This is a genomic window from Collinsella sp. LCP19S3_F2, from assembly GCF_052121015.1.
In the GTDB taxonomy this organism is placed as follows: Bacteria; Actinomycetota; Coriobacteriia; order Coriobacteriales; family Coriobacteriaceae; genus Collinsella.
Genome location: NZ_JBQKFA010000002.1, coordinates 173,015 through 230,685 on the forward strand (window position 1 = coordinate 173,015; position 57,671 = coordinate 230,685).

Genomic DNA, 57,671 nt, shown 5'->3' on the forward strand with positions numbered 1-57,671 from the left:
TTGATGGGAATTGTTAACGGGAGCTCCGCAGTTTTCGCAATACGCAAGATTCTTAGTAAGTTATGGCCGCAGCTTGGACAAAACATGGCTTCTGCTACGCCTGCTTCTTGGCGAATAGGCGTTCGGCAGAGAGGACCGAGGTCAACACACCAAGGGAACAAATGATTGCTCCGCATGCGCGTATTATTAGGTTCAGACCTTGCTCTATGCCCAGCGCAATGCTATTGAGCTCTGAAAGAATATCTGCTGTTACACCGTACTGCTCAGTATAGAAATCTGCACCAAAAGTAATCGAACTGACGCTTTGGGCTGAAATGGAGACATGAGCCCCTCCGATTATGCTCATGCCGACAAAAAGGAAAACAATACCAAGAACGATTCCCGCACGACAGGCAATCTCATGCTTATTTATCTTTTGGGTAATATCGCTCAAAGCACTGCCTTCGACCTTGTCCATGAGTGTTTTAGGGGCAATCGGCTTTTGATTGTCTGAATTATTATTGGTCTGGCATGTCGCCGTATCATTGGTGTCGGTTGGTCTGGTTGATTGCTCGGTCTTCATGGCGCCTTCGGGAATCTTTTGAGCTTCCTCTTCGACAACCGCTTCAGTTTTAACGCTCGCGGCTGGATTATCAAGATGATTGGCCGTCTGTTCGCCAGGATTGTTCACTGCGCAACCGTTGACGTTTGGAGCTGGCGCTTCTTTTCCGCAGTCCAAGCAGAATCGCTGCGAATCCTTTAGTTCCGCACCACAATTGGGGCAAGTTTTAGTCATGCTGCTTCCTTTCATGGGCATGGTTGTTGTTCAATTTGGGCAGGTGGCCCTAGGCCGCTTTCGCTTAGTTTTTGCTGTCTTTAGCGAGTGCGGCGTCAAGCTCGCTCTCGGTGGTGGGGTCCCATAGAGTGACTTCGTCATCAGGAGAGGTGATTTCAAGGACATCGTCCTGGATCTTTACGGTGGACTCAGTTGAATTTGCGGTCAACTTCGCCTCGTCACGGCCGGTTGCCTCCCAAGAGAATTCAGCTTCTTGACTCGGTTCCCCCGATTGAAATACGTGCATGATGCCGGTGCCGTCTGATTTGAATTCAGAGACAATTCGCATTTTGAAGGCGTGCGCAACATCAGCAGAAATTCCGTCTGCTTCAGACAGTTCGTAATACCCGACAAGAACCTTTGCGGTTGCTGTCTTTTCGTCAAATAGGGCGCAACCTGAAGTGAAGACAGCGGATGCGGAAAGAGCGGTGCATGCGATCGCCTTAACGAACGGTCATCGTTCGATAAAGGGGCTCTCTGGGTTGGACATGATTGAATTCTCCTTTTATGAGGGTGTTGGGTTTTTTGACGCGATTTGCTATTGAGACTTTCCGTTGATGGACTCGTAGAGAACTGTGTCATTGGATTCGAGTAGGACGGTGCAGGTGATGCCGTCGAGGCCATGGTCTCGACCGATTGCCTGAAAATCACGGCTAAGTCCATCCATTCCGTCTGTGATCGAACGAATTGCTTCCTTAACGTTTTGATCATTGCTGTCCCACGCTTCGGACAGTTTTCCTGTTGGGTCTGAGACGGTGAATGTATATGAGAGATCATCTAAATTGTCATCGTAATAACCCTCAACGTCGGGGAGTTCTTCCCAGAGAGTTTCCATGACGCTGTATGCCGCATCGTAGGCGTCATCGACGAAGTTGCCCCATTCATCTTCAGTCTTCTGCTGGAGTGCTAGCCGCTCGGCTTCTGCTAGACGAGTTTTCGAATCTTTATAGGACTTGGCTTTCTGATAATAGCCGGTAGCTTCTTCATATTCCTTGTCTTCGAATAGCTCGTTGGCACGCAGATAGCAGGCCTTTTCGTAGCATGCTTTGCTTTCTTGAGTCTTATCGGTCATTTTTTCAATCGTGTCAATTGCGTCTTGGTAGTCGCCATTTTCCAAGAACGCCATTCCTCGACATAGTGTCGCCTGGCTTGGAGCGTCTTTGTAATGGGTTTCGCTAAACAATTGCTCTGCAAGTGCGTAATTGCCTTCATCGAAAGCAGCTTGAGCTTGAGAGTATTTGACTCGGGGGATAATGACAGCGAAAACGATTGCTAACACTGCAATGGCGCTGACCGCCGCGATGACGATGGCCTTAACGGGCGCTTTTTTATGCGAGTTCTCGGGCGTGATCTCTGGTTCCATCGTTTCGTCCTTTCGATTTGATAAAGGTTGGACGAAACCTAGGGTAGCAGCGAGGTCGTTCAATTTGTTGAGCAACAAATTGAACGGTTCTTTAGATGGTTTAAGCGGCTAAACCAAGCTAAGCGATGTGATTTGAGACGACATAGCAAGGTTGTCTAGCTAAGCATAATAAGATTTTAATTACCTAAGGGTGCTTTTCGTTCAAGTTGCCATTTCGTTAGAATCAAAGAAAAGTGGCTGCGAATCGGACGAGATAGACGACATTCCCGTTACCCGTCCAGGATCAGCACATGCGGGCCTAACCCTTCCTGCTCCAAAGAGGACCGAGTGACCAGAAGGTCTGCCCTTTCCTCTTTTACAGGCCAGTTCGACCTTTTACATCGAGTGCTTGGGAAAATGCGACCCGGTTTTTGGCCGAATAGTGGGTCGCGGTTTCCGGATTGGGTGGGTTGCGGAAAGTGCGACCCGGAATATTGCTCCAAAACGGGATGCCGTTTCCGCGTGGAAGAATTGTCGCAGCTACGTTAAGCGGCGGCTCCGCTACTCGCCCAGCACCAGCGCCGCGAGCTCTGCCTGGCTGTCCACCACGTAGTCGGCGCCGGCGGCTTCCAGCTCTGCGCGGCCGCGGAAGCCCCAGCTGACGCCTGCGCTCTTAAGACCGGCGTTGTGGCCGGTCAGGATATCGACATTGGAATCGCCTACGTAGAGCGTGGTCGCCGGGTCGGCGCCCAACTCTTCCATCACATGCAGCGTGACGGGTGCCTCGGGCTTAGGCGGAAACGCATCGACACGGCCCTGTACCAGCGCAAAGCGCTCGGAACCAAAATACTTCTCGATAAGCGGGGCCGCCGAGACGTGGTCCTTGTTAGTGAGCACGGCAAGCTGCACACCCGCGGCACGCAAGCGGTCGAGCATCTCGATCGTGCCGGTATAGGGGGCGGTGTGGTCCTCCTTGTGCTCGCCGTAATAAGCCCTAAACTCGGCAAGCGTCTGCTCAAACATACGGCCGTCGCCCGCGTACTCGGCGGGCATAAAGCGCTCAACCAGCTTGAGCATGCCGTTTCCCACCTTGTAGCGATACTCGTCAACGGCAAATGTGGGCCAGCCGTGCGCCTCGCAGGTATGGTTGCCGGCGGCTGCCAGGTCCTCGAGCGTGTTGAGGATGGTGCCGTCCAGATCGAAGATCACATGGGAAAAAGCTGCTGCCATGAAAGCTCCCGTCGTTGGGTTTCAAAACGCACCCCATAATACTGGGCTTACGCGTTGGGTGTGCTTGGAATCTGAACATCTCCAGGGATATCAGGTGACATAGCGCCGACCGTGCGATTCCGCCCTAGCAAATTCTCGGCAGCTGCTCTCCCACGAGCATGTCGAGGATGCGGGTCGAGCCCCAGCCGGTGCGCACGCGCACGGCGGGACGGGAGCCCTCGGCAAGTGGCAGCACGCGACCGATGATGGCGGCATTCTCGCCGTAGCGGGCGACGCGCATGGCGGCTAGAGCCGCATCGCCTTGCTCGGCCGGCACCACGGCGACCATCTTGCCCTCGTTTGCCACCTGCAGCACATCGTAGCCGAGCATCTCGCACGCCGCCTGCACGTCGGGACGCACGGGCACGGCATCCTCGTCGATCTCCATGGCAACACCGCTGGCCTGGGCAAACTCGTTGAGTGTGGACGCCAGGCCACCGCGCGTGGGGTCGCGGAAGCAGCGAGTGTCGGGGGCGGCGGCGAGCACGTCGGCAATCAGGTGGTTGAGCGGCGCGGCATCGCTTTCGATCGTGCTCGAAAACGCCAGGCCCTCGCGCTGGCTCATGATGGCGATGCCGTGGTCGCCGAGTGTGCCCGACACCAGGATGACATCGCCAGGCTGGCAGTTGGCGCCGCTGAGCGCCACACCCGCGGGCACTTCGCCCACGCCGGCGGTATTGATGTAGACGCCGTCGGCCCCGCCGCGCTCGACCACCTTGGTGTCGCCCGTGATTATGGACACGCCCGCCTCGCGCGCCGTCTCGGCCATCGTCTGCACAATCTGGCGGAGCTTATCCATGGGATAGCCCTCTTCGAGGATAAAGCCGCACGATAGGTAGCGCACGTTGGCGCCCGAGGTCGCGACATCGTTGACGGTTCCGCACACGGCGAGACGGCCGATGTTGCCACCGGGGAAAAACTGCGGCGAGACTACAAAGCTGTCGGTCGACATGGCGATGCGCCCGCTCGCGGGCAGCGCGGCGACGCCGGCGTCGTTGCCTTCGAGCAACTCGGGCGTCCCAAAGGCATCCAAAAAGACCTCATCGATGATGCGTTTCATCATCTGACCGCCGGAGCCATGGCCCAAAAGGACGGTGCTTTCGGTGATGCTATGGGACATATCCAAAACTCCAATCGTGGGTGGAATTATATGGGTGAGGCGCAGCGTCGACCAGTCCGCCGCTCGTTAGAACGGCGGAACCTAATAGTCGCGGTAGCGGTAGTACGCCGCGCAGCTGCCTTCGGAGCTCACCATGCACGGGCCGACGGGGTGCTCGGGCGTGCAGGTGCGGCCAAAGAGCGGGCAGCCGCTCGGCGTAATGGCCCCGCGCAGCACGTCGCCGCAGCGGCACCCACGCGGCTCGACCGTCGCCTCAACGGGCACGTCAAAGCGGGTACGGGCATCAAAGCGCGAGAACTCAGGGCGGATGGAAAGGCCCGAGTTGGCAATCGGCCCCAGCCCGCGCCATGTGGTGTCGCATGGCTCAAACACCTGCTCGACCAGCTGTCGCGCCACGGGGTTGCCGCCTGCGTTGACGCCGCGACGGTAGGCGTTGTCGATCGCGGGCCTGTCCTCGGCAACCATCTGGACCAGCATGCAGATGCCTTGCAGGATATCGACCGGTTCAAATCCCGTGACCACGCCCGGGGTATCGAACTCGTCGACCAAAAAGCTAAAGGGCGCCAAACCCGTGATGGTGGCGACGTGGCCCGGCAGGATAAAGCCGTCGATGGCGGTCTCGGGATCGTTGGCGATGGCGCGCAACGCCGGCGGCGTGGTCTTGTGGGCGCAATAGACCGAAAAGTTCAAAAGCCCGCGCGCCTCGGCCTCCAAGATGGCAGCGGCGATGGTGGGCGTCGTAGTCTCAAAGCCCACGCCCATAAAAATGACCGGACGACCGGGATTTTGCTCGGCAATGTCGAGTGCGTCGAGCGGAGAGTAGACGATGCGGATATCGCGCCCTGCCGCCTTTTGCGCTGCGAGCGAGGTGGACGATCCGGGCACGCGCATCATGTCGCCAAAGGTGGTGATGATGGCGCCGTCTATGTTGGCGAGCGCGATCGCGTGGTCGATGTCACGGTTGGCGGTAACGCAGACGGGGCAGCCCGGGCCGCTCAGTAGCTTGAGCCCGGCCGGCATAATGGAGCGAAAGCCATAGCGGCCGATGCTCACGGTGTGCGTGCCGCAGACTTCCATAAGGTTGATGGTACGGTCGCCGACAAGACCGCGAATGCGTTCGATGAGCTCGCGAGCCAGCTTGGGGTCGCGAAATGCCGAAAAGTCGATACCGGAGCGCACCGGCTGTCCGGCCGCCACTAGTATGCCTCGGCCGGGTTGCTGGCCAGTCGGCCTTCTTCGGCCAGTTCGGTCATGGCGTTAACGAGCTCGAGCGTTTCTTGCGCTTCCTGCTCGTCGACGATTTGGATGCCAAAGCCGGCGTGCACGAGAATATAGTCGCCAACCTGCGCCGTCGGCACGAGTCGCAGCGACACCGGACGCTCGACGCCCATCATATCGACGGTGGCCTTGAGGCCGTCGTCGCGTTTGACTACTTTACCGGGGACGGCAAGGCACATATTGTTCCCCTTTTATACGTTTTGCGCTGGATAGGCGCTCAATAATCCATCAGTTGATGGTAGCGCTCGCGGGGTTCGCGGGCAAACGCGTTACGCCTGTGAGACGGCTGGGCACAGCGGCGTGCGAGAGCGAGCTACTGCGATGCGATTTGCGCAAGACGAGCGCTTGCGACCGCCGCCTGACCGTAGGCGATGCAGCCGTCATTGACGGGCACGGTATGCGGGATAAGGACAGTAAGACCTGCGCTTTTGAGCTCGCGGGTGAGGAGCTGGAGCAGAAGTCGGTTCATGAACACACCGCCCGAGAGCGCAACGGTATCGAGGCCTTCACGGGTGCAGATCTCGCTGGCGATGCGTGCCGAAGAGCGCGCGACGGCGACATGGAAGTCGAGTGCGAGCCTGTCGGCGGGCACACTGGCTCTGGTTCCCTCCAAAAGCGCCGCAAAAAGTGAGCTGGGACTCAGGACGAGAGACCTGCTCGAGGTTGCTTGGACAGTTAGTTCAGATTTGTACTTTTTAGAGTGGTAATGGGTGGTATAGCTCGTCTGCGAGGGCCCCGAATGGGTTGATTTGGGGTATCCGGCGGGCGAATTAACCGCAAATGAGGTGCCTGGAGAGCCCTCTTCGGGGTAATCTGAGCCAAAACCGTTGGTTAGAGGGTCTGTTTTTAATACAAATCTGAACAAACTGTCCAGTCGCAATGGGTCAGATGCGGAACAGCCGTCTTTATCGCCGGGAACATGGGTAATTTTGCTGCCGAGCGCGCGCCAGGCGGCGGCTTCGAGTTCGATGGCGGGCTCGCCTTCGTAGGTTGCCTGCCCGCAAATGCCCAAAACTGCAGCGGCGGCGTCAAAGAGACGCCCCATACTGCTCGTGCGTGGGCTGTTGATGTTCCGCTCGATCATCGTTGCCGTCACGCTGCGTGTTTGCTCGTCTAGGCCGTCCAAGAGCCGCTCGGCCCCCGGATGTTCAAGCAGGCCGAGCTCACTGAGCAGGGCAAAGGCGTTGCGGCGGGCGTCGCGCACGGAGGCCGCCCCGCCGGGGAGCGTCCAGGTGCGCAAATGCGCGGCGCGCTCAAAGCCGCCAAGGCTGGCAACAAGAAACTCGCCGCCCCAAATGGTCCCATCGGTGCCGGCGCCGGTGCCGTCAAAGGCGATGCCAAGGACGCGCGCGTCGGTTGTAAGCTGGCCCGCGGCGATAGCCTCGGCCATTACGCTCGCGATGTGCGCATGATGGTGCTGCACCTCGACGAGCGGCAGATTGCATTTTCGCGCCTGCTCGCGCGCCCACTGGCTCGATAGATAGTTGGGGTGTAGATCGCAGGCCAAGGCGGCGGGCGCCAAGTCAAAGAGATCTTCCAAGCGTGCGCGCGCGGCGTTCCAGGCATCGAAGGTCCCGCCGTTTTCAACATCGCCGATATGCTGCGACACAAAACAGGTTGCCTCGCCGTTCGTCCCTTCACGCGTGAGCGCAATCGTGGCCTTTTGTTGTGGCCCGCAGGCGAGCACGCAGGACGGAGCGCCGTCGAGCGCCGGCAACGGCAGCGGCTGGGGTGCATATCCGCGAGCGCGGCGAACGGGCATGGCGACCCCACCGACCACGCGCACCACGGAATCATCGTAGCGCGAGAGAATCGCACGGTCGTTGCCAAGTAGCGCGTCAGCGATGCCGGCGGCAACAAGGTGCTCCCATGCAAGGGTATCATCGGTCTCGATAGGCTCCTCGCTCAGGTTTCCGCTGGTCATGACGAGTGCGTGCATACCGCGGGCTTCTGCCGCGGCAAGCAACAGATGCTGAAGCGGGGTGTAGGGGAGCATAACGCCGAGCTCGGGTAGATCGTGCGCGACGGATGGCGCGAGCGCGAGGGCGTTGGGGGAGCCGCCGCTCTCGCAAACGGCACGTCGGCGCAGCAGCACGATGGGGCGAATGCTGCCGGCCAGCAGGCCGCGCTCAACGTCGTTGACATGGCACAGGCGTTCAGTATCGGCAAGGCCGCGCACCATAACGGCAAGCGGCTTGTTGCTGCGGCGCTTGCGACGGCGCAGCTCGGCTACCGTCTTCTCGTTGGAGGCGTCGCATGCCAAGTGAAATCCGCCCAGACCCTTGATGGCGATGATACCGCCGTTGGCCAGCAGCTCAACACAGCGGTCGATAATGGCGTCGCTGGTCTTGCGCGTGGTGCCGACGGTCAGCGACACGGCGGCTTCGTCGGCCTCGCGCCACGTAATGTGCGGCCCGCAATCAAAGCAGGCATCGGGCTGCGCGTGAAAGCGCCGATCGAGCGGGTCGGCATACTCTGCGGCACAGGTGGGGCACATGGGAAAGCAATCCATCGAGGTGGCCGCTCGGTCATAGGGCAGCGACCGGATGATGGTAAAGCGCGGTCCGCAGTTGGTGCAGTTGATAAAGGGATAGTGAAAGCGTCGGTCGGCGGGGTCGAACAGCTCGTGCAGGCAGTCGTCGCACGTGGCGATGTCGGGCGAGACGAGCGTCGTGTGGGCGGTTTGATCCTGCGATGCCACAATGCGAAAGCCCCGCTCGTTGGCGGCGTCCCAGTCGCCGGGCGCTAGGTCCATAACCTCGACATGCTCCACACGAGCCGCCGCAGGCGTATGCTCGGAAAGCGCGGCGACAAATTCGTCGAGCGCCTCGCTTAGGGCGTGCGCCTCGATATGCACGCCATCGCCCGCGTTAAGCACCCAGCCGCAAATGCCGTGCGCTATGGCCTCGCGATACACAAACGGTCGCATGCCGACGCCCTGCACAATGCCCGTCACATGGATATGCGCATGTCGCATGCGACCCTCCTTCATCGAGACCTGCCAAAAAGGGACAGGTTTATTTTGGTAGGTAAAACGTTAAACCTGCCAAAACAAACCTGTCCCTTCTTGGCAGGTGCGCCGCGCAAAGACCCGCTACAGCCCCAGGCTCTGCTCGGTGGCGGCGCAGGTGAGCTCGCCGTGTTTAACGCCGCGCAGGCCCAGCAGACGGTCAGCCAGCTCGTAGACACGCTCGCCGCGACCCTTGAGCGCCAGAATCTCCAAGCAGTTGTGGTGGTCCAGATGCACGTGCATGGTCGAGACAATCTCGTCGGTGTAGTCGTGCTGCACCTCGTCCAGACGGCGCGTCAGATCGCCGGTATGGTGGTCATAGATCATGGTGAGCGACCCGATGACCTGCTCGTCGGGCGTTCGCATCTGCTCCTTGGCGATCGAGGCGCGAATCAGGTCGCGCACGGCCTCGGAGCGGTTAGCAACGTCGCCGCGGCGCGCGATCTGCTCGTCAAAGCAGCGTAGCAGGTCGTCGGGAGCGGTGACCGAAAAACGGACCAGCTCGGAGGCGGAGCCGCTGAGGCGGCAGCCCACGTCGCCGGTCGGCCCGTGCGGATGCTCGTGCTCGCAGGCGTGCTCGTGCTCGGCCACGCTACACCAGCTTTACGGAGCCGACGGAGTTATGGTCGGCCTCGATGGCCTCCTCGTAGCCCTCGAGCGCATCGTGCGCCTCGTGGAGCGCCGCCATGGCGGCCTCGAGCTTAGTGCCAATGCGCTCCATGTCAAAGTTCTCGGTCGCATGCAGCAGCTGATGGCTCCACTCGTGAGCGAGCTCAATGGTGTCGTCGACCTGCTTGACGCTCATGGCAAGCTGGCTCATGTTCATTCCGACGTCATGCATGGGAATCTCCTTTTGTACGGGTCTAATCAGTGGTTCAGATTCTACTACGCCCGCTTTGCGCATCGCCGCATAAGAAAACGGGTGCGAGTCCGTCTGACCCGCACCCGTTCACTGGGGGCTGTTTGTGATTACCATACTATCCGTGGTCGCGGGCGCAACACCCGGCTCTCCGGCGAGCGGCACAAAACCACTCATGGACGGCAGCGCGTGACCGGCGTATTACAGGTGCTTCTCCAGCAGCGCCTGCAGCCTGGCCTTGGGCAGCGCACCGACGGAGCGGTCGATTTCCTCGCCGTTCTTAAAGACAACCAGCGTGGGGATGCTCATGACGCCAAACTTCATGGCCAGGTCCTGATTGTCGTCGACGTTGCATTTGGCGACGGTAATCTTGCCGGCCAGCTCGTCGGCCACTTCGTCAACAATGGGCGAGAGCGAACGGCAGGGACCGCACCACGGTGCCCAAAAATCAACCAGCACGGGAAGGCTGCCGTCAACGATGGAATCGATATTCTCGGGGGTAATCTGCTTAATGTCAGCCATAGTGACCTCCATAGTGCGACGCGGCTCGGCCGCGTAAAACTCAGTACGACCGTGCTTATACCCAACGGCCCGCAATGCAACCACTCGCGGGCGGCTCTTTTATATAATGGTGGGCACGCAAACGATTGGAGAGCGCATGCCCACGTCACAAAGCCAGAAAAAAGAAGCCATCGCCCAGGCGGCCGAGCAGGAGCTCGCATCGCTCGCGGGCCGCGGCGTGCGTATCGCGGGCAACGCGTGCTCGCCGATTGTGCTGGTAAAAGGAGATTTAGACGATGCCGAGCGTGCGGGTGGCGAGCTGGCTGCCGGTCCAGACGGCGCCGCGTTGCGTAAGGCGCTCGGCGCCATCGGTTACGCGCCCGAGGATTTCTGCGTGCTGGCAAGTGTTGCCGGCGCGGGCGACGGAGCGGTTGCGATAGGCGAGGACCTGCCGTGCGAGCTGTTCCGCGAGGCGCTCGAGGCCTTGGACCCCGAGGCGGTCCTGCTGCTGGACGATCGCGCGGCCGATACCATGCGTGAGACCTACGCAGACATGCTCGTGGCGATTGACGACTTTGATACCGCCATGCTCAAGCCCGGCTTGGTCGCCCACGTGCAGGGTCGTCGCGTACTCGCGCTCGACGGCTTTGAGGCCGCGCTGACCGACAAGGCCGCCAAGCAGCGCATGTGGGCCTACATCAAGCAGCTGACCCCGGCCGCCGCACCGCTGTAGCGGACTGGCGCCGGCAAGGCGGTCCTGATGGGTCGAGCGCGGCGCCGACTTGTCGCGCCCTTACATCACTGCGCGAAGCTCAAACCGATTGCCGTGAATGCGAAACTGGCAGTTGCCGTTCATGCGCTCGACGGCGAACTTGATGCTCTTGGTGGCAAAGCCGTGGCCCGCATGCTGGGTCACGGGCATGCCGTCGACCATGCACGGCGGCCGTCCAAAGATGCCTCCTGCGTTATCGAGAGCTCGACTGTCCTCAGCTTGCCAGTTCGAAAATGGACCCGCCCCAAGATTGAATCCTTATTCCAACTTTACACCTGGCTTTACAGCTGTCTTGTCAGCTGTAAAGCCAGGTGTCATACTAAAGCCCCAAGATTCGCCAAAAGAGAGGGGCCTTGATGGCACAGAGCGCGAACATGGATGCATCGGAGCTTGCGCGCGATATCGCGGCCGGCCTGGCATCGGCAACGACGGCAACGGAGCGCGCGGCACTGGTGCCCGCAGAGCTCGTCGAGGCCATTCATCAGCTAAAAACCCAACGTGACGCAGTGATCCTGGCGCACTATTATGTGGCGCCCGAGGTTCAGGCTGTGGCCGATTTCGTCGGCGACAGCTTCTACCTGGCAAAGCTCGCCAAGAGCCTGCCGCAGCAGACTATCGTGCTGTGCGGCGTGGAGTTTATGGGCGAGAGCGCCAAGCTACTCAATCCCACCAAGACCGTGCTGCTGCCCGAGCCGGGCGCGGACTGTCCCATGGCGCACATGGTCAAGCACGAGACGGTCGACGCGGCGCGTGCCGAATATGGCGACGACCTGGCCGTGGTGTGTTACGTCAACTCGACGGTCGAGATCAAGAGCTGGAGTGACGTGTGCGTTACCAGCTCTAACGCCGTCAAGATCGTCTCCGAGCTGCCGCAGCAGCACATCTTGTTCATTCCCGACCAGAACCTGGGCCGCTTTGTGGCCGAGCAGGTGCCCCAAAAGCACGTCATCCTCAACAACGGCTACTGCCCGCGCCATCACATCATCACCGTCGAGCAGATCGTCGACGCACAGGAGGCGCACCCCGATGCGCTCGTGCTGGCGCACCCCGAGTGCAAGGCCGACGTCCTGGCCGAGGCCGACTACATCGGCTCCACTGCCGGCATTATCAAGTATGCCGAGGAGTCGGACGCGAGCGAGTTTATCATCGTGACGGTCCGCGGCGTGCTCTACGAGCTCGAGCGCCGCTGTCAGGGCACCGGCAAAAAGTTCTACTTCCCCGCGGTGCAGCCCACCTGCGTCAACATGGATCTCATCACGCTCGAAAAGCTCGTGCGCTGCCTGGAGACGGGCGAGGGCGAGGTGCAGATCGGCGTGTCGGATGAGGCCGCCGACCAGGCCAAGCTCACGCTCGACCGCATGCTCGAATACGCGGCGCGCTAAGCCAATGTGACATGAGGGACCATCCCTTATGTCACATTACAAGGGAGAGGATTCCTGTGGAAACCAAACAATGCCCCGACATGGAGTGCGACGTCGTCATTGCCGGTTGCGGCGTGGCGGGCCTATACGCGGCCCTCAATCTGCCGACGAGCACGCGCGTGATCATGCTCTCCAAGGGCGCTGTCGACGAGTGCGATTCGATGCTCGCGCAGGGCGGTATCTGCGTGCTTCCCGAAGGCTCTGACTACGACGCCTTCTTTGAGGACACTATGCACGCCGGCCACTACGATAACCGCCGCGAGAGCGTCGACATCATGATCCGCTCGAGCCGCTCGGTCATCAACGACCTGCTGGCCATGGGCGTGGACTTTGAGCGCAAGGCCGACGGCAGCCTCGACTTTACCCGCGAGGGTGCGCACAGTCGCCCGCGCATCGCCTTCCATGCCGACATTACGGGCAAGGAGATCACGACCAAGCTCCTCCAGGCCGTTCGCAAGCTGGATAACGTGCAGATTTTGGAGCACGTGGCCATGACCGACATCCTGACGGGCGAGCGTGATGGCGCCACGGCGTGCATCGGCGTCGTCGCCGTTCCCGTGGACGAGGACAACTCGGTTCGCCCCGCCGACGAGCTGGCAAATGCCGCCGGGGGCGTGCATGCCGGCGAGCCGTTTAAGATCCATGCCCGCCACACGCTGTGGGCGACAGGCGGTATCGGCGGCGTGTACGACCACTCGACCAACTACCCGCAGCTCACCGGCGATGCCTGCTACATTGCCCAGGAGCATGGCATTAAGATGGAGCACCTGGACTACGTGCAGATTCACCCCACGGGACTGTTCTCGCCGCAGCCGGGCCGCACCTTCCTGATCAGCGAGAGCTGCCGCGGCGAGGGCGCGATTTTGCTCAACGCCGCCGGCGAGCGTTTTACCGATGAGCTTCAGCCGCGCGATGTGGTCGCTGCCGCTATTCGCGAGCAGATGAAGCAGGATGGTACCGAGCACGAGTGGCTGAGCTTTGCCCCCGTTGAGCGCGACGTGGTGACCGGACACTTTGCCAACATTCGCGCACGCTGCCTGGAGGACGGCCGCGACATCTTGGACGAGCCCATCCCCGTCACACCCACGCAGCACTACTTTATGGGCGGCGTGTGGGTCGACAAGGATGGCCGCACCTCGATGCCCGAGCTCTACGCCGCCGGCGAGACGGCCTGCAACGGCGTTCACGGCAAGAACCGCCTTGCATCAAACAGCCTGCTCGAGGCGCTGGTCTGGGGTCGTCGCGCCGCGTGGCACATGCGTACCGGCCAGTCGCTCGCCGTGGAGCAGGCGGGCGAGCCCGCGCTCGACGGCCGTCATCGCGCCCTGAGCGCCGACACCCTGGCAATCGATGATTTGGCCCGTGCCGCCGGCACGCAGGCCGTGGAGGAGTAGACCATGAACCCCATTACCATGAAGCTCGTCGTCGATGATCTGATTCTGCAGGCTCTGCGCGAGGACATTACGTTTGAGGACGTGAGCACGGCAAGCGTGTGCCCCACGGCGCGTCCCGCCACGGTGGAGCTCATCGCCAAGGCCGATGGCATCATCGCAGGCCTGGATGTGTTCGCTCGTACCTTTGAGCTGCTGGATTCGCAGAGCTCGGTGCTGTTTGATGTTGCCGATGGCGACGAGGTGCACGCCGGCGACCACGTGGGCCAGGTACGCGGCGATGCGCGCGTGCTGCTTTCGGGCGAGCGCGTGGCGCTCAACTACCTGCAGCGCATGAGCGGTATCGCTACCTATACGCACCAGATGGCTGCGGCGCTCGAGGGCACCAAGACCGTGCTCGTCGACACGCGCAAGACCACGCCGGGTATGCGCGTCTTCGAGAAGGCCGCGGTCGAGATCGGCGGCGGCAGCAACCACCGCTACAACCTGTCGACGGCCGTCATGCTCAAGGACAACCACATCGATGCCGCCGGCGGCGTGACGCGTGCGATCGAGATGGCGCGCGCCCATGCATCGTTTACCGCGACGGTCGAGATCGAGTGCGAGAACCTGGACATGGTGCGCGAGGCCGTGGAGGCCGGCGCCGACATCATCATGCTCGACAACATGACCCACGATGACATGGCTGCCGCGATTGAGCTTATTGCCGGTCGCGCCAAGACCGAGTGTTCGGGCAACGTGGATGCCAGCAATATCCGTGCGCTTGCCGACCTGGGCGTTGACTTTATTAGCTCGGGGGCGTTGACGCACTCTGCGCCGATTCTCGACCTCTCGCTTAAGCACCTGCGTCTGCTGGACGGTAAATAATGGACGCCCGCGAGCGTCGCCGTGCCATCATGGGCGTGCTCGAACGAGCCAAAGACCCCGTCTCCGGCAGTACGCTTGCTCGCGAGGTGGGTGTTAGCCGCCAGGTTGTCGTGCAAGACATCGCCCTGCTGCGCGCCGATGGGCACGATATCGTGGCGACCAATCGCGGCTACGTGCTGCAGGAGGCCCCCAGCAGCCCCGCCGTGCCCACGCGCCTGGTCAAGGTTCGCCATAGCGTGGAGCAGGCAGGCGATGAGCTCACGAGTATCGTCGACGCCGGAGGCGCCGTGCTCAACGTAATCGTCAACCACCGCGTGTACGGTAAGATCACGGCCGACCTGGACATCCGCAATCGTCGCGATGTTGAGCGCTACCTGCACGATATCGAGAGCGGCAAGAGCTTTCCACTACTAACGGTGACGAGCGGCTATCACTTCCATCGCATCGCGGCAGAGGATGAGCAAACCCTCGACGAGATCGAGGCTATGCTCAAGGAGAGGGGCTATCTGGCAGACCTGATGCCCTACGAAGACGATCTATCGTAGCCGACGCTGCAAACGCCCCTAAGCGGCAATCTGACGTTCAATCGTCGGTCGCGTACAAAAGTACGCTTCCCTTCTCTTTCACGTCACCTTGCTCGCTTAGGGGCGTTTTCGCTGACTTATGCTCAACCTGCGACGGTGCCAAATTAGCTATCCGCACAAAAAAGAGGCCTCTGCGGCGATGCGGAGGCCTCCTTTTTTGTGCACGGTGTACTTGTGAGTGTGCAAGTGGGGGAGTTGTTACTCCTCGACGATCTCGGTGATCGCGCCGGCGGGGCAAGCGTCCTGGCAAGCGCCACAGGCGACGCAGGAGTCCTCGTCAGCAACGGTAGCGACGTCCTGGAGCTCCAGAACGCCAGCGGGGCAGGAGTCGACGCAAACGCCACAAGCGATGCACTCGTCGGCATCAATTACGGGATGAGCCATGGTAGTTTCCTCTCTGTTGACCGACGCTACAGGCGATGCGCGCCGGTTTGATTCGGGCAAAAACATACCACGTGAGCGACCGTTTGCAATACCCTCTGGCCGGCATCTTCATACCATTCGCCGAGTATGCCAAGGCTTACTAAGAAACGCACAGGTGAGGCTGGTGAGCTGTGCAAATGTTAGCTAAAGGTGACTCGAATTATTGAGCAATTGAGTGGGCTTTCGGAAAGCGCATCCCGTTATCTGGTCGAAAAACGGGTCGCAGTTTCCGGTTGGGCCCGCTAGCGGAAACTGCGACCCGGTATTAGCTCTCAAAACGGGATACGGTTTCCGGTCGAGCCTTCAGACGGAAACTACGACCCGGAATCCACGCTCAAACCGGGACGAGCTTTCCGTAAAGCAGCCCCAAGCACCCCCGGCCCAAACCTCAGCCATCTCTACATAGATCTCGATAGATTTGCCGAGAACTCAATCAGCGCATCTACCTGCGCATTCGAGAACCTAAACTCTAAGTGATAAGAAATCTTATATGAATTGACTTAGATTTTGTATATTCCGGTCCATAAGGGGATACACTACATCCTGAAAGACAAGCCGAAAGACCGCTTGGCAGACCGCCGAGTCGGTGCAAACGCACAAGAGAGAGGGAATTTCTAATGGGCAAGATTCTTGGTATCGACCTTGGTACTACTAACTCCGCAATGGCCGTTCTCGAGGGCGGTTCTCCGACCATCATCGTGAACGCCGAGGGCGACCGCACCACCCCGTCTGTCGTGGGCTTCCGTGCCGACGGCGACCGCGTCGTGGGCAAGGCCGCTAAGAACCAGGCGGTCACCAACCCCAAGAACACCGTGTTCTCCATCAAGCGCTTCATGGGCCGCAAGTACTCCGAGTGCACCTCCGAGCTCAAGACCGTGCCGTATGAGGTCAAGGAGGGCCAGGGTGGCCGTGCCGTCGTCGACATCGAGGGCAAGGAATACACCGCCGAGCAGGTGAGCGCCATGACGCTCGCAAAGATGAAGGCCGACGCCGAGAAGTATCTGGGCGAGACCGTCACCGACGCCGTCATCACCGTCCCGGCCTACTTCAACGACGCCCAGCGCCAGGCCACCAAGGACGCCGGTAAGATCGCCGGCCTCAACGTTAAGCGTATCGTCAACGAGCCGACCGCTGCCGCTTTGGCCTATGGCCTGGACAAGCAGGGCTCCGACCAGCGCATCCTGGTCTTCGACCTGGGCGGCGGTACCTTCGACGTCTCCATCCTCGACCTCGCCGACGGCGTGTTTGAGGTTCTGTCCACCTCGGGCGACAACCACCTGGGCGGCGACGACTGGGATCAGCGCGTCATCGACTGGATGGCCGATAAGTTCCAGCAGGAGAACGGTGTCGACTTGCGTCAGGACCCCATGGCCCTGCAGCGTCTGAAGGAGGCCGCCGAGAACGCCAAGAAGGAGCTCTCCGCCGCCCAGCAGTCCACTATCAACCTGCCGTTCATCACCATGAACCAGTCCGGCCCGCTGCACCTCAACTACACGCTGACCCGCGCCGAGTTCGAGAAGATCACCCGTGACCTGCTCGAGCGCTGCAAGCAGCCTGTCACCAACGCCCTGCGCGACGCTAACCTTAAGCTCTCCGATCTGACCGAGGTCATCCTCGTCGGCGGCTCCACCCGTATGCCCGCCGTCCAGGAGCTCGTCAAGACCATGACCGGCAAGCAGCCCAACATGTCCGTGAACCCCGACGAGGTCGTTGCCGACGGCGCTGCCGTCCAGGGCGGCGTGCTCACCGGCGACGTCGAGGGCATCCTGCTGCTCGACGTTACCCCGCTGTCGCTGGGCGTCGAGACCATGGGCGGCATCATGACCAAGATGATCGACCGCAACACCACGATTCCGACCTCCAAGACCGAGGTCTACTCCACCGCTGCCGACAACCAGACCAGCGTCGAGATCAACGTGCTCCAGGGCGAGCGCGAACTTGCCCGCGACAACAAGTCGCTCGGTAAGTTCCAGCTGACCGGTATCCCGGCTGCCCGCCGCGGCGTGCCGCAGATCGAGGTCACCTTCGACATCGACGCCAACGGCATCGTCAAGGTCTCCGCTAAGGACAAGGGCACCGGCAAGGAGCAGCAGATCACCATCTCCGGCTCCACCGCTCTGTCCGACGAAGAAGTCGATCGTATGGTCAAGGACGCCGAGGCTCATGCCGAGGAGGACAAGAAGCAGAAGGAAGAGGTCGAGGTCCGCAACCAGACCGACAGCCTGTGCTACTCCACCGAGCAGACCCTCAACGAGCTGGGCGACAAGGTTTCCGCCGACGTGAAGTCCAAGGCCGAGGCCGCTATCGCCGATGCCAAGAAGGCGCTCGAGGGCTCTGACGTCGAGGCCATCAAGGCCGCCGGCGAGTCCCTGCAGTCCGTGGCCTACGAGCTGGCTCAGGTTGTCTACGCCGACGCCCAGCAGCAGACCGACGGTGCCGCCGGCGCCCAGCCTGCCGACGATGACGTCGTCGACGCTGACTACGAGGTTGTGGACGACGAGGACAAGTAATCATGTCCGCCCGTAAAGCTCGCACGGAGGCGGCTGCCGTTGGAGCCGCCCCCGTTGACTCTGAGGAGAAGGACGTGAAGATTCCCGTAGAGGCCGTCGACGATACCGAGGCCAACGAGGCCGAGGCCGCCGAGGCTGTCGAGAACCAGGTAGAGGATTCCAACAAGGAGGCGACGATGACCGAGGACGAGATGGTGGAAGCCGCTATCCGCGCCGGTGAGGAAGCCGCCGACAACGACTTTAAGCTCAAGTTCGAGCAGGCCCAGAAGGAGCTTGCCGACGTGCGCAATGAGCTCGATGCTGCGACAGAGGCTCAGAAGGCTGCCGAGGACAAGGCGAAGGACGCCACCGAGCGCACCGCCCGTCTGCAGGCCGACTGGGAGAACTTCCGTCGCCGCACCGCCAGCGAGCGTATCGCCGAGCGTGAGCGCGCGACCGAGAAGCTTGTCACTGCGCTGCTGCCGGTGGTCGACGATATCGAGCGCGCGATCGACCATGCCCGCAGCCAAGAGCTTGCCGACGACTTTAAGCAGTTCGTCGACGGCGTCGACGCGGTGCATGCCAAGCTACTCGATGTGTTTGCGCACGAGGGCGTTGAGCCCATCGACCCCAAGGGCGAGGCGTTCGATCCGCTCGAGCACCAGGCTGTGGGTCGCGTCGAGGACTCGTCGCAGTACGACGAGACCGTCAACGACGTGTACCAGAAGGGCTACCGCATGGCGGACCGCATCCTGCGTTCCGCGATGGTGACGGTGACCTACGGTGGCGAAAAGCGCCCCGCACCGGAGCCCGAAGCGGCGCCCGAGGATGCTGCGGCCGATACGGCCGAGAGCGCCGAGGAGTAATTGAGAAGGGCCCCGGGGCAACACCCGGGGCCCTTTCTGGCCTAGTGCCATATGAAAGCATGAACCGCCGCCCGCTGGGCGACGGATAAAACAGGAGAGGAGCTACGATGGCTGCAGGCAAAACCTTCTATGACATCCTGGGCGTATCCAAGAGCGCCTCCGACAAAGAGATCAAGAGCGCGTTTCGCAAGCTCGCGCAAAAATATCACCCTGACGCCGGCGGCGACGAGGCCAAGTTCAAGGAGATCAGCGAGGCCTACGAGACGCTTTCGGACGAGAAGAAGCGCAAAGAGTACGACCAGATGCTCATGTTTGGCGGCATGCCGGGCGCAGGCGGCGCGTATGGCGGCGGCTACGGTGCCGGCGCGGGTGCCAGCGGCTGGGGCGACATCTTCGACAGCATCTTTAGCGGCAACGGCGCCTGGGGCAGCGATTGGGGCTCGGGCTTTGCCGGGGCTGCGGGCGCTGCCGGTGCCGGCGCGGGTCGCAGCCGCGCTCGCAAGGGCGGCGACCTGTCGCTGACCGTCGATGTGACGGCCGAGGACGCGTTTCGCGGCGTGACGCACAAGGTCACCTATCGCATTCCCTCGACAGGCGAGCAGCAGACCATTACGGTCTCGGTGCCCGCGGGCGCGGTCGACGGCGGCAAGCTACGCTACAAGCGTCGCGGCGAGTATGGCGTCGCCGGTGGCGAGCGCGGCGACCTGGTCGTGACCACGCATGTGGAGGAGCACCCGCTGTTTAAGCGCAAAGGCGCCGACGTGACCATGGAGGTACCGGTCTCGGTCTACGAGGCGGCGCTCGGCTGCACGGTGGACGTGCCCACGCCCGTCGGTGCGACGGTCCGTTTGAAAGTGCCTGCGGGTACCCAGACGGGCAAGAAGTTCCGCTTTAAGGAGATGGGGGCGCCCGACGTTAAGCACCGTGGCCGTACGGGCGCGCTGCTCGTCGAGATCAAGGTACAGGTTCCCACGAACCTATCCGATGACGAGCGCGATGCCATGACCAAGCTGCGCGAGGCCGACACGCGCGACTACCGCGAGAAGGTCAACCGTTACAAGGCGACGTTCTAGGGCGGTCGCGGTGCACGCCCACGCCCGCGGGCTTATGATGGACGATAACGAGACGGAAAGGGGTCAGGTAGCATGGCCGAGGACAATAGGAACAAACCGCTGTACATGATCAGCGTGGCGGCCGAGCTGACCGGCATGCATCCGCAGACTCTGCGCGTCTACGAGTCCAAGGGCCTGGTGAACCCCCAGCGCTCGGGCGGCAACACGCGCCTGTATTCGCGTGCCGATATCGAGCGCCTGGAGCTCATCAACCAGCTGACCGACGAGGGCATCAACCTTGCCGGCGTGGTGCGTATCCTCGATATGAAGGAGCGTGCCGAGGAGCGCGAGCGCGAGAACGAAAAGCTCCGCGCCCGCATGCGCCAGCTCGAGGACGAGCTGCACGAGTACAAGATGCAGAAGAAGATCACCTCCCTGGCCCCGCGCGATGGCTCGGTTAATCCCGAACAGGTCATGCGCAAGCTACTGGGAGCCGGCGGGGGTCTCTAGGTTCCGCCGTTCTAACGAACGGCGGACCGGTCGACGCTGCGCGCCGCCCAGAGCGACAATTTGTCATTCAAAAGGCAAGGCATGACCAGAAGGTCTATGCCTTGCCTTTTTCATGCCAACTTGTTCGCTCTGGACGTCGCTCGCTGTCCGTCCTCTACCTGCGGCGTTGCCATGGTCCGGATGCGGCACTTGGGGACGTTCCTCACTTTGGAAATGCGGCCCGCTCGCTGTCCGTCCTCTACCTGCGGCGTTGCCTTGCTCCGGATGCGGTAGTCGTTGGTAGTCATTGGGGCCCGCTCGCTGTCGTTGCCAAAACATCGGTGTTGCCGGAGTAGTCATTGGGGACGTTCTTAAATGACTAGTCGTAAGGGACGCTCTTGCACCAAATCTGCTGACCCACATCGGGCTCGTCCTGTACTTTACCGAGATAAAGTGAACGTGTAGATTCGTAACCCATTCGCAACCGTTCTATGGCACGATATTGAACGAATGCATGCTATGCGCCCAAATCTTTTGGGCAGAGTGGGAGACAGTATGGTCAAGCTGTACGAGGACGGCATCTACCTGCGCGGCGGCAGCGAGGTTGTGCCTGCGGCCGAGGCTGCCGAGCGCGGTATTACGCAGACGCCCGAGGATGCCAAGCGCGGTACCATCGCGTATTCGATCCTCCAGGCACACAATACGTCCGGCGACCCCGAGGCGCTCAAGATTCGCTTCGATGCCATGGCGAGCCACGACATCACCTTTGTCGGCATCATCCAGACGGCGCGCGCCTCGGGCATGGAGCAGTTCCCGCTGCCCTACGTGCTCACCAACTGCCATAACTCGCTGTGCGCCGTGGGCGGCACCATCAATGAGGACGACCACGTCTTTGGCCTTTCCGCGGCCAAAAAGTACGGCGGCATCTTCGTCCCGCCGCACATCGCCGTCATCCACTCCTTTATGCGCGAGAACTTCGCCGGTTGCGGCAAGATGATCCTGGGCTCCGACTCGCACACCCGCTATGGCGCCCTGGGCACCATGGCCGTGGGCGAGGGCGGCGGCGAGCTGGCAAAGCAGTTGCTGCGCGATACCTACGACGTTGCCTATCCCGGCGTCGTCGCTATCTACCTCACGGGCGCCCCGCGTCCCGGCGTCGGCCCGCACGACGTGGCGCTCGCCATCATCCGTGCCGTCTTTGCCAAGGGCTATGTCAAGAACAAGGTCATGGAGTTTGTGGGCCCGGGTATCGCGAGCATGACGACCGATTACCGCAACGGCGTCGACGTCATGACCACCGAGACCACCTGCCTGTCGAGCATCTGGGCCACCGACGAGGACACGCACGCGTTTTTGGCCATGCACGGTCGCGGCGACGACTACCGCGAGCTCAAGCCCGCCGATGTCGCCTACTACGACGGTTGCGTCGAGGTCGATCTGTCGAGCATCAAGCCCATGATCGCGCTGCCATTCCATCCTTCCAACGGCTTTGAGATCGAGGAGCTCAACGAGAACCTCGAGGACATCCTGCATGAGGTGGAGCTCGAGGCCGCCAAGATCGGCGAGGGCAAGACGCACTTTAGCCTGCTCGACAAGATCGTCGACGGCAAGCTTCACGTGCAACAGGGCGTTATCGCCGGCTGCTCGGGCGGCAACTACGACTCCGTGGTCCAGGCTGCCCGCGTGCTCAAGGGCGCCAACACCGGCTGCGGCGAGTTCTCGCTGTCGGTCTATCCCACGAGCCAGCCCGTGGCGCTCGAACTTACGCGCCGTGGCTATATCTACGACCTTATGGAGGCCGGCGCGATCGTGCGCACGGCGTTCTGCGGTCCGTGCTTTGGCGCCGGCGACACGCCTGCCAACAACGGCCTGTCCATCCGCCACACCACGCGCAACTTCCCCAACCGCGAGGGTTCCAAGCCGGGCAATGGTCAGCTGAGCGCCGTGGCCCTGATGGACGCTCGCTCCATTGCGGCGACAGCTGCCAACGGCGGCGTCCTGACGCCGGCGACCGACCTGCCCGAGGAGACTTGGGACGAGGCCTGCGAGTACACCTTTGACGACGCGCCGTACAAAAAGCGTGTGTACTGGGGCTTTGGCAAGGCTGAGCCTGCCGACGAGCTGGTCGAGGGTCCCAACATCAAGCCGTGGCCCGCGATGGAGCCTCTCGGCGACGACATTCTGCTCAAGGTGTGCTCCAAGATCATGGACCCGGTCACCACGACCGACGAGCTCATTCCTTCGGGCGAGACGAGCTCCTTCCGCTCCAACCCGCTGGGCCTGGCAGAGTTTACACTCAGCCGCCGCGACCCTGCCTACGTGGGCCGCTCCAAGGAGGTCGACGCGGTGGAGAAGCGCCGCGTTGCCGGCGAGGCCGCGGGCGACTTGGCCGCGCTCGATGCCGAGCTTGCTGGTGTGTTTGAGGCACTGGCCGGCGCGGGTGTCGCTGCCGACGCCAAGGCGACCGAGTACGGCTCCATGCTCTATGCCAAGAAGCCCGGTGACGGTTCTGCCCGCGAGCAGGCCGCGAGCTGCCAGCGCGTGATCGGCGGCCTGGCCAACATCGTCCATGAGTACGCCACCAAGCGCTATCGCTCCAACGTGATGAACTGGGGCATGGTGCCCTTCCAGATGGAGGCCGAGCCCAACTTTGAGGTGGGCGACTACGTCTTTGTGCCGGGTATCCGCGCCGCGCTCGACGGTGACCTAAAGGGCATCGCCGCCTACGTGGTGCGCGCCGACGGTGCGGTCGAGCAGATTGAGCTCTACATTGCCGATATGACGGCTGAGGAGCGTGCCATCGTCAAGGCCGGCTGCCTGATCAACTACAACAAGTTCAAGGCCGCTGCCGAGTAACGCACTTAATTGTCCGCCCGGGGCTTATCCTTTCCCGCCCGCTCACGCGCTTCGCGAGGGTCGCGTTCGGGAAAGGATAAGCCCCGGGCTACATTTCTGCGTTCTCGTTGGGTCTTGAGGGACGCTAATAAATAGACTTGCTTGATGCCGCCTCTGTTAATGGGGCGGCTTCTTTTTTGTCGAGAACCGCCACAAAGGGGACAGGCACCTTTGTGGCGGTTCTCGGTTTGTCTCGACCTGTAACATCTTGGCCGCTAAAAGTGGGCCTGGTGTTACAGATTTAGATTTTCGATTCGGGTGTCTTCTGTTCGTCTCGATTTGTAACAGATAGAGCTCTATTTGCCGAGTAGATGTTACAGATTGAGACAAACGGGTGACGCTGGCCATTTCATCTTGATTTGTAACATCTGGAGCCATAAACAGTCGCTAGATGTTACAGATTGAGATAGTAAGGGGACGAGGCCGCAGCGGGTGAGCGTGCCTGCTCCCTATCGCTTAATCACTCAGAAAATCTTATATATAGAGACTTAGATTTGTGTATAAGATCGTACAAAGCTGGCAACAATACTTCTCGGACAACGTGAAGCCGCCCCGTAGGGCGGCCGCCCCAAGAGAGGTGATTCCATGAGAATCGATAAGCTAGCAATGACGTCGCGCGAGGCGTTGCAGACCGCCATGAGCACGGCTGCCGACGCACAGGCCGGCGCGGTGGAGCCGATTCACCTGCTGTCCGCCCTGCTCGGTGCCGGCGAGCGCAATATCTCCGTGATTATCGAGCGCATCGGCGCCGACCCAGCCCAGCTTGCACACTCCACGCAAGATGCCATCGACCGCGCACCCAAGGTTTCGGGCGAGGGCCAGCAGATGGGCCTGTCCAACGAGCTCGTCCGCGTCATCGAGAAGGCCGAGAAAAAGGCCACCAAGATGGGCGACAGCTTTGTAGTGACCGAGCATCTGCTGATGGCACTTGCCGAGGACAAAGGTGAGGCGGGCCGCGTGCTGCGCGACGCCGGCGTTACCAAGGAGCGTATCGAGCAGGTCTACGAGGAGCTGCGCGGCGATGACCGCGTGACGTCCGCCGAGGACAAGACTCAGTTTGAGGCGCTGGAGCAGTACGGCCGCAACATCTGCGACCTGGCCCGCGCCGGCAAGCTCGACCCGGTCATCGGCCGTACCGACGAGATTCGCCGTACCATCCAGGTCCTGTCCCGCCGCACCAAGAACAACCCCGTGCTCATCGGTGAGCCGGGTGTCGGTAAAACGGCCATCGTCGAGGGCATCGCCCAGCGTATCGTGGCCGGCGACGTGCCGAGCACGCTGCGCGACCGCGACCTCATCGAGCTCGACATGAGCGCGCTGGTCGCCGGTGCCAAGTACCGCGGCGAGTTCGAGGACCGCTTGAAGGCCGTGCTCAAGGAAGTACAGAAGTCCGAAGGCAAGGTCATCCTGTTCATCGATGAGCTCCACACCATTGTGGGCGCGGGTGCCACCGAGGGCTCCATGGACGCCGGCAACATCCTCAAACCGGCGCTCGCCCGCGGCGACCTGCACGCGATCGGCGCGACCACGCTCGACGAATACCGCAAGTACATCGAGAAGGACGCGGCGCTCGCCCGTCGTTTCCAGACCGTTATGGTCTCCGAGCCTACCGTCGAGGACACCATCTCGATTCTGCGTGGCCTCAAGGAGAAGTACGAGATCTTCCACGGCGTGCACATTACCGATAGCGCGCTCGTGGCCGCCGCCGACCTCTCCGATCGTTACATCGCCGACCGCTTCCTGCCCGACAAGGCCATCGACCTGGTCGATGAGGCGGCAAGCCGCCTGCGCATGGAGCTCGACAGCATGCCGGTCGAGATCGACGCCACCACGCGTCAGCTCACCCAGCTGCAGATCGAGGAACAGGCGCTCATGAAGGAGACCGACGACGCCTCCAAGGAGCGTCTGGAGACCCTGCGCCAGGAAATCGCCGAGATCCAGGAAAAGCTCAACGTGCAAAAGGCCGGTTGGCTCAACCAAAAGAACGCCATCGACCATGTGCAGGAGCTCAAGGGCCAGCTCGATGAGGCCAAGAGCGAAGAGGAACGTGCGACGCGCAACGGAGACTTGGGCCGTGCGTCCGAGCTGCGTTACTCCGTGATTCCGGGTCTGCAGCAGCAGATTCAGGATTCCGAGGCCGCGCTCGAGGCACAAAAGCAGCAGGACGGTGAAGGCCTCAACGAGCAGGTGACCTCCGATGAGATCGCCGAGGTCGTGAGCGCCTGGACCGGTGTGCCCGTCTCCAAGATGATGCAGGGTGAGCTCGACAAGCTGAAGGGCTTGGAAGGCGAGCTGCATAAGCGCGTCATCGGCCAGGATGAGGCCGTCTCCGCCGTCGCCGCGGCCGTGCGCCGTAGCCGTGCGGGCCTCTCCGATCCGGACAAGCCCATCGGCAGCTTCTTCTTCCTGGGCCCCACCGGTGTGGGCAAGACCGAACTCGCCAAGGCGCTGGCCGAGTGCCTGTTCGATGACGAGCGCGCGCTCGTGCGTATCGACATGTCCGAGTACATGGAGAAGTTCAGCGTTCAGCGTCTGATCGGTGCGCCCCCGGGATACGTGGGCTACGACGAGGGTGGACAGCTCACCGAGGCCGTGCGCCGTCGCCCGTACTCCGTGATCTTGCTCGACGAGATGGAGAAGGCCCATCCAGATGTCTTCAACGTGCTGTTGCAGGTGCTTGACGACGGCCGTCTGACCGACGGTCAGGGTCGTCAGGTGTCCTTCAAGAACACGATCATCATCATGACGTCCAACGTGGGCTCCAAGGCTATCGCCGATCTTTCGGGCAAGGACGAGGAGGAGATGCGCCATCAGGTTGACGCGGCCATGGCTCAGACTTTCCGTCCCGAGTTCCTCAACCGTATCGACGATATCGTGGTGTTCCATCCGCTCGGCATGGCGCAGATCGAAAAAATCGTCGATATTCAGCTCGCCGACGTCCGCGCACGTCTGGCCAAGGAGCGCATGACGCTTGCCATCACCCCGGCGGCCAAGCAGATGCTCGCCGTGGGCGGTCTGGACCCGGTCTTTGGTGCCCGTCCGCTCAAGCGTCTGGTGCAGCGCGAGGTCGTGGACGCCATCGCCGCCGCTATCATCGACGGTACGGTGCGCGAGGGCGATCAGGTGACGGTTGACGTCGACAAGGACGGTGCCTTTACCGTCGTGTGCGATAACACGCCGTCTGCCACCTACGAGGTGCCCGACGCCGAGTAGATTGTTGGGCCATGCCTTAAAAACTACCTTTTGAGCCAAACGCCAAGGGCGGCGGATCCAATTGGGTCCGCCGCCCTTTTTCGTGCGACAATCGATGATGTTGAACATGAGTACATGGCAAGGAGCTATGCAGATGAAAGACGAGAACGAGACGAACGCACCGGCGCCTGAGTCAGCGCCCGCCGCACCCAAGCCTGCGTCTAAGCAGGCACCCAAGCCGCGCGACCCCTACATCCGTGCCGAGAACGAGGACGACGACGGCTACGATCCCTACAGCGATCGCTGCCCCGAGCGCGAGCCGATGTTCGAAGCCGATCCGTGGCGCTAACTCCTGCAGGGTAGCTAATTTGGGACGGGGCTTTTTTAGCTGCCCCGGCTGGTAATGTGCTGGTTTAGTCGATTAACGGTCGGGGCAGCTAAAAAAGCCCCGTCCCAAATTAGCTACCCTCGCTGCGGCCGGCTAGTCTTGGGCCTTGATGCTTGGCATCAGAATCTGGGCGAGGTAGTCGGTCTCGAGTTTGGTGGCAGCGTCGGCCTTGCCGTCTTTGCCGACCAGTACGTTCTTGATCTGGCTATAGGTATAGCGGTTGCCGGTTGTAAGCTCGACAAGCTCAATGGCCGTGTCCATGGGGTAGGTCGACACGGGGTCTTGCGTACGCCCGTTGATGGTCTGGGGCACCACATACGGATAGACGGGGCCGCTGGCGTAGACCGTGTAGCCGTTGCCAAGGCTTGCCGCACCTAAAACCGTATCACCCTTATCGGGCGTAAAGCTCTCGCCGTCGCGCACTGCGACAAGCGTCGCGATCGGCGTATTGCTGTCGCTGGCAAGATAGATGCACAGCGTATTGCCGTTTTGCCAAGTCGCGACTTTGCCGTACCACTCAACGGGAATATCGAGCTGATACAGGTTCGTTGCCTTATGCCGAGCATCGGCGTCGCGGGCCGCCTGCGCCTCGCGGGAACTCATGGCATTGACGGCGGCGTCACGGCGCGCGGTTGCCGCCTGCTGGAGCACCTTTGCGACCGCGGCAGAGCTCGCGCCGCCCTCCTCGGCGTACTTGGCCGCGGCATCGATCTGGTCGTCGGTCACCGTGTCTGCCGAAGGTACCTTAAGCTTAAAGGATGCCTGAGCGCTCAGGTCCTGCCCGTCGCTCTTTACGCTAACCTGCGCCTTGGTGGTTGGCACGGTGTAAATGGTACCGTCGGCTGCGATGGGGGACCCAGCGATGGAGAGCGTATAGTCGCCAGGCAGCAGCTTAATACCGCGACCGTGCTCATCAACATAGAGCGTCTCGCTCACGGAGGAGCCGTCAGAGTCTTGCCCGCTCACCTGCACGGGAATCTTGGAGCCGGTGGAACAGTCGAGCCCTGCGGCATGTACGCCAATCTGCACCGACATCATGGTGTGGGCGTTGACGGCAGCGACGGCGGCCTGTTCTTGTTGGTATCCGTTCCAAGTGGCATAGCCCGCGCCGCCGGCAACGAGCGCGGCGGCAACGATGCCGGCAACCATCAAATTGCGTCGCTTGGGCGACATCTTGTGATGGCGAGCCTCGGCTTCGCGTGCCGAGGGAACGGACGGCAGGGGAATATCGCCCATGGCGATGGTCTCGTCGACGGCCGGCGCAGAACCCAGGCCAGGAAGCTCGCGGGTGAGCGAGTCATCGGCAGGCAAGCTGCCAAGCAGGGCGGTCTCTTCTCCCGAGGCGGATTCCGACTGGACGTCGTCCTTGCTATCGTCCTCTTCGGCTTCGGCCTCGTCAGAAGCGTCTTTGGCGTCGCTGCCTTCGTCCTCAGTGCCTTCGCGCACCTCGTCCTGCGCGTCGACGGCCAAATCGCTCAACGAGAGCTCGTCTAACGCAATCCGGTCAAGGCTCTCCAGGGCCTCGGCACATGCTTCCGCATCCTGGGCCGCATCCTCGCGGCCACGTGTCTCATCGCTCATATATCCCCCAATGCAATATCGGCTCAACACTGTACCCAAAAATGGAGCCATATAAAGCGCATGCGAAATATAAGATCCGATTTAACCCGAGCGTATCGTTCAGCCGCATCCTCGCGGCAGCAAAAAGCCCCCGGAACGCGAACGAATCACATTCCGGGGGCTCTGCAGTGCGTTGAGTTGCGCGGAGCCGGCTATGCCGCTTCGTGCTCAAGCGATGTTTGCGTCAGGCGCGTTACTCGGCGTGCGCGTAATCAACCTTGGCGCGACGGGCAGTGGCCTTCTCCCAATCGCTGGTGCCCTCAAAGACATCCTGCTTGTAGGGGTTGCGGCCGAGCTTCTTGGCACGGTAGGCGACGTAGATGATCGCGGCGATGTTGGCTACCAGTGCGACGATCGAGACCGCGGTGGCGGCGCCGGGGTCGAGCGTGGAGTGCGTCACAAAGATGGACTCCTCCTGGAAGTAGGGGAACACCTGGGCAAACATGCACCAAATGGCCAGCGTAAAGGCGCGGTTCTGGATCCAGCCGCCCTTGTTCCAGATAAAGGCGGCGACGGTGGGCGCCAGCAGCAGCGCAAAGCCGCAGAACCAGGAGTGGGTGGGCAGGCAGTTGTAGGTGTAGCAGAAGTTCCAGATGTCGTAGGCGATGATGTAGACCCAGGTCATGTCGGGCCACAGCATGTCGGTCTTGTCCTCGGAGGCGTAGACGCTCCACCAACCGGTCATGCAGAAGATGTTGATGATGCCCGCGATGCCGTTGAACACGTTGTTCCAGCCGGCCAGCTGCGTAGCACCTTCGGAGGTGACCCAGGTGGACTCGCCCAGGACAAAGAAGTGATAGGCGCTCTCAAAGTCGGACACGACGGCAATCAAGATGTTGATGGCGACGATCACAAACGGCCATGCGCGGAACCAATGCGCCTTGCCGATCTTGCCCCACTGGTACTTAATGGCAATGAAGCCCCAGCAGCCGGCCAGCGCCGCGTATACCTTGGCGTAATGGAACCAGCTGTTCTGGTATACATGGGTGGGGTTGGTGAGCGCCCACTCGGCACCCTGCGAAACGCCGACGGCGATGGCGATGCAGTAGATGGTCATGGCCAGCGGAGCCACGCCAAAGATGATGGCCGCGCCGAGCTTGGTACGGCGGCCGACCTCGTTGAGTACGATCAAGCCGATAAAGACCATCGCCCAGCCGGCCCAGTGGATAAGGGTATCGCTACCCCAAACATCGAACAGCATGCTGCTCTCCTTTCATACGCCCGCGGCCCCTCTTCCGTCGCGGGCAGTTTGGCCAAATGTCATCAGTTCCTGGGCTTGCGCTCGGAATACTTGGCGGTGTAGCCCTCGATGTGGAGTGTCGAGGCGATAATCTCCTTAACCGTCTCGTCGGGCACATCGGGGTGCGTGCGGATGTACATCAACAGCCCCATGATGAGGGTGTAAAACGTCTCGTAGACATGGTCGATGCGCAGGTCATGATGGGCGACAAAGTCCACCACGGTGGTGTCGCAGATGTATTGCGCCACGCGCTGGACCACGTTGTGCAGAAAGCCGCCGTAGAGCGCGCCGCTGCTCGAGGTGAGCGTGCTCGGCAGCTCGTGGCCGCTCACAACCAGGCGCTTAAAGAGCGGGGCGACGGTGTCGAGTGCGCCCTCGATATCACCGACGATGCGGCTGGCATTCCACTGCTCGAGCTCGGAGATAAAACCGTCGATTGCCTCGTCCATGACGGCGGTGACGGCGGCGTCCATGTCGACGAAGTAGTGGTAGAACAGCGAGCGTGTGCAGCCGGCTCGCTTGGTCACGGCCGAGACGGATAGATGGGACACGCCCAGCTCGGAGCTCACGGCGCGCACGGCGGCGAGAATCTCGCGACGGCGCTCGTCACCTGTCAGGCGCTTTGCCGCGTTGTCGGGCGTGGGGACGGCGTCGGCCACAGGGGTGCTCGCTGCGTTATCGCTCATGAGCTTGCCGCCTTTCATCCGTTTGGGCCCGACCGTTCGCCTAATAGTCTTGAATATTGTTGACGGTTCGTCAATACTATTTTTGACATAATGTCAACAATGGCGGGTGAACGGCATGGGGGCATGCCCGGCCTGCAAAAAAGAGGGGCGCTGCGGCCTCGTCGGGCTGCGGCAAGAGAAGGGACAACCATGATTCTCAACGGACCGGGAATTAGCTACACCGAGCCCGACATCGGTTCGGAGTTCGTGCCGCCGCTGCCGGAGCATCCGCGCGAGGCCATTGTCAAGCTGTGCGAGCATTGCACCAACCGTCTGCTGCATCGCGACGAGCTGCTGGGCTACGAGTACTGGTCGTTTGCCGAGGCCGCAACCGACGAGCAGGCCGAAGTGCTCTGCAAGATGAAGATGCGCCGTCCCTATACGCTGCCCGAGATGGCCAAGCTCACCGGCATGCCCGAGGCCCAGATCGAGAAGATGCTCGACGACATGAGCTACACGGGTCTGCTCGAGTACAACTGGGAAAATCCCGAGCGCGCCAAGCAGTGGGTACTGCCCATGCTGGTACCGGGTTCCGCCGAGTTCCTCAACATGCGCGTGAACCAGCTCGAGGAGCATCCGGTCTATGCCAAGTTCTTTGAGCAGGCGTCCAAGGGGCCGCTGTCCAAAGCCACGCCGATGGTGCCGCCCGGAGGCGCCGGCATCGGCATGCACGTCATTCCGGTCGAGAAGGCTATCGATGCTTCGAGCACCTCGGTGCCGATCGAGCATATCGAGCATTGGCTCGACAAATACGAGGGCAAATATGCCGCCAGCACCTGCAGCTGCCGCGCGAGCCGTCGTGTGATGGGCGAGGGCTGTGCCGACGACCCCGCCGACTGGTGCATTGCCGTGGGCGATATGGCCGACTATGTGGTTGAGACCGACCGCGGCCATTATGTGACGCGTGAGGAGGTCTATGACATCTTGCGCCAGGCCGAGGACAACGGCTTTGTGCACCAGATCACCAATATCGACGGCGAGAACAAGATCTTCGCCATCTGCAACTGCAACGTCAACGTGTGCTACGCCCTGCGCACCTCGCAGCTGTTCAACACGCCCAACCTGTCGCGCTCGGCCTATGTCGCCAAGGTCGAGAAGGACAAGTGCGTAGCCTGCGGTCGCTGCGTTGAGGTGTGCCCGGCTGGTGCCGTCAAGCTCGGCCAGAAGCTCTGCAGCAAAAAGGCCGGCGGACAGGTGCCCGAGTATCCGCGCCAGGAGCTGCCCGATGCCACCAAGTGGGACCACACCAAGTGGTCGCCCAACTACCGCAACGACAACCGCATCGAGACACACGATTCCGGCACCGCGCCCTGCAAGACGGCCTGCCCCGCGCACATTGCCGTTCAGGGCTATCTGAAGCTCGCGGCGCAGGGCCGCTATGACGAGGCGCTAGCGCTCATCAAGCGCGAGAACCCGCTGCCCGCTATCTGCGGCCGTGTGTGCAATCGCCGCTGCGAGGATGCCTGCACTCGCGGTCGCGTGGACGAGGCCGTGGCCATCGACGAGGTCAAGAAGTTTATCGCCCAGCGCGATCTGGATGCCGCGACCCGCTATGTCCCACCTGTGGTGACCCCGACGCGCGCCGGCGGCTTCGACCAGAAGATCGCCATCATCGGTGCCGGTCCGGCCGGCCTGTCCTGCGCTTTCTACCTGGCCGAGAAGGGCTACAAGCCCGTCGTGTTCGAGAAGAATGAGCGCCCGGGCGGCATGCTCACCTATGGCATTCCCAGCTTTAAGCTGCAGAAGGATGTTATCGAGGCCGAGGTCGAGGTCATTCGCCTGATGGGCGCCGAGTTCCGCTATGGCGTGGAGGTCGGTCGCGATGTGACGCTCGACGAGCTGCGCGAGCAGGGCTTTAAGGCCTTTTATGTTGCCATTGGCTGCCAGGGCGGCCGCCTCGCCGGTATTCCGGGCGAGGATGCCGAGGACGTGACCGTGGCCGTCGACTTTTTGCGCAAGGTCAACAGTGGCAAGATCGACACGCTGTCCGGCCGCACCATCGTGGTGGGCGGCGGCAACGTGGCTATCGACGTCGCGCGCAACGCCTGCCGTCTGGGTTCCGAGCACGTTGAGATATTCTGCCTGGAGAGCGAGGCCCAGATGCCCGCCAGCGAGGAGGAGCGTCGCGAGGCCGTTGAGGACGGCGCCCACATCAGCTGCGGCTGGGGCCCCAAGGAGGTCCATCTGGACGAGGCCGGTCGTGTGTGCGGTATCACCTTCAAGCGCTGCACGCGTGTCTTTGACGACGAGGGCCGTTTTGCGCCCGAGTACGACGAGAACGACCTGCGTCGTGTCGACGCCGACCGCGTGGTCATGTCGATCGGTCAGTCCATCGTGTGGGGCGACCTGCTGGCTGGCTCCAAGGTGGAGCTTGGCCGCGGCCAGGGTGCCCTTGCCGATCCTCAGACCTACCAGACCGCTGAGCCCGACATCTTTGTGGGCGGCGACGTCTACACCGGTCCGAGCTTTGCCATCAACGCCATCGCTGCCGGTCACGAGGCCGCCGTGTCCATCCACCGCTTTGTGCAACCGGGCTCCACGCTCACCATCGGCCGTAACCAGCGCCGCTACATCGCGCTCGACCGCGACGATGTCGTGATCGAGAGCTACGACAACGCGACCCGCGAGGTGGCACATGTCGACCGCGAGCGCGAGAAGGCCGCGCCCTTTAGCGAGTACGTCGAGACCTTTACCGAGGAGCAGGTACGCGCCGAGACCGCCCGCTGCCTGGGTTGCGGTGCCTCGATCGTCGACCCCAACAAGTGCATCGGCTGCGGTCTGTGCACCACCAAGTGCGCGTTCGACGCCATCCATCTGGATCGCGACCGCCCCGAGTGCTCCACGATGGTTAAATACGAGCAAAAGCTCCCCAGCTTGGGCAAGTACGCGCTCAAGCGTGCCATCAAGATCAAATTCGGGAAGAAGTAATGAGGTTCCGCCGTTCTAACGAACGGCGGCACTGCCGACGCTGCGCGGCGCCCAGATACCCCATCTTGCCCCTCAACTGCGGCGCCGCGGGCAAAAGCCCAGCGGACGCCTTGTTTCGGGGCAACCTGGGGCACCTGGATCGCCGCTCGCTGATATATGGATTGACATCGTATTAACCGCTGCAGAAGGGTTTTCGCCTTGCATGAATTGGGAATCGTCTATCACATTATTCGCGATGTCGAGAACGTGGCGCGCGCCAATGGCGTGAGTCGCGTTTCGAGCGTCACGCTGCTGCTGGGCGAGGTCTCGGGCGTCGTTCCCGACTTGCTGCTCGACGCTTGGCGCTGGGCGGCAGATAAAAAGCCTATCACCGAGGGCGCGGAGCTTATCGTGGAGCCTGTCGAGGCCGTGACGCATTGCGAGACGTGCGGCCGCGACTATGCGACGGTCGAGCACGGCAAGATCTGTCCCCATTGCGGTAGCGGCGAGACATACCTGCTGCAGGGCCAGGAGGTCATGATCAAGCAGATTGAGACCCCCGACGAGGACCCGCCAGATGCTGCTCCCGACGGCCTCTCCGACGCCCCCGATGCCGTCGACGCTGCCAACCCCCTCCACATCGTCTAGCCCCTAGTCGTTGGGGACGTTCTTGTTTGACTAGTCGTTTAAGAACGTCCCCAATGACTACTTACGTTAGTGCATAAGTCACGCTAATAGTCAAGTTATGTCTGTTTAAACAAAATAGCTGCAGTACAAGCGCATTCGCGCTTGCCTAAAATCGATATTAATGACCAGCCTGCTTGTATCTGTAAAATGAATGGCTTGATAAGTGACGCCTTGGCGTGTAATCCGTCAAAAAGCAGTAACGTAATCAACTTGTAACAAACCTAGACGTTTAAACAAATTATCCAATCATTCGCATTTTTCTCTATAATTTTACAGGACGAACAGGTATACTCCTTTCATGTCGTGTAGGAAATACGTAGACAAAGAGGAGGTTATGTGATGGTAAGTATTGTTCTTGCTAGCCACGGAGACTTGGCAGCCGGAATCAAGCAGACGGGCTCGATGGTCTTTGGCGATCAGCCGTCTGTGGCCGTGGTCTCGCTCGAGCCGAGCATGGGCCCCGACGACTTCCGTGCCAAGGTCGAGGAAGCAATCGCTTCCTTCGAGGACCAGGAGCAGGTGCTCTTCCTCGTTGATCTGTGGGGCGGCACGCCGTTCAACCAGATCAGCGGTCTCATCGAGGGCCACGATTCCTGGGCTATCGTCACCGGTGTCAACCTGCCTATGCTCATCGAGGCATATTCGCAGCGCTTTGACGCAAAGAACACTGCACATGCGATCGCAAAACATCTCGTGACTGAGGCTAAGGCTGGCGTGCGCGTCAAGCCCGAGTCTCTGGAGCCCGAGGAGAAGAAGCCGGCCACGGCCGCCGCTGCTCCTGCAGGCGCCATCCCTCCGGGAACGGTCATCGGCGATGGGCACATCAAGATCGCCCACGTCCGTATCGACACCCGTCTGCTGCATGGTCAGGTGGCCACCACGTGGACCAAGCAGATCAACCCCAACCGCATCATCGTGGTTTCCGACGGCGTTGCTCACGATGAGCTCCGCAAGACCATGATCGAGCAGGCTGCCCCTCCGGGAGTCCATGCCAACGTCGTGCCCATCAAGAAGATGGCCGAGGTTGTCAAGGACACGCGCTTTGGTGACACCAAGGCCATGCTGCTCTTTGAGAACCCGCAGGATCTGCTCAAGGCTATCGAGGCCGGCGTCGACATCAAGGAAGTCAACATCGGTTCCATGGCTCACTCCAAGGGCAAGGTCGTCGTCACCAACGCCGTCGCTATGGGCGATGACGACGTTAAGACTCTCGAGGCCCTCAAGGCCAAGGGCGTCAAGTTCGAGGTCCGCAAGGTTCCTTCGGATTCCTCCGAGGATCTCGACGCCATGTTGAAGAAAGCTAAGGCCGAACTGGCCGCTCAAGCATAGTAAAGGAGGGTCCGATACATGTCTGCAATCACTATTCTGCTTGTTGCGATTGTCGCGTTGCTTGCCGGTATGGAAGGCATTCTGGATGAGTTCCAGTTCCATCAGCCGCTCGTGGCATGCACGCTTATCGGTCTCGTAACCGGTCACCTTCAGGAGGGCATCCTCCTGGGCGGTTCGCTCCAGATGATGGCCCTTGGCTGGGCTAACGTCGGCGCTGCCGTCGCGCCTGACGCCGCTCTGGCCTCGGTCGCTTCTTCGATTATCATGGTGCTCGCCCTCAACGGTGGCGCCACCGATTCGGCCAAGGCCGTTACCGCCGCCATCGCCGTCGCCGTCCCGCTGTCGGTCGCTGGTCTGTTCCTGACCATGATCTGCCGTACCCTGGCTACCGCTATCGCTCACGCCATGGACGGTTGCGCCGAGAAGGGCGACTTCTCCGGCATCGAGCGCTGGCAGTACGCCGCCATCCTCATGCAGGGCCTTCGTATCGCCATCCCGGCAGTACTTCTGTGCATCATCCCGGCCGAGGCGGTTACCAACGCGCTTAACGCTATGCCCGACTGGCTGTCCGGCGGCATGGCTGTCGGCGGCGGCATGGTCGCCTCCGTCGGTTACGCCATGGTCATCAACATGATGGCCACCAAGGAGACCTGGCCGTTCTTCATCCTCGGCTTTGTCCTTGCTGCCATCCCTCAGCTCACGCTGATTGCTCTTGGCCTCATCGGCATCTCCCTTGCCCTCATCTACCTTGGCCTCAAGGATCTGGCCAAGCAGGGTGGCGGCATGGGCGGTGGCTCCGGTGACCCGCTCGGCGACATTCTGAACGATTACGAGTAGGAGGGGAGTGATACATATGGCAGAGAACAAGATTCAGCTCACCAAGGCTGACCGCAAGAAGGTTTGCTTCCGTCATCAGTTCCTTCAGGGCTCGTGGAACTACGAGCGTATGCAGAATGGCGGCTGGTGCTTCGCAATGATCCCTGCGATCAAGAAGCTCTACACCAGCAAGGACGACCAGATTTCCGCGCTTAAGCGCCACCTGGAGTTCTATAACACCCATCCCTATGTTTCCGCCCCCGTCATTGGCGTTACCCTCGCTCTCGAGGAGGAGCGCGCCAACGGTGCACCGATTGATGACGTCGCCATTCAGGGCGTCAAGGTCGGTATGATGGGCCCGCTCGCCGGCGTCGGCGACCCCGCCTTCTGGTTCACCCTTCGCCCGATCCTGGGCGCTCTGGGCGCTTCCCTGGCCCTGTCCGGCAGCATCGCCGGTCCGCTGCTGTTCTTCTTTGCGTGGAACATCATCCGTTACGCCTTCCTGTGGTACACGCAGGAGTTTGGCTATAAGGTCGGCTCCTCCATCGCCAAGGACCTCTCCGGCGGTCTGATGGGCAAGGTCACCGAGGGCGCTTCCATCCTGGGTATGTTCATCATCGGCGCCCTGGTCGAGCGCTGGGTGTCCATCTCCTTCACCCCGGTCGTCTCCAAGGTCACGCAGTCTGCCGGCGCCTTCATTGACTGGGCTAACCTGCCTTCCGGTGCCGAGGGCATCAAGGAAGCGCTGACGATGTACAACTCCGTCGGTGCTACCGCCCTTGATCAGGTGAAGGTCACCACGCTTCAGGCTAACCTCGATCAGCTCATCCCCGGCCTTGCTGCCGTGTGCCTGACGCTGTTCGTCTGCAAGCTGCTCAAGAAGAAGGTCAGCCCGATCGTCATCATCCTGGCTCTCTTCGCCGTCGGTATCATCGGTCGCGTTTGCGGCTTCATGTAATCGCGCTTCGGCTTAAGACCGAGAGTTGCTAGGCAAGGGCTTTTGAGCCATTGAAACGGACCGCACCCGGTGGGTACACTGGATGCGGTCCGATTGTTTTATTTGGAGGGCGAGGCGCGCATGGCGCAATCTCAGAACAGCACGGTCGATCTGGCAACACCGGCAACCTGCCTGATGGGGTTTACCAGCCACGGTAACGTGATGGTGGGCAATAAGGCGTTCGAGTATTACAACGAGCGCAATCCCGAGGATTTTATTCAAATTCCGTGGGACGAGGTCGACTATATTGCCGCCGAGGTTTTGCGCGGCACTAAGAAGATCACGCGTTTTGCTATCTTTACCAAGGATAACGGCCACTTTACGTTTTCGACGCGCGACGACAAAGAGACGCTTCGTGCAGTTCGCAAGTACGTCGACGAGGATAAGCTCGTGCGTTCGCCCGACTTTATCGATGTGACGGCCAAGGGCGCCAAGAGCATCCCCTCCGTTATCAAAGGCCTTTTCCACAAAGGCAACTAGCTCCTCATAAGTTGCGGTGGAATAGTTCCTAAATGCGGCTTTAGATGCATCAGGCAGGAACTATTCCATCGCAACTTTGAAGTCTGGTCATGGGGCGTATGGCGATGCAGTAAATCTGCTACACTAGTACAACATGCCTCCGTAGCTCAGGGGATAGAGCACCGCTCTCCTAAAGCGGGTGTCGACGGTTCGAATCCGCCCGGGGGCACCAGAGATTTGTCGAGCCCGGTACCACTGCGGTACCGGGCTCTTCTGGTTTAAAGGCATGCCGTAGTTTTCGCTGCTTCGGATAAAGAAAGCGCCCGCTTGCTGGGGGAGCAAGCGGGCGCCTGTGAGCGAATATGTTTGCGGCATCAGCCGCTGTGGGCAATGTCTCGATGACTAGTTGGTCGTGCCGGAATCGTCGCCTGAATCGGTGCCAGAGCCAGAAATCGAAACCGTCAGCGTGATCGTGCTGTCGGTGGACTGCTTGCCAGTGGGGGAGACGCCCGTCACGGTGGCGTTTTCGTTACCACTCACGGGGTTGCCGTTCTGATCGCAGAATGCGATGTTGTAGAATCCGGCGTTGTTGAGCGCGGTGACGGCGGAGGAGATACTCTTGCCGTATAGGTTGCCCGGAACGTTTGCCTTGCCGGACTTCTTGGCGATGACGACGGTAATCGTGGCGCCGGGCTTTTGCTTACCGCTGGGGTTCCAGCTAATGACGGTGCCCTCGGTGACGGAATCGTTCTCCTGGTAGGTCACATCGACGCCGAAGCCGGCCATATCGAGGGCGTTGCGTGCCTGAGCCTCGGTCATGTCGGTCAGATCGGGAACGGAGGTGGTGTCGGGTCCACTCGAGACTTTGTACGAAATGGTCGTGCCCTTCTCGACTTCCTTGCCCGCATCGGTGCCCTGTTCAAAGACTTCGCCCTTTTCGGCCTCGTTGGCTTCCTCGGTGGCATTGCCCTTAAGGCCGACGCTTGCCAGCGCCGCCTCTGCCTGGTCCTTGGTCAGACCAACGAGCTGCGGGACATCAACCTTCTCGGAGGGCTTGGGACCCTTGGAGATTACCAGATTCACCTTGGTGCCCTTGGGCTTCTTGGTGTGACCGTTAGGAGTCTGCTCGACAACCTTTCCCTCGTCGACGTCGTCGTTGTAGCTCTGGTCAATGGTTCCGACGTCAAGGCCGGCATCCTTAATCAGTTCGACGGCGGTCTCCTGGTCCTTACCCAACACATCGGGAACCGGGACCTGCTCGCCGCCAAAGAGTCCGGCGGCAAAGGCCACGATGACGCCGATTACGGCTACCGCAGCAACTACGGCGGCGATAATCTTGTTCTTGTTGGATTTGGGCTGCTCGGTGGCGTAAGAGCCGGTTGAACCCGAGACGGAGCTGCGAGCGTTATTTTGTCCGCTCACGCCCGAGACGGGGCGTACCATGGCGCGCGTCTGGTCGGATAGCTCTCGGGTCTTGGTGGCACCCAGGTCGCCAACGGCGCCGATAACGCGCGTAGGCTCCGGCACGTTGACGGCGCGACCAGACAGGTAGCTGTTGAGCACCTGACGCAGCTCGTCGGCCGTCTGGAAACGGTTAGCCGGATCTTTTTCCATGCACTTGAGGATAATGCGCTCAAGATCGGCATCGACACCGGAGTTGATCTGGCTCGGCGGCACGGGCAGCTCGTTGACCTGCTTGAGTGCGACCGAGATGGCATCGTCGCCGTCGAAAGGCACGCGGCCGGTGGCGCACTCGTACATCACGACGCCCAGCGAGTAAATGTCCGAGGTGGGGCCTAGATCCTGCCCGCGGGTCTGCTCGGGGCTTACGTAGTGGGCGGTGCCCAAAACGTTGTTGTCCTGCGTAAGGTGGCTGTTCTTGGCGCGCGCGATGCCAAAGTCCATGACCTTGATGTTGCCGTCGGGCAGCACCATGATGTTCTGCGGCTTAATATCGCGGTGGATGATCTCGTGCTTGTGGGCGACCGAAAGTGCGGAGCTGATCTGCGAGCCGATCTGAGCGACCTTTTTGGGATCAAGGGCGCCGTGGCTCTTGATGCCGCTCTTAAGGTCGGTGCCGCGCAGGTATTCCATGACGATGTAATAGGTGTCGCCGTCCTTGCCCCAATCGTAGACGCCGACGATATAGGGGGAGGAGAGGCCGGCGGCTGCCTGGGCCTCCTGCTTAAAGCGTGCGGCAAAGGTGGCGTCGCCGGCATATTGCGGCAGCATGATTTTGATAGCTACCGTGCGGTCGAGGACCTGGTCCTGTGCACGGTAGACGGTCGCCATGCCGCCTGTCCCTACCTTATCCTTGAGGAGGTATCTTCCCCCGAGGACCCTCTGTTCCATTCCTGCTCCTAACATGACTATTCGCTCAACGATGTGTGTAGTACCAAATTTGAGGCCGCTGGGGCCGTGTGGCGCATTGCCGCTAGCGTTATCGGCCGCGGCACGCCCCATGCTTGCGCATCAATCACGGGCATCACGCTCCCTGGGCGGCAAGCGCCGCGGTCAGGACGATGCCGGCGATCTTTGCCGCCTTGACGTCGTGCTTGTCGTAATCCTCCAAGGCTACCGAGATGGCGACCGTGGGTGAATCGTAAGGCGCAAAACCGACGAACATCGAGTTGACGTTGGTACCGACGGTCTCGGCAGAGCCGGTCTTGCCGGCAACCTTGACGCCCGGAATCTGGGCATCGGTGCCGGTGCCGAATTGAACGACGTCGAGCATGGCCTGTTTGACCTGTTCGGCCGTGGTGGCGCTGACGGCCTGGCCCAGTGAGCGGGACTGCGTGGTCTTGACCACGGTTCCGTCTGGGGCGAGCACCTGGGCAACGAAGAACGGGTCCATGACGACGCCGCTGTTGGCGATGGCCGCCGCGATAACGGCGTTCTGCATGACGGTGGTCTGCGGACCCGGCGTGTGGTCCATGCCGACGGGCTGGCCGGCGCCGGCCCAGGCGGTTTCCCATTCGGTCATGAGCGAGGGGTCGGCCATGATGGACGCCGCGGCGGTTAGGTCCTGACCGAGCTTTTGGCCATAGCCAAAGGCGTTGGCGAACTGTACGAGCGAGCTGGCACCGACCTCGTTTGCCACCTGACCAAAGACGACGTTGGACGACACGGCAAAGGCCTGCTGCAGGCTAATCGTGCCGTAGCTCTCATTGGCGTAGTTGGTGACTGGTGCATTGCCGATATCCATGGAACCGGGCGCCTGATAAGTGCTCGAAAGGCTTGCGGTGCCGGTTTCGAGTGCCGCCGAAAGCGTGACGACCTTAAACGTGGAGCCCGGAGTATAGAGGGCGTCCATGGCGCGGTCGTACATAGAACCGTCCTCACCGCCGCCCGATTGCAGCAGGGCGTCGATGTTGGTGTTGTCGTAGGTGGGCGAGCTGGCGCATGCGAGCACCGCGCCAGTGCGCGGGTCCATGACCACAACGGCGCCCTTAAAGCCCTTGAGAGCCTGTTCGGCGGCCGTCTGGATGCGGGAGTCGATGGTGAGTTTGGCGGTGTTGCCCGGCTGGTTTTGGCCCGCGAGCGACGCGATGGCGTTGTTCCAGCTGGAGTAATCCTTGGAACCGGTGAGCGTGTCGTTCATCACGCTCTCGATGCCGGCGGTACCGTACTGCTGGCTCACATAGCCAACCACATGGGCGGCCAGGTTGCCGTTAGGGTAGGAGCGTGCGTAGGTGCCGTCCTCCTGTTGCAGCGATTCGGCCAGCGTCACGCCGTCGGACGTGATGATGGAGCCGCGCTGGATGTACTTGGAACGGGCGATGGTGTGATTGTTGGTCGGCATATCCTGGTAATCCTTGGCCTTGATGACCTGGACATAGGTGAGGTTGCCGATGAGGATGGCGAACAGGGCCGTAAAGGCAAACACCGCGCGGGTTAGGCGGTTAGCGAGCGCCACGCGGCCGAGCACGCCAGATTCGGGCGTATCGAGCAGGCGACGACGCATGCGCGAGCCGGTGGAGTGGCTGCCACGGCCGTAGGAAGACGAAGAAGCGAAGCGCGTGCCGGCATGCGCCGCGGCAGAAGCGACCTGGTCGTCAGTGATGGCGGCCATGGTACCGGTGCCGGTGAGCTCGGCCTCGCGACCGGTTGCCTCGTCACCGGCGCGCAGCAAAAGCGCGACAATGATAAAGCTCGCCAGCAGCGAGGAGCCGCCCTGACTCATAAAGGGCAGGGTGACGCCGGTCAGCGGAATCAGGCGGGTAACGCCGCCAACGATCAAGAAGGCCTGGAAGCTAATGGCGGCCGTGAGGCCCGTGGCGCTAAATGCGGCAAGGTCGGACTTAGCGCGGGCGGCCGTGGTCAGGCCTCGCACGGCAAAGAGCATAAACAGGACGAGTACGGCGCCGCCGCCCAAAAGGCCCATTTCCTCGCCGATGGCCGAGAAAATGAAGTCGGACTCGACGACGGGGATGTTATTGGCCATGCCATTACCGATGCCAACGCCGATAAGACCGCCGTCAGCCAACGAGAAAAGGGATTGCACAATCTGGTAGCCCTGGCCCTGGGCATCCTTAAAGGGGTCGGCCCAGATCTGGAAACGTACCTGGACATGCGACAGGAACTTGTAGGCGCCCACGGCACCCACTGCCAAAAGCGCAAGGCCGATGACGACATACGAGAAACGTCCCGTGGCGACGTAGAGCATCAGCAAGAAGATGGTGTAGAACAGCACAGCGGAGCCCAAGTCGCGCTCGAAGACAACGACCAGAAGGCATACACCCCACACAGCGAACAGCGGTAGCAGCAGGCGCAGGCGCGGGACCTTGAGGCCCAAGATCTTGCGATTGGAGATGGAGAGTAGCTCGCGGTTTTCGGCTAGGTATCCGGCCAAGAACAATACGATAAAAATCTTGGCGAACTCGCCGGGCTGGATGGTGAAGCCGGCGATGCGAATCCACAGCTTGGAGCCCGAAATGGTGGTGCCGATAAAGATGGGCAGCATCAGCAAGATGATGCCGATGATGCCAAAGGTGTACTTGTAGCGCATGACCACATCGAGATTCTTGATCATCGCGAGCGTGCCCACCATCAGTGCCACCGAGACAAACAGAATGACGAGCTGCGAGATGGCGAGGGCGGGTGCCAGACGCGTTACGAACGTGATGCCGATGCCCGAAAGCACAAAGACGATGGGCAGGATGGCCGGATCGGCACCGGGCGCCAGGATGCGCACGGCGATATGCGCCGCGGCGAAGGCGGCAAAAAGACCGATCGGCACGGCGAGCGTTTCAAACGAGATGGAAGCGCCTGCGGTGAGCACGTACATCGCATACAGCAGGATGACGGGGAACGCCGAGGCGATGAGCAAGAGCATTTCGGTGTTGCGGCGACTCATAAGCGGCACTCCCTTTCTAATTCTTATCGGAGGCTTCGGCCTCGGCGGACTGTTCGGCGGTTTTTTCGGAATTCGATTTGGAAGTCGATTCCTGGTCGGTGTTGTCGCGAATCGTTTGCGCGTCGATCACCTGGCGGGTCTGTTCCTCATCGATTTGATGACGGTACTTGGAGATAGTGTCCTGCGCGTCGTCAACACTCGTTTGCGGAATGCCTGCTTTCAGACGATTCTGCGTGTCTTCGGGTAGGTCGGATAGCTTGATGGCGGTCGTGCTCTCGAGCCAGTGCAGCTTAAGGCCGAGCGGCTTGCCGGGAATGCCCCGGTAGACCGCGACGGTGTCCTTGTAGGTGCCCAGGTAATACGAGCCGGTGACGCCCGCGTAGGCCCAGATGGCTGCCGCCAGCACAAAAGCGATGCCCAGGATGGCGGCAATGGTGACGTTGCGGCGGCGAACACGCTTCGCCTCGCGCATGACGCCGTCGTCGACCAGGTCCACAACGACTACCGTCACGTTGTCGTGGCCGCCGGCAGCGAGCGCGGCGTCCACCAGGTTATCGACGCAAATCTGCGCCGTAGACGATTGCGTGGCGATGTTTTCGATTTCGCTATCGGGAATCATGCTCGAAAGGCCGTCCGAGCACAGGATCAGGCGGTCGCCCTCTTCGATGTGCAGGGTAAAGTGGTCGGCATACATGGCGGGGTCCGAACCCAGTGCACGTGTGATAACCGAGCGGTTGGGATGGACGCGCGCCTCGTCGGCCGTAATTTCGCCAGCGTCCACGAGCTCCTCCACATAGGAGTGGTCGCGGGTCACGCGGATGAGCGTGCCCTCGTGGAGCAGGTAGGCGCGCGAGTCGCCCACGTGGGCGATGGCGAGCATGTCGTTTTCGATATAGGCGCAGGTCGCCGTGCAGCCCATACCGGGCTTGCCCAGGCCGTTGAGTGCGGCCTCGATGACGGCGGCGTTGGCAGCTTCGACGGCTGCGGCTAGGCGCGCGGCGTCGGCAGCCTGTGGCGCCGTCTTGGCGATGGTCTCGACCGCGATGGATGAGGCTACCTCGCCGGCGGCGTGACCACCCATGCCGTCGCACACGCAAAAGAGCGGCGACTGTACCAGGTAGGAGTCCTCGTTGTGCGGACGCACGCAGCCAACATCGGAGCGGGCGCCCCACATGAGTTGCGTGGTGGTGCCGGCATCGTAGGTCGAATCGGTCTCGATGCGCTCGTCGGCCAGCGGCTCAAAACTCATGGTCGAACCAGGGTCCTTGAGCTTGGCCTCCACGGCGGCGACATCAATCTCGGCCGTGTCGCCGGGCGAGACGGCGTTGGCCTCGTTGCTCGGATCGTCGACTTTAGACGTGGCGGGCACTTCGGTTGTGTTGTCGGCAGGCTCTTCGTCTTGCGGGGCGACGGCTGCGGGCTCGGGTGCCGCGAAGTGCGCGGGCGCGGGCGTGCTGTGGGGCTGAGAGGCGCCCTCCGTCGCTGTGACGGGCATCTCTTCGGCCGTAGGCTGAACGGCCTCGGGCGCCGATGCGGCCGCGGGGGAGGATGCCGCCGCGGGTGCCGGTGTAGATGCGGGCTCGGGCGCTGCGGTGGGTGCTGGAACTACGGGAAACACCGGTGCCGTGGGCTCGGGGGCCAAAAACACCGCGGCGCTCTCATCGATTGCCGCGGCGACAGACTCGGCAAAGTGGGCCGGCGCAGGTGTAGTTTCCGGTGCCGAAGGTTGATCGGCAACGGCGTGCGCGCCGATGGGGGCATCGGTGGAATTATCTTCATCCTGGCCATCGATGGGCATCGGATGGTCTTGCGTTACATGCGAAAGAGGCAGGGAGAACACGGTGTCCTCGGGCTCAACGGGCGCAGGGCCCGCCGGGGCGGCATGAGCCGGCACGGCCGCGGGGGCAGCCAGTGCCTCGGACATGGTTGCGGACTTGTTCTCCTCGTCGATCATCGACGGTTCACCTTCATGACCACGTCGCCAATCTGGACTTCGTCGCCCTCGCGCAGCGTTGCGGGCTCCACCAGCTGGCGGCCGTTAACAAGGGTGCCGTTGAGCGAGTTGAGGTCCTCGATAATAAGTGCCGGGCCCTGCAGCGAAAAACGCGCATGCGAGGCAGAGACAAACGGCTCGTTGATGCAGATGTCAGATGACGGCGAACGACCGACGATGACGGGGCCAAGCATATCCACGTGAATACCGCGGATGCCGCGCGGGCCCTTGTCCACATCGATCGTCCAGATGGCAGAGTCGCGGCGCTGGCCGCGCACGAGCCCCACGCCGGTCTTCATGACGGCGAACAAGAAGATATAAAGCAGGACGACCAGTACGATGCGGCCTGCAAAAAGGACGATATCGATGTTCATAAGCGATTAACCCCTAAATTCAAAGGTGCTCAGGCCAAACGTTAGCAGATCGCCGTTGCGCAGCGGGCAGCGCGTGATGCGGCGGTTGTTGACGAGCGTGCCGTTGGTGGAGTTGAGGTCCTCGATCGACCAGTCAGAGCCGGTAAAGGTGAGCTGGGCATGACGGCGCGACACGTTGGGGTCGCGCAGGGCGATGTCGGATACCGAGCGCTCACGACCGATGGTCACCTGCGCGGAGGTGATGTTGTGGCTCTCGCCGCTCACGACGTCGACGAGTTGGGCGAGCGGACGCTGCGGGGCGCGGGGGCTTGCCATGTTGGAGGCGATGCTGGTCGCAGCGCCAAGGCCCACGGCGGCGCCAGTGGCAGCCGCTCCGCCCATACCGGCAAGTGCGTCGCGCGAGACGGTTTGCGGCACAGGGATGGGGGCTGCGGGATCGGGGACATTGGGTGCAAAGGGGTCGGCCACAGCGAGCGGGTCGGGAGTGGCAGCGCGGGGTGTCGGCTGCTGCTGGGGCATGGCGGCCGGGTGTTGCTGCGGCGATGCAAACTGCTGCTGACCGGCGCGGGGGGCGCTTGCGGCACGGCTTGTGGCCGAGCTGTTCTGTCCCAGGCCGTTTTGATAGGCGCGCTCTTCCTCGTACAGACGGCCGAGCGTGGGAGCGTCGACGTTCTCGGCAAAGACCGAGAACTTGCCGGCGCGCAGCTGAGGGTCGATCATAAAGCGAACAAGGGGCTCGCCGACAAAGACGTAGCGGCGTTTTTCGGCCTGCGCCTTCACAAACTCGCGCACCTCGCGCGAAAGCTCGGGATAGAACGGGGCAAGCATGGGATCGTCATCGGTGGCGATCAGGATGGTATAGAGCGCCGGCGCGGTGTTGACGCCGTTGATCACCAGAGTTTGATCCTCCATGTCGCGAGCAGCCTGCTTGGCAAGCTTCTTAAAGGAGAACGGGGCACGGGTGGCACCGAAGATGCCGGCCACGTGGTCCTCGAAGATGTTCAGGAAGTTCACGAAAGATCACTCTCCGTATAGGTTCTTTGGTATCCGAGCAAATACAGGCATATCCCAACGATTATAGAGGATAGGATTCCCGCAACCGCCGCCTTGGCGACGACCGTGCCCGCAAGGCTGGCAATTTCCATATGGTGTGCAAGACAAAACGATACGGCCGAGCCGATACCGGCGACGGCAATTGCGACGATGGCGGCGAGGTTTGACCCCTGCTCGGCGCGCTTGGCATGGGCATTGAGCAGCAGCGACGTTGCCGCGGCTGCTGCTGCAATCAGTGCGAAGGCGGCCCAGAGGAACGCGTCGCCCAGCGCTGCGGCGACATTGCCAAGCCCCAGCACGCCTCCCGTAGGGAGGGCAGCTGCGGCCAGGCGGGCAAAAAGCGCGCCTATACCCGTGGCGGCAGCGGCGCTTGCCGGGCCGAGCCAAAACGCCGCGAAGCCCGCGGCGGCCCCGGCGGCAAGGATGGCGTCGCCGGTTAGACAACCTAGCGCAAGCGCGCAGGTGAGTGCCGCGCTCGCGGCCGCTTCGGTGCGTCCCCAGGCAATCCACCATCCGGACATGGCGGCGGCAAAAATGACCGCGACCGGCAGCATCGACAGGATGCCCTGCGCCTGCATGGTGGCGTTGGCCATGAGCACCAAAAAGCCCACGGCCGAGATAGCCGAGCCGATCTGCGGTGCCAAGCCTGCCGCCGCGCCAATAGCGATGGCCGCGGCGACCAGCCCGGGAAGCGCCGCGACGCCCGCTGTCTGCATAAGCAAAAAGCTGAAGGTTGCACACGTTAGCGCCGAGATACCGCGCATGGTGTAATCGCGCGCGCAGCTCCAGCGCGTGCCCGCCCAACCGAGCGCGGGGTCGACTTCGATGGCGTTATCCTCGTAAGGCGGCGACTCCATATCGTCTGCCGCGTGCTCGTCGTCCGAAAGCTCGCTTACCATCTGCTCCAAGCTGCGACGGCCTTCGCGCACGCTCCCCAAGCCGGCAAGGAGTTGGTCGCAGAATGCCTCGATGCTATCGGGGCGGTCTTGCGGCATAGGGGAGAGGGCGCTCATGAGCGCTGCCTCGGCTCCCGGGGGAAAGTGCGGGATCAGCTCGCTGGGGTAGGTGGCGCCGCCGATGATGCGGTCGAGCGAGTCGGCAGGCGTTGCCGCCATAAAGGGGGCGCTGCCGCACAGGCTCTCGTAGATCACGCAGGCAAGGGCAAAGACATCGGCGCGCTCGTCGACCGTGCCGGTCTCGATATCGAGCTGTTCGGGCGGCATGTAGCCGATGGTGCCGCCGCGCGATCCGCCAAAGCCGCCGGCAGATGACAGCCGCGCCATGCCAAAGTCGGTGAGCTTTACATTGCCCGAGTGGTCAATGAGCACATTGGCGGGCTTTATGTCCAGATGAAGCACGCCGTTTGCATGGGCAAAGGTGAGCGCCTGACCCAATGCGTCGGCAATGGTCGCTGCCTCGTCAAAGGTGAGCGAGTGGCCGTCCACGCGATGCAAAAACTCGGCCAGCGACATGCCGTCGACATACTCCATGACCAGGTAGGCATAGGCGGTGTCATGCGTAAAGTCGATAACCTGCACGATATTGGGATGTTGAAGCATGGCGGCGGTATGTGCCTCGCGCAGTACATCCATGATGTCGCTGGCGGGTATGCCGGAGCCGTTGATAAGAGGGATGCGCTTAATGGCCACGCGACGACGCAGGTGCGTGTCGCGGCAAATCTCGATGGAGCCAAAACCGCCGGTCGCAAGCGTCTCGAGCGGCTGGTACCGCTTGAGCAGCTCGCGAGAGCTGGTGCCCTCCAAAGGGACGTCCGGCGAGAACCGGGCGGTATGTTGCGAGAAAAGCGGCATGGCCAACCCTCGTGCGTTTAAAGTTCGTTTGCGAGCGGCGGGCGCGGGGCCGAGCCATTCGCGGTGGCATAGATGCTGCTAGTGTAGCACGCTCTGGTGCATGGGGAGGATAGCGGGATGCGAGGCTGCCTGTCTGACTTGGCCTTAGCGCTTCTTCTTGCCCTTCTTCTGCTTGCACTGCTTGCCCTTGTTGTCCTGGGGCTTGTCTGCCTTGTCTCCCTGCTTGGCCTCGGCTGCAGCCTTCTCGGCCTTCATTTTCTTCTTCTTGGTCTCGATGCGGAGCTTTTTGTTGATGCGCGCCTTAAGGAAGGAGCCAAACTGCTCGGCGTCGCCGCGAACAAAGGTGTCCTTGGGGATCGTCACGCCCTGGTCTGCGAACATGGCAACAAAGATGCGCTCGCCGTCGAGTACGTGGTCGAGCTTCTCAAACGGGAAGAACTGCGACTTGCCGCTCTTGCCCCAAACCATCAAGCCGTCCTCGTTGGCGGCGACGCGGCGATAGCGGCCGCCCATGGACTTGTCGGCCTCGACGGCGTCGATAAAGTCGCGGGCGAGCGTGTGGTGCAGGTTTTTGCTCCACCAGGCCAAAAAGGCGCCGAACACGATCAGGACGACGCCAAACTTGATCCAGTTGCCGCCGGCCACCAACATGCCGATGCCGAGCAGCGCGGCAATTGCCGCGGCGACATACAGCGAGCCGCGACGCCTGGGCGAGGCGACCAAGCGGGCGAAGTCGGTGACGAGGTCGTTTTCGTACTGATACTCGTTGAGGTACAGGATGCCGTCGTCGGCTGCTGCCTGTTTCTCGAGCGCGACCTCGACCTGGTCGGCTGCTTCGGAGGGAACGAGGTTGCTCTCTGCGTCTGCCATGCTCTTTGGACTCCTATCGCGGCGGGCTCGCCGTACGGGTTATTATGAGTGCAGTATGCCGTGCGACCGCATGGCCGTCGCGGCAACAAAACTCAGTATACCCGGGGGAGCACCCATGGAATCGTTGTACCGAAAGTATCGCCCGCTCACCTTCGACTCCGTGGTGGGCCAGCAGCATATCGTCTCGACGCTCGAGCACGCCATCACCGAGGGACGCTTGTCCCACGCGTACCTGTTCTGCGGACCGCGCGGCACGGGCAAGACCACCATGGCGCGCATTCTGGCCAAGGCGCTGCTATGCCGCAATGCCGAGGCGGCGCGCGCCGAGGGCGCAAGCGGCTGCATGCCCGACGGCACTTGCGAAGAGTGCGAGCTCATCGCCGAGGGCAACCACCCCGATGTCTACGAGCTCGATGCCGCAAGCCGTACGGGCGTGGACAATGTGCGCGAGGAGATCATCAACTCCGTTAACTTTGCCCCGGTGCGTGGCAAGTACAAGATCTATATCATCGACGAGGTCCATATGCTCACGACGGCGGCGTTTAACGCGCTGCTCAAGACGCTCGAGGAGCCGCCGGCGCACGTGATCTTTGTGTTGTGCACCACCGATCCGCAAAAGATTCTGGAGACTATCCTCTCGCGCTGCCAGCGCTTCGATTTCCACCGCATCGGCAACGAGGATATCGAGCATCGTCTGTCCTACGTGTGCGAGCAGGAGGGCTTCGATTACGACGACGAGGCGCTGGCCATCGTGGCGCGCCATGCCAAGGGCGGCATGCGCGACGCGCTTTCCACGCTGGAGCAGCTGAGCGTTTTTGGCAACGGCGCCGTGCATGCGGACGATGCCCGCTCGCTTTTGGGCGAGGTTTCGGACCAGATCCTGGGCGAGTTTGCCCGCGCCATCGCCGAGCGTGATATTGCTGAACTCTATGGGCTCATTCGCGCACAGGTCGAGGAGGGCAATGACTTGCTTGAGCTGACGCGCGACCTGGTGGCGCACGTGCGCGACGTGTATGTGGCCTGCGTTGCCGGTACCCGTGGCGAGCTGTTTGAGGGCGGGGCCGAGCAGGCTGAGGCGCTTGCTGCCGAGGCCGCTGCCTTTGGCGGGCATCCGGCCGACCGTCTGGCCCGCGTGCTGACAGTGCTCGACGATGCCGCGTTGGAGATGAGGGGTGCGAGCGACGTGCGCCTGGTGCTCGAGATCGCCTGCACGCGCCTGGCACGTCCCGAGGCCGATCTGACCATTGAGGCCCTGGCCGAGCGCGTGGCACGCTTGGAGGCCATGGTCGCCAACGCCGCGGTGCCGGCGAGCGTGGCTGCTGCTGGTGCTGCGCCTGCGGCTGTCGCGGCTGCACCTGTGGCGACACAACAACCGACGCTGATCTCGGGTGCCCGAGCTGCTGCCCCTGTGGCATCCGCCGCTCCCACTGCTACGCCCGCGTGCCAGGGCGGCATGCCTTGGGATCGCGGTGCCGCCGCTCCGGCGACGCAGCCTGCGTCCGTGTCAGCTTCCAAGCCCGCTGCGCCTGCTCCTCAGCCTGCCCCGGCTCCGATGCCCCAGCCCACCGCCGCTTCGGCTCCCGTACCTGCCGCTGCGCCGGCGCCTAAGCCCCAGCCCAACACTGCCGCTCAGGTTGCTGCCGCCGGCGCCGCCGAGACCCCTGCGGTAGAGGATGCCGGCGAGCTCCAGCGCAAATGGGTCGAGGTCGTCGAGCGCGTCAAGGCCCAACAACCTTCTTATGCGGCACTCCTGTTGAACGCTCGCGCTACGGCAGACGATGGTTCTAAGCTCACGGTCTCGTTCCCTACGGCATTTGCTATCAAGATGCTCGGGCGTGCTGATACACAGGCGGTGTTTTTGCCGACAGTCAGTGCGGTCTTCGGTCGTCGCACCGTCGACTATGTCCTGGATGGGGGTGTCAGGCCGGCTCCTCAACATGAGGAGCTTTCTCCATCTGCACGGGCTGCGGCATCTGCGGACCCGCAACCCGTGTCCTCGGCGGCCCCTGCATCCTTGAGCGCCAGCGCGACGCAGCCAAAAGCGGCACCGGTAGCGGCACCGATCCCGTCGGTGACTGAACCCGCCGTGTCCAAACCGGCTGCTCCGATCCCCGCGTCCAAGCCCGCTGCCGCGCCTGCACCCAAGTCATCCGACCTGGCCAAGGCCCCTTGGCTGCGCTCCGACAACCCTGCCGGTGCTCCTGCCACGGGCAAGCTCCCGACCGAGCCCGCGCCCCGAGTGTCCGAGTGCGCGTCTGCTCCCAAGATTCAGCCGTCTGTACAGGCTGCGCCATGGGAATCCGAGCAGGTACCCTACGACGACGCCGTGGTCGGCGGCTTCGCCGGCGATGCGAGCGGGGAAGATCTTCCTCCGTTCGACGTGCCTGCCGCGGCGCCTGCGCCCAGCCCTGCCGCTTCGGCCGCAGCTCCCGCGGCTGCGACGTCCGCTCCTGCAAGTGACGACGCCCTCGCTGCCCCTTGGGAGTCCAGCCCCGGTGCTGGCAGTCCTTTCGGTCACCAGGGCGCAGCCCCGGGCATCCCGCAGACCGAGGACGAGGCCAAAGCCCTCATACGTAGTGTCTTTGGCCAGTCCACCATCTTCAAGCCGGTGGAGTAACTATGCGGGCGGGTATATACGCCGAGTTGTGAGACCTTGCATAATTCGACCTTGCATAGTCTTGGGCGGCGCGTCACGCTAGAGGACATGTACATCGACTGAGTTAGCGCGACCGCCCCGCTCGTATGCCCCGCGCCGTGGTACGATTTTTGAGTTTGAAAGTCCCGCCGTGCCCGGCTGCCCTTGCAGCTTGTCGCGCGACCACACGTAAAGGAGCCATCATGGCCGGTATGAACATGCAGCAGATGATGAAGCAGGCCCGCAAGATGCAGGAGCAGCTTGCCGCCGCGCAGGAGAACCTCAAGTCCCAGACCGTCGACGCTTCTGCCGGCGGCGGCATGGTCAAGGTGACCGTTAACGGCGAGATGGAGCTCGTCAACCTCACCATCGACCCCGATGCGCTCGATCCCGAGGACGTCGATATGCTGCAGGACATGATTATGGCTGCCGTCAACGAGGCCGTCCGCGGCGTCAACGAGCTCGCCAACAAGCAGATGGGCGCCATCGCCGGCGGCCTCAACATCCCGGGCATGCCGTTCTAAGACGCGCACATATATGAGTGCCAACCATAGTCTGCAAAAACTGCTCGATGAGCTGGGCCGTCTGCCGGGCATTGGCCCCAAATCGGCCCAGCGCATCGCCTACTACCTGCTCGAGGCCGACGCCGAGGAGGCGCGCCGCCTGGCCGAGGCCATTCTAGAGGTTAAGCAGGAAGTGCATTTTTGCAGCCGCTGCTTTAATTACGCCACCGCTGACGAGTGCTCCATCTGCCAAGACTCGATGCGCGACACCACCCGCATCTGCGTGGTGGGTGAGCCGCGCGATGTCCAGGCGATTGAGCGCACGGGCAGCTACCACGGCCTCTACCACGTGCTGGGCGGCGTGATCAGCCCCATGGACAAGATCGGCCCCGAGCAGCTGCACATCCGCGAGTTGCTGGCGCGCTTGGGCCACGAGGACATCCACGAGGTCATTATCGCCACCAACCCCAACATTGAGGGCGAGACCACGGCGAGCTACCTTGCCCGCACCATCAAGCCTCTGGGCGTCGAGGTGTCGCGTCTGGCGAGCGGCCTGCCCGTGGGAGGCGACCTGGAGTATGCTGACGAGCTTACGCTCGGCCGTGCTATCGAGGCCCGTCGTGCGATCTAGGCGGCGTCAGCTCCGCGGCATGTCCCGTCGGCCTGCCGCACGGGGCGCTCATAATTGGGCACGCGTTCATGCATTTGTTGTACAACAAACCTGCTTTTCATCCGCTTATCGCGTGGATGGGTCCACTCGCACCTCGTATTTGCCCATTCGTTGCACAACCTTTTGGGTTCGCTGATACACTCAAATGTGGATATGAAAGAATGCGCCGCTTTTAAGCGGCGTGTTTTTGTTGGAGGAGAACGCATGCGGCCCGCTAGCACTCAGACAAAGCATGGCGCCGCGGTGCGCATGCGACGCCGGCTGGGCCTGGCGCCTCGGGCGTACGTGCTGCTGTCTTGCTCGCTTGTACTGGTCATAGCCGGTGTTTCGGCTTATGGCATGACGGTGCCGTCCATGGTACAGGCGCATGCTGAGCGCGAGCTGCATATTGGGCGCAAGGCCAAAAGCGACTTGGGAACGACAACCGGATATGCGTGGGCGAGCGTGGTCTCGCATGTTGTGTTCGGTGGCGACGATGCGGACAGTCCAGAAACATCGGACAACGAGGTTACGCTGGCAAACGGCAAGACCATCGTGCTCACCAACACCAAGGTCATTACGAAGCTTTCCAACAACAGTGTGGCTTCTGTCGTCAATAAGGCCGAGCAGCAGAAGGGGCAGGACGCCCAACAGGCAGGCCAGCCCGGCGGTTCGGGTTCGTCTGGCTCCAGCTCCGATTCGTCGGGCGGCGGTTCCGGTTCGGGCTCCGCCTCTGGCGGTGGATCTTCGAGTGATGGCTCGACGGACGGCGGTGCCGGCGGCGACACGGGCTCGGGTGGTCTCTCGGCTGCCGAGGAGGAGAGTATTCACAGCTGGCTCGTGACCAAATACAACATGCTCGATGGCTATGTCGCCCGCGCCAACAGCGTGGTTTCGACCTATAACGCTACGGGCGATACCGGACCGTGCGACAGCCTGGCCAACGATATGTTTGTCATCCGTGCCGAGTTTGGCCGGCAAACGTTTTCTCCCAAGTCAAAGTGGTATCAGCAATACGCCAACCTATGGGGTTGCTACACCAATCTGTGCCAATGGGTGGGGCATTATGGCGATGACGACGTCGCGCTCAACAACTTCAATACCAAAGTGGCGGCGATCGCCCTATGACGAATAGCCTTGCTTCTGTGGCAACCCAGTCGCTCAGCCGTGACCCCATGGTGGGCCTGCGCCTGGCGCGCGTTGGAGGGTTTGAGCCCGCCATTGCGCTGGGCCCGGACGAGCTTCCCGCCTACCTGCGCCGTTTTACGATGCTGTTTGCCGATGACGCCACCATGCGCCGCGGCGGTATCGGCCGTGTGACGCGTGCCGTCAACGCGCAGGGCGAGGCCGTGGCACTCAAGCAGCTCATCTTGCCAACGCGCGACGAATTTGATGACGATGTCGCCCACGAGGCGCTGGTCACCAAGTTCAAGGCGGCGTTTCGCGAGGAATATGAATGCCATCGCGCCCTTTCGGGCCTTAGAGGCTTTCCCCGCCTGTATGGATGGGGCGAGGTTGACGGCGTGCCCGCGATTGTCATGGAGTGGGTCGAGGGCGAGACGCTCGCTCGCCTGCGCTCGCGCCTTGCCGTGGACGATGCCGGGCGTCTGTCGCCGCTCCTGGCGGCGCGCCTGGGTCGCGACCTGTTCGATCTGCTCTGCCGCATGAGCTTGGTAGGCGAGGGGTTCGTCCATCGCGATATCTCGCCCGCTAATATTATGGTGCGCACGGCGCGCCTGCCGCTCGACCGACAGCTTGCCGAAGGCACCTTCGACCTGTGCTTGATCGACTTTGGCTCTTCGCTGGCGCTCGAGCCCGCCTCTGCGGTGGCCGGCACCGGCGGCAAGGCGTCGTTTACCGAGCGCTATGCCACGTTGCGCCGCGCGACGGTGGCCTACGCCCCGCCCGAGATGCTCACCGACGATATCCCCGACCTGCGCATGCTTCGCATGTCGCCGGCAATCGATGTGTATGCAGCGGCGAGCACGGTCTACGAGCTCATCGCCGGTGTCGCGCCGTACGAAGTAGCGCCGGGTGCGTCGGGTACTTCGGGCTCGCGCAAAAAGACGTGCGATATCGCCAGCCCTTATCGCCTCAAGATGGATACGCTGCCCGATTATCCCGTTGGCGCCCACGCGCCCGGCTGCGACTTGACGCAACTGCTGCGACGCGAGCCCGATGTGGCACTTGCCGCGGCCGAACAGGCTCAGCAGCTGGGACTCGATCCAAATTCCGAGGATCTGCGCGATGCGCTGGCGTTTGTCGATGCCCAGTTGTTCGACGTGGTCATGGCCTGCCTGTCCTGCCATCAGGAAGATCGTCCCGAGCCGGCTGCGGTGGAGGCGGCGCTCTCGGCATTTTGCGACCACTATGCGCAAAATGTCGCCCGCTCGCTTCGCGCCGAGCCGCTCATGCCGTGCCCGATGGAGGTATCGGGGCACACGACCCGGCGTGCGGCGATGGTTGGTGCGACGGCGGTATGCGGCGTGCTTTGGGCTGTGGTCGTGGTATCAGCTGCGCTGTTGGCGTCGGGCGCCCATGTGACGCTCGTCGTAGGACCGCTTATGTGGTCCGGGAAGCTGCCGGCCATTATCGCCGCACTGGCGTTGGCACCGCCGGGCATGGTGGGCATCGCTGCCGGCGCCATGGCACACGATCGTCGCACGGGGTTCCTGCAAGGCGTACTGGCGCTTTCTGCCTGCGAGGTTCCGGTGCTGATTGCGGTTGCATGCACCGTGTTTTCCCAACGCGCCGTAGCGAGCGGCTTCGTTGCCGCCTTAATTGCAACCTATGCGCTCACGTGGTTTTTGCTGGCGATGGGGTTTGCCTTTGAGCTTCCCGTCGTGTCAGCGCGACGTGCGAAAATTTCCATGGCGACGCCGCTTGCCGGCGGAGCCGCGGCTGCTCGCGCCTTTGGCGGGCCGGCCGAAGTATCCGACACTATCTCTGCGACCAAGGAGGGCTAAGCCATGGCTTCTCAAGCTGAGCTCACCCCGTGCGGGGCAATGTTTGACATCTTTAAGCGCGCAGCACACCTGAGCCATATCGAACTGTGCGGCCTGGTGCTCTCGAGCCGCCCGCTCGTCGACGGCCGTAGTCCGCAGAGCCGTGCTGCCGATCGCTCTTGGGTTTCGCGCTTTATCGTGCGCGCGCCGGTCGGCACGCTGCAGGAACGTTATTTTGCCGATTACGGCACCTCGGCCGCGCGCATTATGTCGCAGCTGGCCCTGCGCCGCCGCAATCCCATGGACGCCACGGCCGTGACCAACATGGTGTGCGGCCCCGCTGGCGAGCCCATGGTGCGGGCACTCGAGGAATGCCATCAGGACACGAATCTCTATCGCAATGCGCTCGAGCGCCTGTCGCAGGCGGCTGAGCTCATGCCCGCCGAGCGCGCCGAGGCCATCCTGGTGCTGTTTGTCGCCGTGGGCTGCTCGGCAGATGTCCGCTCGTCGGTGACCTATGCCCTCGACTACGCTCATGCGACCTGTGGCGGCGCCACGTCGACGCCGCGCTCGCTGAGCACCTCGACGGTCACGGGCGAGCACGAGGCGGCGCCTGCGCACCCGTTGGGACTGCTGCGCGTGCAAAACGGCTACGTGGTGAGCGCCCCGCGCTGGATTCAGCCGAGTGAGGAGGGCGTCGAGATCGGCGCGCTGGCGACGGGGGAGGGCGATATCACCGATGTGGGCGATGACGTTTCGGCTCGCCATGCCCACGTGTGGTGCGATGACCAAAATGTCTGGTACGTCGAGGACCTGTCGTCCACCAACGGAACCGTGGTGGTAAACGGCGCGACGAACGTCTGCACCCAGGTCGAGCCCGGCCGCTCCGCTCAACTCAACCCCGGTGACGAGCTCAGGCTCGGAGAATCCACAACCTACGCCATCCTCCTCGGCGCCCTCTGACTCATCTCCTAAATAAGTTGCGGTGAAATAGGGACTGTTTAAGGCTGCGGCCGGCAAAAACAGTTCCTATTTCACCGCAGCTGCCATTTGGTCTCTCGGTGACGGAAGGATTATTTTTGCCCTTGATGGTCGCTCGGGGTAAACCTTTACCGCCCGCCTATATTTGTCGAAATTACACTTGACGGCGGGGTACAATAAACCCGCATGCGGATTTCCGTTGCGGGCGCTTCCCATCACCGGGGCGTGCCCGGGAGCATCCGGCATGCGGCCTTTGCGGCGCTCGATCATGTGCAAGACGGGTAGCTGGGCCTGTGGAGCGCGTGCAGCCCTCCTCGCCTCGGCATGCCTTCTCTCCACGCCATGTACCTGCTGCTGAGTCCGCCTGTCAGATGACTGGAAGCAACAGCGAAAATCCCATCACGCCAACATCCCGGTAATCGCCGGGGCCTGTATACCTATATGAGAGGAGAGGGGTATATGGCGCGTAAGTTTAAGTCTATGGACGGCAACGAGGCGGCCGCATATGTTTCGTATGCGTACACCGAGGTAGCGGGAATTTATCCCATTACGCCGTCCAGCCCGATGGCCGACCATGTCGACCAGTGGGCGGCCCAGGGTCGCAAGAACATCTTTGGCACCCCGGTCAAGGTCGTCGAGATGGAGTCCGAGGCGGGTGCAGCCGGTACCGTTCACGGTTCGCTGGGCGCCGGTGCTCTG

48 protein-coding genes and 1 tRNA gene (1 of these 49 cut by a window edge) are annotated in these 57,671 nt (G+C 61.9%); 26 read left to right on the top strand and 23 right to left on the bottom strand.

What is annotated here, in order from left to right:
• Window positions 1-94: 94 nt before the first annotated feature.
• From ACTQX9_RS02415 to trxA, 11 genes are all read right to left on the bottom strand, one after another.
• Complete coding sequence (locus ACTQX9_RS02415; protein WP_441540384.1) at window positions 95-775, bottom strand: zinc ribbon domain-containing protein; 681 nt, start codon at window positions 773-775, stop codon at window positions 95-97.
• Between the two features lie 64 nt (window positions 776-839).
• Complete coding sequence (locus ACTQX9_RS02420) at window positions 840-983, bottom strand: hypothetical protein (RefSeq protein ID WP_441540385.1); 144 nt, start codon at window positions 981-983, stop codon at window positions 840-842.
• 369 nt (window positions 984-1,352) lie between these two features.
• Entirely contained in the window at window positions 1,353-2,177 is an 825-nt protein-coding gene (locus ACTQX9_RS02425; protein WP_427719276.1) for a tetratricopeptide repeat protein, read from the bottom strand.
• Between the two features lie 540 nt (window positions 2,178-2,717).
• On the bottom strand, window positions 2,718-3,386 hold the full coding sequence (locus ACTQX9_RS02430) for an HAD family hydrolase (protein WP_441540386.1): 669 nt from the start codon (window positions 3,384-3,386) through the stop codon (window positions 2,718-2,720).
• A gap of 124 nt (window positions 3,387-3,510) precedes the next feature.
• Window positions 3,511-4,545: a hydrogenase expression/formation protein HypE gene (gene hypE, locus ACTQX9_RS02435; protein WP_441540387.1), complete on the bottom strand. Its 1,035-nt coding sequence runs from the start codon at window positions 4,543-4,545 to the stop codon at window positions 3,511-3,513.
• Between the two features lie 81 nt (window positions 4,546-4,626).
• Entirely contained in the window at window positions 4,627-5,742 is a 1,116-nt protein-coding gene (gene hypD, locus ACTQX9_RS02440) for a hydrogenase formation protein HypD (protein WP_441540388.1), read from the bottom strand.
• A complete protein-coding gene (locus ACTQX9_RS02445; protein ID WP_441540389.1) occupies window positions 5,742-6,002 on the bottom strand; it encodes a HypC/HybG/HupF family hydrogenase formation chaperone in 261 nt (86 codons plus the stop codon). The genes hypD and ACTQX9_RS02445 overlap by 1 nt, the downstream gene beginning before the upstream one ends.
• A gap of 134 nt (window positions 6,003-6,136) precedes the next feature.
• A complete protein-coding gene (hypF, locus tag ACTQX9_RS02450; RefSeq protein WP_441540390.1) occupies window positions 6,137-8,800 on the bottom strand; it encodes a carbamoyltransferase HypF in 2,664 nt (887 codons plus the stop codon).
• Between the two features lie 117 nt (window positions 8,801-8,917).
• Complete coding sequence (gene nikR, locus ACTQX9_RS02455; protein ID WP_441540391.1) at window positions 8,918-9,424, bottom strand: nickel-responsive transcriptional regulator NikR; 507 nt, start codon at window positions 9,422-9,424, stop codon at window positions 8,918-8,920.
• 1 nt (window position 9,425) lies between these two features.
• The gene (locus ACTQX9_RS02460) at window positions 9,426-9,674 is read right to left on the bottom strand and encodes a hypothetical protein (RefSeq protein ID WP_118098164.1); all 249 of its coding nucleotides are present in this window, start codon (window positions 9,672-9,674) and stop codon (window positions 9,426-9,428) included.
• Window positions 9,675-9,893: 219 nt separating this feature from the next.
• Window positions 9,894-10,214: a thioredoxin gene (trxA, locus tag ACTQX9_RS02465; RefSeq protein ID WP_441540392.1), complete on the bottom strand. Its 321-nt coding sequence runs from the start codon at window positions 10,212-10,214 to the stop codon at window positions 9,894-9,896.
• A 136-nt stretch (window positions 10,215-10,350) separates the two neighbouring features.
• Here trxA and ACTQX9_RS02470 point away from each other — a divergent pair, with 136 nt between their 5' ends.
• Window positions 10,351-10,926, top strand: coding sequence for a hypothetical protein (locus tag ACTQX9_RS02470; RefSeq protein WP_441041769.1), 576 nt, complete (start codon window positions 10,351-10,353; stop codon window positions 10,924-10,926).
• A 60-nt stretch (window positions 10,927-10,986) separates the two neighbouring features.
• Here the strand turns inward: ACTQX9_RS02470 and ACTQX9_RS02475 are convergent, their stop codons facing one another.
• A complete protein-coding gene (locus ACTQX9_RS02475; protein WP_441540393.1) occupies window positions 10,987-11,127 on the bottom strand; it encodes a hypothetical protein in 141 nt (46 codons plus the stop codon).
• A 194-nt stretch (window positions 11,128-11,321) separates the two neighbouring features.
• Here ACTQX9_RS02475 and nadA point away from each other — a divergent pair, with 194 nt between their 5' ends.
• Genes nadA through ACTQX9_RS02495 form a run of 4 tightly spaced genes read left to right on the top strand, consistent with a single transcriptional unit; the run spans window position 11,322 to window position 15,189 of the window.
• Window positions 11,322-12,347: a quinolinate synthase NadA gene (nadA, locus tag ACTQX9_RS02480; RefSeq protein ID WP_154518146.1), complete on the top strand. Its 1,026-nt coding sequence runs from the start codon at window positions 11,322-11,324 to the stop codon at window positions 12,345-12,347.
• 56 nt (window positions 12,348-12,403) lie between these two features.
• Window positions 12,404-13,780, top strand: coding sequence for an L-aspartate oxidase (locus ACTQX9_RS02485; RefSeq protein ID WP_441540394.1), 1,377 nt, complete (start codon window positions 12,404-12,406; stop codon window positions 13,778-13,780).
• A 3-nt stretch (window positions 13,781-13,783) separates the two neighbouring features.
• The gene (nadC, locus tag ACTQX9_RS02490; protein WP_427719300.1) at window positions 13,784-14,644 is read left to right on the top strand and encodes a carboxylating nicotinate-nucleotide diphosphorylase; all 861 of its coding nucleotides are present in this window, start codon (window positions 13,784-13,786) and stop codon (window positions 14,642-14,644) included.
• Window positions 14,644-15,189 carry a transcription repressor NadR gene (locus tag ACTQX9_RS02495; protein WP_441537703.1) on the top strand — a complete coding sequence of 182 codons (546 nt, stop codon included), beginning with the start codon at window positions 14,644-14,646 and terminating at the stop codon, window positions 15,187-15,189. The genes nadC and ACTQX9_RS02495 overlap by 1 nt, the downstream gene beginning before the upstream one ends.
• A gap of 237 nt (window positions 15,190-15,426) precedes the next feature.
• Here the strand turns inward: ACTQX9_RS02495 and ACTQX9_RS02500 are convergent, their stop codons facing one another.
• The gene (locus ACTQX9_RS02500; protein ID WP_158564522.1) at window positions 15,427-15,678 is read right to left on the bottom strand and encodes an indolepyruvate ferredoxin oxidoreductase subunit alpha; all 252 of its coding nucleotides are present in this window, start codon (window positions 15,676-15,678) and stop codon (window positions 15,427-15,429) included.
• A gap of 590 nt (window positions 15,679-16,268) precedes the next feature.
• On the opposite strand from ACTQX9_RS02500, the gene dnaK reads away from it, so the two are divergent.
• The 7 genes from dnaK to ACTQX9_RS02535 all read left to right on the top strand — a co-directional run bounded on the left by dnaK (window position 16,269) and on the right by ACTQX9_RS02535 (window position 26,983).
• The gene (dnaK, locus tag ACTQX9_RS02505) at window positions 16,269-18,161 is read left to right on the top strand and encodes a molecular chaperone DnaK (protein ID WP_154518137.1); all 1,893 of its coding nucleotides are present in this window, start codon (window positions 16,269-16,271) and stop codon (window positions 18,159-18,161) included.
• A 2-nt stretch (window positions 18,162-18,163) separates the two neighbouring features.
• Entirely contained in the window at window positions 18,164-19,006 is an 843-nt protein-coding gene (locus ACTQX9_RS02510) for a nucleotide exchange factor GrpE (protein WP_441537702.1), read from the top strand.
• A gap of 107 nt (window positions 19,007-19,113) precedes the next feature.
• Window positions 19,114-20,079 (top strand): DnaJ C-terminal domain-containing protein, encoded by a 966-nt coding sequence (locus tag ACTQX9_RS02515; RefSeq protein ID WP_441540395.1) that lies wholly within the window; start codon window positions 19,114-19,116, stop codon window positions 20,077-20,079.
• Window positions 20,080-20,151: 72 nt separating this feature from the next.
• A complete protein-coding gene (locus tag ACTQX9_RS02520; RefSeq protein WP_441540396.1) occupies window positions 20,152-20,568 on the top strand; it encodes a heat shock protein transcriptional repressor HspR in 417 nt (138 codons plus the stop codon).
• 534 nt (window positions 20,569-21,102) lie between these two features.
• The gene (locus ACTQX9_RS02525) at window positions 21,103-23,403 is read left to right on the top strand and encodes a hydratase (RefSeq protein WP_441540397.1); all 2,301 of its coding nucleotides are present in this window, start codon (window positions 21,103-21,105) and stop codon (window positions 23,401-23,403) included.
• 624 nt (window positions 23,404-24,027) lie between these two features.
• Window positions 24,028-26,655, top strand: a complete 2,628-nt coding sequence (gene clpB / locus ACTQX9_RS02530) for an ATP-dependent chaperone ClpB (RefSeq protein WP_441015378.1) — start codon at window positions 24,028-24,030, stop codon at window positions 26,653-26,655.
• A gap of 133 nt (window positions 26,656-26,788) precedes the next feature.
• A complete protein-coding gene (locus ACTQX9_RS02535; RefSeq protein WP_441540398.1) occupies window positions 26,789-26,983 on the top strand; it encodes a hypothetical protein in 195 nt (64 codons plus the stop codon).
• A gap of 132 nt (window positions 26,984-27,115) precedes the next feature.
• Here ACTQX9_RS02535 and ACTQX9_RS02540 read toward each other — a convergent pair whose 3' ends face one another.
• The 3 genes from ACTQX9_RS02540 to ACTQX9_RS02550 form a co-directional block, all read right to left on the bottom strand.
• Complete coding sequence (locus ACTQX9_RS02540; RefSeq protein ID WP_441540399.1) at window positions 27,116-28,603, bottom strand: hypothetical protein; 1,488 nt, start codon at window positions 28,601-28,603, stop codon at window positions 27,116-27,118.
• Between the two features lie 232 nt (window positions 28,604-28,835).
• Window positions 28,836-29,843, bottom strand: coding sequence for a DUF5692 family protein (locus tag ACTQX9_RS02545; RefSeq protein ID WP_154518417.1), 1,008 nt, complete (start codon window positions 29,841-29,843; stop codon window positions 28,836-28,838).
• Window positions 29,844-29,905: 62 nt separating this feature from the next.
• Window positions 29,906-30,568 carry a TetR/AcrR family transcriptional regulator gene (locus ACTQX9_RS02550; protein WP_441540400.1) on the bottom strand — a complete coding sequence of 221 codons (663 nt, stop codon included), beginning with the start codon at window positions 30,566-30,568 and terminating at the stop codon, window positions 29,906-29,908.
• A gap of 189 nt (window positions 30,569-30,757) precedes the next feature.
• Between ACTQX9_RS02550 and ACTQX9_RS02555 the strand changes: the two genes are divergently transcribed.
• From ACTQX9_RS02555 to ACTQX9_RS02585, 7 genes are all read left to right on the top strand, one after another.
• Window positions 30,758-33,535, top strand: a complete 2,778-nt coding sequence (locus ACTQX9_RS02555) for an FAD-dependent oxidoreductase (protein ID WP_441540401.1) — start codon at window positions 30,758-30,760, stop codon at window positions 33,533-33,535.
• Between the two features lie 198 nt (window positions 33,536-33,733).
• Window positions 33,734-34,162, top strand: coding sequence for a hydrogenase maturation nickel metallochaperone HypA/HybF (locus tag ACTQX9_RS02560; protein ID WP_441540402.1), 429 nt, complete (start codon window positions 33,734-33,736; stop codon window positions 34,160-34,162).
• A 378-nt stretch (window positions 34,163-34,540) separates the two neighbouring features.
• On the top strand, window positions 34,541-35,530 hold the full coding sequence (locus tag ACTQX9_RS02565) for a PTS sugar transporter subunit IIB (protein ID WP_154518426.1): 990 nt from the start codon (window positions 34,541-34,543) through the stop codon (window positions 35,528-35,530).
• Window positions 35,531-35,548: 18 nt separating this feature from the next.
• The gene (locus ACTQX9_RS02570) at window positions 35,549-36,367 is read left to right on the top strand and encodes a PTS mannose/fructose/sorbose transporter subunit IIC (RefSeq protein ID WP_055285302.1); all 819 of its coding nucleotides are present in this window, start codon (window positions 35,549-35,551) and stop codon (window positions 36,365-36,367) included.
• Window positions 36,368-36,383: 16 nt separating this feature from the next.
• Entirely contained in the window at window positions 36,384-37,304 is a 921-nt protein-coding gene (locus ACTQX9_RS02575; RefSeq protein WP_154518429.1) for a PTS system mannose/fructose/sorbose family transporter subunit IID, read from the top strand.
• Window positions 37,305-37,424: 120 nt separating this feature from the next.
• The gene (locus tag ACTQX9_RS02580; RefSeq protein ID WP_441540403.1) at window positions 37,425-37,823 is read left to right on the top strand and encodes a DUF956 family protein; all 399 of its coding nucleotides are present in this window, start codon (window positions 37,425-37,427) and stop codon (window positions 37,821-37,823) included.
• Between the two features lie 135 nt (window positions 37,824-37,958).
• Window positions 37,959-38,034 (top strand) — tRNA-Arg (locus tag ACTQX9_RS02585).
• Window positions 38,035-38,204: 170 nt separating this feature from the next.
• Here ACTQX9_RS02585 and pknB read toward each other — a convergent pair.
• The 7 genes from pknB to ACTQX9_RS02620 form a co-directional block, all read right to left on the bottom strand.
• The gene (pknB, locus tag ACTQX9_RS02590; protein ID WP_441540404.1) at window positions 38,205-40,154 is read right to left on the bottom strand and encodes a Stk1 family PASTA domain-containing Ser/Thr kinase; all 1,950 of its coding nucleotides are present in this window, start codon (window positions 40,152-40,154) and stop codon (window positions 38,205-38,207) included.
• 133 nt (window positions 40,155-40,287) lie between these two features.
• Complete coding sequence (locus tag ACTQX9_RS02595) at window positions 40,288-43,158, bottom strand: FtsW/RodA/SpoVE family cell cycle protein (RefSeq protein WP_154518438.1); 2,871 nt, start codon at window positions 43,156-43,158, stop codon at window positions 40,288-40,290.
• A gap of 16 nt (window positions 43,159-43,174) precedes the next feature.
• Entirely contained in the window at window positions 43,175-45,112 is a 1,938-nt protein-coding gene (locus tag ACTQX9_RS02600; protein WP_441540405.1) for a Stp1/IreP family PP2C-type Ser/Thr phosphatase, read from the bottom strand.
• On the bottom strand, window positions 45,109-45,525 hold the full coding sequence (locus tag ACTQX9_RS02605; protein WP_055250779.1) for an FHA domain-containing protein: 417 nt from the start codon (window positions 45,523-45,525) through the stop codon (window positions 45,109-45,111). The genes ACTQX9_RS02600 and ACTQX9_RS02605 overlap by 4 nt, the downstream gene beginning before the upstream one ends.
• 6 nt (window positions 45,526-45,531) lie before the next feature.
• The gene (locus ACTQX9_RS02610; RefSeq protein ID WP_427719325.1) at window positions 45,532-46,539 is read right to left on the bottom strand and encodes an FhaA domain-containing protein; all 1,008 of its coding nucleotides are present in this window, start codon (window positions 46,537-46,539) and stop codon (window positions 45,532-45,534) included.
• Window positions 46,536-48,389, bottom strand: coding sequence for a serine/threonine-protein kinase (locus tag ACTQX9_RS02615; RefSeq protein ID WP_441540406.1), 1,854 nt, complete (start codon window positions 48,387-48,389; stop codon window positions 46,536-46,538). The genes ACTQX9_RS02610 and ACTQX9_RS02615 overlap by 4 nt, the downstream gene beginning before the upstream one ends.
• 144 nt (window positions 48,390-48,533) lie before the next feature.
• Window positions 48,534-49,259 (bottom strand): hypothetical protein, encoded by a 726-nt coding sequence (locus ACTQX9_RS02620; RefSeq protein WP_427719328.1) that lies wholly within the window; start codon window positions 49,257-49,259, stop codon window positions 48,534-48,536.
• A gap of 115 nt (window positions 49,260-49,374) precedes the next feature.
• Here ACTQX9_RS02620 and dnaX point away from each other — a divergent pair, with 115 nt between their 5' ends.
• From dnaX to nifJ, 7 genes are all read left to right on the top strand, one after another.
• Window positions 49,375-51,876 carry a DNA polymerase III subunit gamma/tau gene (gene dnaX / locus ACTQX9_RS02625; RefSeq protein WP_441540407.1) on the top strand — a complete coding sequence of 834 codons (2,502 nt, stop codon included), beginning with the start codon at window positions 49,375-49,377 and terminating at the stop codon, window positions 51,874-51,876.
• 221 nt (window positions 51,877-52,097) lie between these two features.
• Window positions 52,098-52,418: a YbaB/EbfC family nucleoid-associated protein gene (locus ACTQX9_RS02630; RefSeq protein WP_427719331.1), complete on the top strand. Its 321-nt coding sequence runs from the start codon at window positions 52,098-52,100 to the stop codon at window positions 52,416-52,418.
• Window positions 52,419-52,431: 13 nt separating this feature from the next.
• Window positions 52,432-53,028 (top strand): recombination mediator RecR, encoded by a 597-nt coding sequence (recR, locus tag ACTQX9_RS02635; RefSeq protein WP_099432550.1) that lies wholly within the window; start codon window positions 52,432-52,434, stop codon window positions 53,026-53,028.
• Window positions 53,029-53,271: 243 nt separating this feature from the next.
• Window positions 53,272-54,174, top strand: a complete 903-nt coding sequence (locus ACTQX9_RS02640; RefSeq protein ID WP_441540408.1) for a hypothetical protein — start codon at window positions 53,272-53,274, stop codon at window positions 54,172-54,174.
• Entirely contained in the window at window positions 54,171-56,012 is a 1,842-nt protein-coding gene (locus tag ACTQX9_RS02645; protein ID WP_441540409.1) for a serine/threonine protein kinase, read from the top strand. Before ACTQX9_RS02640 ends, ACTQX9_RS02645 begins: the two co-directional genes overlap by 4 nt.
• 3 nt (window positions 56,013-56,015) lie before the next feature.
• On the top strand, window positions 56,016-56,954 hold the full coding sequence (locus tag ACTQX9_RS02650) for an FHA domain-containing protein (protein ID WP_154518466.1): 939 nt from the start codon (window positions 56,016-56,018) through the stop codon (window positions 56,952-56,954).
• A gap of 477 nt (window positions 56,955-57,431) precedes the next feature.
• On the top strand, window positions 57,432-57,671 hold the start of the coding sequence (gene nifJ / locus ACTQX9_RS02655) for a pyruvate:ferredoxin (flavodoxin) oxidoreductase (protein ID WP_441540410.1). 3,300 nt of this gene lie beyond the right edge of the window; 240 of the gene's 3,540 nt are visible here — the first part of the coding sequence; its start codon is at window positions 57,432-57,434; the stop codon falls past the right edge of the window.

Bases quoted from the DNA above. Each gene is read 5' to 3' on its own strand.
- ACTQX9_RS02415 (WP_441540384.1), bottom strand. From the start codon at position 775: ATGACTAAAACTTGCCCCAATTGTGGTGCGGAACTAAAGGATTCGCAG.
- ACTQX9_RS02425 (WP_427719276.1), bottom strand. From the start codon at position 2,177: ATGGAACCAGAGATCACGCCCGAGAACTCGCATAAAAAAGCGCCCGTT.
- ACTQX9_RS02430 (WP_441540386.1), bottom strand. From the start codon at position 3,386: ATGGCAGCAGCTTTTTCCCATGTGATCTTCGATCTGGACGGCACCATC.
- hypE (WP_441540387.1), bottom strand. From the start codon at position 4,545: ATGTCCCATAGCATCACCGAAAGCACCGTCCTTTTGGGCCATGGCTCC.
- ACTQX9_RS02445 (WP_441540389.1), bottom strand. From the start codon at position 6,002: ATGTGCCTTGCCGTCCCCGGTAAAGTAGTCAAACGCGACGACGGCCTC.
- hypF (WP_441540390.1), bottom strand. From the start codon at position 8,800: ATGCGACATGCGCATATCCATGTGACGGGCATTGTGCAGGGCGTCGGC.
- ACTQX9_RS02460 (WP_118098164.1), bottom strand. From the start codon at position 9,674: ATGCATGACGTCGGAATGAACATGAGCCAGCTTGCCATGAGCGTCAAG.
- trxA (WP_441540392.1), bottom strand. From the start codon at position 10,214: ATGGCTGACATTAAGCAGATTACCCCCGAGAATATCGATTCCATCGTT.
- ACTQX9_RS02470 (WP_441041769.1), top strand. From the start codon at position 10,351: ATGCCCACGTCACAAAGCCAGAAAAAAGAAGCCATCGCCCAGGCGGCC.
- ACTQX9_RS02475 (WP_441540393.1), bottom strand. From the start codon at position 11,127: ATGGTCGACGGCATGCCCGTGACCCAGCATGCGGGCCACGGCTTTGCC.
- nadA (WP_154518146.1), top strand. From the start codon at position 11,322: ATGGCACAGAGCGCGAACATGGATGCATCGGAGCTTGCGCGCGATATC.
- nadC (WP_427719300.1), top strand. From the start codon at position 13,784: ATGAACCCCATTACCATGAAGCTCGTCGTCGATGATCTGATTCTGCAG.
- ACTQX9_RS02495 (WP_441537703.1), top strand. From the start codon at position 14,644: ATGGACGCCCGCGAGCGTCGCCGTGCCATCATGGGCGTGCTCGAACGA.
- ACTQX9_RS02500 (WP_158564522.1), bottom strand. From the start codon at position 15,678: ATGTTTTTGCCCGAATCAAACCGGCGCGCATCGCCTGTAGCGTCGGTC.
- dnaK (WP_154518137.1), top strand. From the start codon at position 16,269: ATGGGCAAGATTCTTGGTATCGACCTTGGTACTACTAACTCCGCAATG.
- ACTQX9_RS02510 (WP_441537702.1), top strand. From the start codon at position 18,164: ATGTCCGCCCGTAAAGCTCGCACGGAGGCGGCTGCCGTTGGAGCCGCC.
- ACTQX9_RS02515 (WP_441540395.1), top strand. From the start codon at position 19,114: ATGGCTGCAGGCAAAACCTTCTATGACATCCTGGGCGTATCCAAGAGC.
- ACTQX9_RS02520 (WP_441540396.1), top strand. From the start codon at position 20,152: ATGGCCGAGGACAATAGGAACAAACCGCTGTACATGATCAGCGTGGCG.
- ACTQX9_RS02525 (WP_441540397.1), top strand. From the start codon at position 21,103: ATGGTCAAGCTGTACGAGGACGGCATCTACCTGCGCGGCGGCAGCGAG.
- clpB (WP_441015378.1), top strand. From the start codon at position 24,028: ATGAGAATCGATAAGCTAGCAATGACGTCGCGCGAGGCGTTGCAGACC.
- ACTQX9_RS02535 (WP_441540398.1), top strand. From the start codon at position 26,789: ATGAAAGACGAGAACGAGACGAACGCACCGGCGCCTGAGTCAGCGCCC.
- ACTQX9_RS02540 (WP_441540399.1), bottom strand. From the start codon at position 28,603: ATGAGCGATGAGACACGTGGCCGCGAGGATGCGGCCCAGGATGCGGAA.
- ACTQX9_RS02545 (WP_154518417.1), bottom strand. From the start codon at position 29,843: ATGCTGTTCGATGTTTGGGGTAGCGATACCCTTATCCACTGGGCCGGC.
- ACTQX9_RS02550 (WP_441540400.1), bottom strand. From the start codon at position 30,568: ATGAGCGATAACGCAGCGAGCACCCCTGTGGCCGACGCCGTCCCCACG.
- ACTQX9_RS02555 (WP_441540401.1), top strand. From the start codon at position 30,758: ATGATTCTCAACGGACCGGGAATTAGCTACACCGAGCCCGACATCGGT.
- ACTQX9_RS02565 (WP_154518426.1), top strand. From the start codon at position 34,541: ATGGTAAGTATTGTTCTTGCTAGCCACGGAGACTTGGCAGCCGGAATC.
- ACTQX9_RS02570 (WP_055285302.1), top strand. From the start codon at position 35,549: ATGTCTGCAATCACTATTCTGCTTGTTGCGATTGTCGCGTTGCTTGCC.
- ACTQX9_RS02575 (WP_154518429.1), top strand. From the start codon at position 36,384: ATGGCAGAGAACAAGATTCAGCTCACCAAGGCTGACCGCAAGAAGGTT.
- ACTQX9_RS02580 (WP_441540403.1), top strand. From the start codon at position 37,425: ATGGCGCAATCTCAGAACAGCACGGTCGATCTGGCAACACCGGCAACC.
- pknB (WP_441540404.1), bottom strand. From the start codon at position 40,154: ATGGAACAGAGGGTCCTCGGGGGAAGATACCTCCTCAAGGATAAGGTA.
- ACTQX9_RS02595 (WP_154518438.1), bottom strand. From the start codon at position 43,158: ATGAGTCGCCGCAACACCGAAATGCTCTTGCTCATCGCCTCGGCGTTC.
- ACTQX9_RS02600 (WP_441540405.1), bottom strand. From the start codon at position 45,112: ATGATCGACGAGGAGAACAAGTCCGCAACCATGTCCGAGGCACTGGCT.
- ACTQX9_RS02605 (WP_055250779.1), bottom strand. From the start codon at position 45,525: ATGAACATCGATATCGTCCTTTTTGCAGGCCGCATCGTACTGGTCGTC.
- ACTQX9_RS02615 (WP_441540406.1), bottom strand. From the start codon at position 48,389: ATGCCGCTTTTCTCGCAACATACCGCCCGGTTCTCGCCGGACGTCCCT.
- ACTQX9_RS02620 (WP_427719328.1), bottom strand. From the start codon at position 49,259: ATGGCAGACGCAGAGAGCAACCTCGTTCCCTCCGAAGCAGCCGACCAG.
- dnaX (WP_441540407.1), top strand. From the start codon at position 49,375: ATGGAATCGTTGTACCGAAAGTATCGCCCGCTCACCTTCGACTCCGTG.
- ACTQX9_RS02630 (WP_427719331.1), top strand. From the start codon at position 52,098: ATGGCCGGTATGAACATGCAGCAGATGATGAAGCAGGCCCGCAAGATG.
- recR (WP_099432550.1), top strand. From the start codon at position 52,432: ATGAGTGCCAACCATAGTCTGCAAAAACTGCTCGATGAGCTGGGCCGT.
- ACTQX9_RS02640 (WP_441540408.1), top strand. From the start codon at position 53,272: ATGCGGCCCGCTAGCACTCAGACAAAGCATGGCGCCGCGGTGCGCATG.
- ACTQX9_RS02645 (WP_441540409.1), top strand. From the start codon at position 54,171: ATGACGAATAGCCTTGCTTCTGTGGCAACCCAGTCGCTCAGCCGTGAC.
- ACTQX9_RS02650 (WP_154518466.1), top strand. From the start codon at position 56,016: ATGGCTTCTCAAGCTGAGCTCACCCCGTGCGGGGCAATGTTTGACATC.